The sequence below is a fragment of the Pseudomonas sp. R37(2017) genome, assembly GCF_002113375.1.
Classification (GTDB): domain Bacteria; phylum Pseudomonadota; class Gammaproteobacteria; order Pseudomonadales; family Pseudomonadaceae; genus Aquipseudomonas.
Genome location: NZ_NEHO01000014.1, coordinates 1 through 57671 on the forward strand (window position 1 = coordinate 1; position 57671 = coordinate 57671).

The following is a 57671-nucleotide window of genomic DNA, read 5'->3' on the forward strand; positions in this document are numbered from 1 at the left end:
CAGGCTCCACAGCTACAACAACTACCTGTCGCCAATAGCCATGGAGCAGCAGGCGGCTTGATCACCGTAATCGGTGTCCGGAAAAACTTGACCAGAACAGCTCGCGATGGCGGTGTGTCAGGCGACGTGGATGTTGGATGTGCCGGCCTGATCGCGAGCATGCTCGCTCCTACAGGTATATATGGCGTTCCCGGGATTTTTGCCTGGCCGTGATCTCCTGTAGGAGCGAGCAAGCTCGCGATGGCGGTGTGTCAGGCGACGTGGATGTTCGATGTACCGCCCTCATCGCGAGCGTGCTCGCTCCTACAGGTTTACTTGGCGTTCCCCCCTGCTCGCGATGGTCGTTAACGCGGCGCTGACGCACTGGCACAACCAAAACCCCAAGCGCAATGACACAAAAAATAAAATACGTGCCATTATGTGTGGCGCATAATTTTGTTTTTGTGCCATTAACCGTCACTGGCGTCACAGAACCCGCACCCGGGCTGAGTCTTGGTCAGTGGCCTTTACCCAATGACATCACTCCCAAGGAGGCGTCATGAGCAGTGCATTGCTTGGTCCGATCAGTCAGATCGGGTATCTGGTCGAGAGCCTGGAACAGAGCATGGAGCGCTGGCGACAGCATCTCGGTGTCGGGCCCTGGACGCTCTTTCGCAACGTCAGCCTCGAAGGCACGTATCGAGGTGAGCCGGTCAGGGTCGCGATCGATGTCGGGCTTGCCTACCAAGGGGATCTCCAGATCGAACTGATCCAGGTGACCAACGATGCCAAGTCGCCTTATCGAGATGTTCAAGGCCAGCCTATTCGCGGCATGCATCATGTGGCCTGGGTGGTCGATGACTTCGACCAGACGCTGGCGCACCTGACTGCGACCGGTTTGCAGACGGTTTTCGAAGCCAGCAACCCGACGACCCGCGTGGCCTATCTGGAAAACGCATCGGAGCCTGGCGTGCTTTACGAAATCATCCATGGGACCGGGATGCGCGAGTTGATCCAGCAGGGTATTGCGGCCGCCAGGCACTGGGATGGTTCGGATGCGGTGCACATTATCGACGTGGGGGCGTGAGGGGCAGCATGTCAAAACGACTTGAAGGTAAAGCGGCATTGGTGCTGGGCGTGGCACCCGGCAACATCGGCGAAGCCGTGGCCCGACGCTATGTCGAACAGGGCGCGCGGGTGCTGGTTGCAGGGCGTCGCGCCGATGCGGTGGCGGCGGTTGCGCATGCGCTCGGGGTGCCCTGGCTGGCGTGCGATATCACCTCGCAGGCCGAGGTCGAGGATCTGGTGGCGCAGAGCAGGCAGTGCCTTGACGGCCTCGACATCGGCGTCAATGCCACGGGCTGGGGGCTCTTGAAGCCGTTCCTTGAACACAGCCGCGAAGACCTGGAAAAAATGAACGCGGTGCAATTCACCGGCCCGTTCCAGTACTTTCAGGCGCTGTTGCGCCACATGCCGGCGGGGGGATCGATCATCCAGATTTCGTCGGTCACGGCCAGCATCATGTTCGACGATCACGCCGCGTACATGGGGACCAAGGCCGGTATCGACCACGTCATCCGCTGCATCGCCCACGAATTCGGTCATCAGGGTATCCGGGCCAACTCCATTGCCCCCGGTGGCGTTGCCGATGCGCCGATGTCGGGTGGCGGGCTGCTGCACCCGTCCATCGCTGCCCTTTATCACCGTGAAATCCCGCTGGGGCGCAGCGGCGTGTCCGCCGAAGTGGCCGATGCGGCGCTGTGGCTGGCCAGCGAAGAGTCCAGCTTCGTGACCGGTCAGGTCATTCATGTCAGCGGCGGCCAGACGCTGCGGCGCAACCCGTCCATTGGCGAGATCCATACGGCGGCAACGACGACCCCCGAACAACACCTCTGACAAGCCGGTGCCAAACCCGGGCACGGCCGGCGATACCGGCCGTGCGACGGTTCAGGGCTTGATGATGACTTTGGCCGACTGTTGTGGGTCGGCCGCCGTTTTGTAGGCCTGCGCGACGCTGTCGAGCGAGAAGCGGTGGCTGATCATCGATTGCGCATCGAATGCGCCGGATGCCAGCAACTCCAGTGCCTGGGCGAACTCCGTCGGATAACACAGGGTGCCGATCAGTTCGAGTTCCTTGACCTGCAGGATCGAGAAGTCGAAAGCCTGCGCTTGCTTGTAGACACTCGCCACCGTGATGCGGGCGGCATCGCGGGCCCTGGCGATGGCGTCGTGCAGCACGCTGCTCACCCCTGAACACTCAAAGATCACCTGGGTCGCGGGTGCTTGTGTCCCCAGGAAAGTCGGCACGCTGCCATGTGCACGGGCGAGTTCGCTCCACAGGTTGTCTCGCGTCGGGTCGAGCGTCAGGTTCGCCCCGAGACCGGCAGCGATCTCCAGGCGCCGACCGGACAGGTCAGCCACGGCAATCTGCCGGATGCCCCGGGCCTTCAGGCACGCGACGATGCCCAGGCCAATGGCCCCGGCGCCAAGGACCAGGACGGACTCGGCGGCCGTCACCCGTGAGCGATTGACCGCGTGCAAGGCCACTGCCAGCGGTTCGACGAGTGCGGCCACTTCCACGCAAAGGTTCGCCGGCAGTTCATGCAGGATCGGGTCGCTGTTGACATTGCGCACCCGGACCAGCTTCGCCAGTGCTCCCTCATCGCTGCCCACGCCGATCATCGCGCCGTTGGCCATGGGATTGACCACGACCCGCATGCCCGGTCGATAGTGAACGACCGCCGTGCCCACCTCGCGGATCACTCCGGAGAACTCATGCCCCAATGGCATCGGTGCGCCATCGCGGCGAATGCCCCCGCTCTCATAGAAGCCCAGGTCGCTCCCGCAAACACCGCACGCGGCAACTTCGACCAGCACATCCGTCTCATCCAGGGACGGCAAAGGGACTTCGTCCACCCGTAGGTCTCGAGGGCCGTGGAGTCGTACCTGTTTCATCACATGGGTCATTGGGCAGTCCTGTCGGTCGATGATGCCGATTGGGCGGCGATGTGATCGGCGGCGATGAAGGCGAAGGTCATCGCCGGGCCAATGGTCGAGCCGGGGCCGGGATAGGTCTTGCCCATCAGCGCCGCCGAGGTGTTGCCCACCGCATAGCAGCCGGCAATGGCCGAGCCGTCCGGGCGCAGTACGCGCGCGCAGGCGTCGGTGCGCAGCCCGCCCTTGGTGCCCAGTTCGCCCGGGTCGATGCGCAAGGCATAGAAGGGGGCGCGATCGATCGGGCCAAGGCAGGGGTTGGGTTTGCAGGTGGTATCGCCGTAGTAGCGGTCGAACAGGTTGCCGCCCTTGCCGAACTGCGGATCGACGCCAGCGGCGGCGTATTGGTTCATCTGCGCGAGGGTGGCTTCAAGCCCCGCTGCGTCGACGCCGATCTTCGTCGCCAGCTCGGCCGGTGTGCCGGCGCGGTAGATCACGTTGTCGAGCCAGCCGGCGGGGATCTTGCTGTCCGGCTGCACGCTGCCCGGCAGCAATACGCCACAGGGATAGCGCTTGCGGTATTCGGCATCGAATATCAGCCAGGCCGGTGCATTGGCCTGGGTGCGCTGATGGTCGGCATACATCGCATAGATGATGTCCGTGTAGGGCGCGGCTTCGTTGACGAAGCGTTGCCCCAGTCGATTGACCATCACGCAACGGGGCGCCGCGCGTTCGACGAACAGGGCGCGCTGGCTCGACTCGCCTGGCACTCGTACTGTCGGAGCGCCCCAGGTGTGTTCCATCAGCGCCACCGCACCGCCGGCCTCCAGCCCGGCGCGAATGCCGTCGCCATGGTTTATCGGCGGCGCCGCCGTCCATTGGGCCTGGGTGGGCTGGGGCAGATACAGTTCGCGCATCGCCTGGTTCGATTCGAAACCACCGCAGGCAAGCACCACGCCGTGCCGCGCCCGCAGGCGTTGAGTGCGCCCCTCGCGCAGCACTTCGAGGCCGACCACCCGGCCTTCATCCAGTTGCAATGACTGCATCGAGGTTTGCAGCCACAAGGGAATGCCACGCTCGGCCAATGCGGCGCGCAGACTGGCCACCAGGGCGTTGCCAAGCGTCAGGCGGCGATCTCGTCGGCTGCGGCGACGCCAGCGAAAATCACTCAGGTAACGCAACGCCAGCCCAGCGGTCAGCCGCAGCCAGCCGCGCTCCTTGGCAAGGATGGTGTGGGCCTCGACCTGGGTCATGGCGATACGTCCGCCAATCAGGGTCGCCGGCGAGGCCGGCCGCAACCGCTCGAAGTGTTCACCCAGGCGTGCCGCGTCGAACGGGGCCGGCTCCATGGTGCGGTAGCCGGGCTTGCCGCCCTTGCGGTCCGGGTAGTAGTCGGGGTAGCGCGGCACTGCGCGGAATTGTGTGCGCGCCTGGCGCGCCAGGTACTCGACCATTTTCGGGCCATTGTCGAGATAGGCGTCGATGCGCTGCTGATCGAAATCCTCGCCGACCACCTCGCGCAAATAGCTGATCGCTTCGTCGTATGAATCGCTGCCCCCCAGTGCGGCGATCTGGTCGTTGCAGGGAATCCAGATCCCGCCCCCGGATACCGCCGTGGTGCCGCCATAGACATCGCTCTTTTCAATCGCGAGCACCGACAAGCCGTTGTCGTGCGCTCGCAGCGCTGCGGTCAAGGCGCCGGCGCCCGAACCGACAATCACCACATCAAACTCATCGTCCCGGTTTGAGTCCTGCTGACTTCTGGTCATGGCTACGCTTCCCGTTAAATAGCTGGCTCTATGTCACATATTTGCATATGTGTGTCAGAGATTGGCACGAAATGGATTTTTGTGCCATGCCATGTGAAAATCGGGCGCGAATGCTTTTCCCAAGGGCCGGGCACGAATGCCCGCCCCCACGAGCGCGTGAAGGTGCAAATGAGTCGACAACTGCGCTGGGGTGATGCCAGCAGAATGGAAAACGCCAGCGATGGCCGCTCGCTGATCCTGCGCGCCGCCCTCGATGCGATGATCGCCGAGGGCGCCGAGGGTTTTTCGATCGATGACGTGGCCCGCGGTGCCAACATCTCGCGCCGCACCCTGTACCGGTATTACGGTTCCAAGAAGGAGCTGATTCAGGCTGTCGTCAATGCAGAGAACGCTGCCTTTTTCGAGGAAATGCAACGCTCCCTGAATGAGTTCGAGGATGACTTCGAGGCCTATCTCATAGAGTGCGTGTGTTTCTCCGTACGCTACCTGGACCGGCATAACGGCGGCTTCCACCATAGCTACCTGACGAAGAACTCAACCCTGGAAGTGTTCACCTACATCCTCGAAAACATCGCACCGATGTGGCGTGACGTGCTGGATGAACCCTATCGTCGCCATGTCGAGCGCCACAGCGGATCTGTCGCGCCGCTGGAGAACATCATTGCGTTGATCAGCCGGATCGGGCTTGCGTACTGCCTCGTGCCGGCTGACGATCAAGCGATTCGCCAGCAACTGGCGATTCTTCAGCCGACGCTTGTTGGCCGGGAAACGCTTGAGTAAAAGAGGCAGGGGGCGGGCCGGGGTGAGCCGGTGCGCTTTGAACCACGATGTGCCACTCGTTATCAGGATGAACAGGTTATGACCATGCAGGACGTTTCGCTTCAAGACATCGCCGCGCCTGAAGGCGTTTGTTATGGCTGCGGCAGCCAGAATCCCCACGGGCTGCACATCAAGAGCTTCTGGCATGACGACGGGGTGCATGTCATGGCCGAGCATATGCCGGATGACAAGTATTGCGGCTGGCCGGATCTGGTCTACGGCGGTTTGATCGCGATGCTGGTCGATTGCCACTCCAACTGGGCCGCGATGGCTTATCACTACCGGGCTGAACAGCGCGAAGCGGGCAGCTTGCCCCACATCACCTGCGTCACCGGTAACCTGGGCATCAAGTTCATCAAGCCTACCCCGATGGGGGTGCGCCTGACGTTGCGGGCAAAAGTCGAGGGCGAGGTCGGGCGCAAGAGTCGGGTCATCTGTGAGGTTTTCGCCGGGGATGTCCTGACCGCTGTCGGGGACTCCACGTTTGTCCGCGTCGATACCGAGCAGCTCAGGGCTGCCGCGCAAGCAGAAAGCAAAACCGTACCATTGTAACTGTAGGAGCGAGCATGCTCGCGATGAACGTTAACGATAACGCTGGAAGTCTGATACCCCGCGGCGTTATTGCGTCCATCGCGAGCATGCTCGCTCCTACAGGTGGCCCGGTTTTTTGCGGATGAAGCACTCGGCAATCAGTACTGCGCACGCAGGCTCAGGGTCACGGTGCGTGGGTCGCCGTAGAAGTTGGTGCCCCAGGCGGCATCGACGCGCTCGTAGTACTTGCGGTCGAACAGGTTGTTGGCGGTCAGGGTCGACGACAGGTGGTCGTTGAACTTGTAGCCGACCTGCGCCGTGGTGACGGCATAGCCGCCTTGTCGGAACTTCACGTCACGCTGGTAATAAGTTTCGCTGACCGCACGCACGCCGCCGGCGACGCTGAAGTCCTTGAGCGGACCGTCGGTGAATTCGTATTTGGTCCACAGGTTGTAGTTGTGCTTGGGCGTGATGGTGCTGAAGGTCTTGCCTTTGTTGGCTTCATCGCCGTCCAGGAACTTGGTGGAGGTGTAGGCGTAGCCGGTGACGATGCTCCAGTTGTCCGTCAGGTTTCCGCTCAACTCGGTTTCCCAACCCTCGCTGCGTGCCCGCCCTTCGGTCATGTAGGCGCCGGAGGTGTTGTCGTACTCGGCGCGGTTTTCGTCGTAGATACGGAAGGCGGCGATGCTGGCGTTCAGGCGGCCATCGTAGAATTCGCGCTTGAGACCGATTTCGTACTGTTTGCCTTTGCGCGGGCCGACCGGCTCGCCGTCCGTGCCGATTTCGCTCTGCGGCTTGAACACGCCGGTGTAGCTGAAGTAGGTCGACAGTTCCGGTGTGATCTTGCCGATGAGCGCGCCGTATGGCACGACCTTGTGGTTGATGCTGGTGTGGGCTTCGCCGAAGTTGTTGAAGAAGGCGTTGGCGTTCTTCGCGTCGCTTTCGTACCAGGTCACACGACTGCCGCCGAGGACGTCGAGCCAGTCGGTGACGTTGAGCTTGGCACGGCTGTAGATACCGTACTGGTCTGACTTGGACCAGTTGCCGTTGACGTGCGCATAGTCGTTGCGGGGAATGTTGTTGTCCGGATCAAACACGTTGATCGGAAAGTACTCGCCACCGCCATAGGTGAAGTCCTTGTCCAGGTGCTGGTACTCGGCACCCAGGGTGAACTCGTGGCGACGATCGGCGAACTCGAAAGGCGTGGTGACGAAGCTGTCGACACCCAGGGTCTTGATGTGGGTGTAGTAGTCGTACGCCACGGCCCAGCTGTCACCGGTGACCGGGTCGACAGCGCCGTCGGCCCAGGTGAAGTTGCGCTCCGGGGTTTCGGCGTCGCGGTAGGTCACGGTGGTCTTGAACTGACCGCCATTGTCCAGCGCGTGATCAACTTCGGCAAAGGACTCCCAGACTATTTCGTTCAGGGTGTTCCACTTGGCGTCGACGTTGGTCGAGCGCGGAACGTCCAGCAACGTGCCGTCGGCATAGGCCGGCAAGCCGAACGCCGGGGTGGAGTTGTTCTTCTGGTAGGCGCCGCCCACCGACAATGTGGTGGACGGGCCGAGGTCGAATTCCAGGCGACCGTAGATCATCGGGCGTTCGTTCTGCGCGTAGTCGACGAAGGACTTGTTGTTCTCGTAGGCCGTGATGAGGCGACCGCGCACGGTGCCCTGGTCGTTCAACGGGCCGGTCACGTCCACCGAGGAACGGTAGTGATCGTAGGAGCCTCCGGCCAGTTCACCGCCGAGGGCGAACTGGCCCAGGGCGCGCTTGCGTACCACGTTGATCGTACCGCCGGGTTCGCCAGCGCCCTGGTACAGGCCGGACGGGCCGCGCAGCACTTCGATGCGGTCGTACATCGCCAGGTCGAAACTGGTGGCCATGTCGCCCTGGCCGGTGGGTTGCGAAACGCCGTCGACCTGCACCTGGTCGACGAGGAAGCCGCGCATGTAGATGTCGTTGAGGCTGGAGCCGGTGTTGTAGCTCTTGATGGTCACGCCGGTGACCTGACGCATGGCGTCCTGCAGGCTGTTCAGGTTCTGGTCGTCCATGCGCTGGCGCGTGACGACGGACACCGACTGCGGGATGTCCTTGAGCTTGATGTTGCCTTTGCCGATGGTCACTTCATCGCTGGTGTAGGAGTGCGTACCTTCGGTGGTCGGTCCCAGCGCCACGCCGGTGATGGACGTCGCACCCAGCTGCAATGCACTGGAGTCACCGACCGCTGGCACCAGCGATACGGTGTTGCCATTCAACTGAAAATTGATGCCGCTCCCCAGCAGCAAGGTTTTCAGTGCCTGTTCCGGTTCCATGCTGCCGGACACCGCCGTGGACTTGATGCCGTTGACCATGTCCTGGCTATAGAGAATCTGCAGGTTGGTCTGCTGGCCCAGTTGGCGCAATGCACTGGCCAGCGATTGGGCCGGCACATCGACGCTCACCGGGGCTGCCTCGACCTGGGAGGTCCCCAGCAGCAACAGGGGCAGCAGCACACCCGGCACCATCGTACGGAATTTCTTTTGCCGTTCGATGGCCAATGCCAAAGGTGCGCGGGACAGAGTAAGGCTTTGCATTGCTCGAATCGCTCCAGAATGGTGTGTGCAGTTTTTTAGTTAATGATAATTATTATTAGACGTACCACTTTGGCTAAACCGGAAAACAAACTTCAAAAAACAACAACCTGCGCATAGCCAACGGCGTCAGGCGGTGGCGCGCTCGGTGACGACCCGACCCGATTCCAGGCGCACCAGTTGATCGGCCATGTCGAAATAGCGGTCGTCGTGGGAGATGACGATGATGGTTTTGCCCAGGCGCTTGAGGTCCGGCAGCAGCTCGGTATAGAAAATGCGGCGGAAGGTCGGGTCCTGGTCGGCGGCCCACTCGTCGAACACCAGCACCGGGCGCTCTTCCAGCCAGGCATTGACCAGCGCCAGGCGCTTGCGCTGGCCGGTGGACAGGTCGGTGGTGGTGAAGCTGCCGTCCCTGACGCTGACCTTGTGGGCAATTTCCAGGCGTTGCAGGTAGGCATTAGCGTCTTCGGGAATGTGCCGGTCGCCCTGCACCACGTCATCGAACAGGTAGTAGTCGGCAAAGATCGTGGTGAACAATTGGCGATAGTCATCGCGATTGTGTGCATCGATTTCCTGGTCGTTGAGCAGGATCGAACCCTGTTGCGGCGCGTAGAGGCCCAGCAGCAATTTGATCAGCGTGGTCTTGCCGCAGCCGTTTTCGCCGACGATGAAAATGATGTCGCCTGGCTCGATGGTCAGGTTCACCGGCCCCAGGCGAAACGCCTCGCTGCCCGGTGCGGCCGGGAAGGCGTAGCTGACGTTGTCCAGTTGCAGGCGGTTGATCTCGGTCGGCTGGGGGCCTTGGTCGTTGAGCAATAGATGCGGTTCTGGCGAGGAGAACTGGCTCGACAGCTCGGCGATGCGGCGAAAGGCAATGCGCGCGCGACTGACGATCGGCAAAGTGCCGACCAGATGCTCGATCGGGCCTTTCATGTACAGCAACACCAGCACGAAACCGCTCATCACCGCTTTGTCGGCGCTGGGCCAGAACGATTGCAGGGCCAGCGCCAGGCCAATGACCACGAAAAACAGCATCGAGCCCAGGGTCTTGGCGATCACGAAGGTGTTGATCGAGCGCACCTGGGTGTTACAGATGAAATCGGCGGTGCCCTGGATGCCCTTGACGAACATGCGCTGGCGGCGCGGGCGGTGGATACGCAGTTCCTTGGCGCCGCCGGCAATGGCGTTGTAGTGCTTTTGCAAATCATCTTCGGCGTCGCGGGCGGCCATGAAACCCTGGATGCCCTTGCCCTGCGCGTAGAACTGGATGCCGGTGCCGATGGCAATCGCCAGCACCATCATCAGGAACATCGGCCACGACAACATCGCCAGGTAACCCATGCAGCCGAGGGTCACGGTCAGGGAAATGGCCAGCGGCGCGAAGGCGAAGGCGAAGTCGCTGATAGTGTCGACGTCGTGGGTCAGCACCGGAATCAGGCGGTGGCTGCGGTAGCGCTCGATCTGCTCGATGGGCGCCGAGAGTACTTTTTCCCCAAGCGTTTTGCGCAGTTTGGCAATGATGTGCTGGCCGACGTAGTTGGTGCCGATGTCCGAGCAGATCGAACTGCCCAGCGCCAGCAGGCACAGGCCGCCGAACAGTGCGACCACGCCCTGGGTCAGGCCGTCCGGCGAATGCAGCGCGTTGTTGATGGTGGCCAGCAGCACCGTCACGCTGAGGCCGCCCACCATGCCCAGGAGAATCGACAGACTGACGACGAGCCGGAACGGTTTCAGGAGGCTGAACAATTCATGAATGGCGCCGCGCGTTGGCTGGGTCATGGGCGGAAGGTTCCTTGGGTCTCGAGGCAGATACCCAGTAGAACGTGTGGTGGAGGGCGTAATTTAAAAGGTGGGCGACACAGAACCTGTAGGAGCGAGCATGCTCGCGAAGGCGGACTATCAGTCGACATCTTCATCGGCTGATAGTCCGCCTTCGCGGGCAAGTCGGATCGCCGCACCGCCGCTCCCACAGGGGGAGGAGGGGTTAGAGGGTGCGCACGACACGGAACCCGATCCAGTCGCCACGGGTTTGCGGGTCGATGTCATTGCGGTTGCCCGAGCGGGAAAACACCGGTGCTTCGCCCCAGTCGTTGCCACGGATGCGCAAGGTGTCGCAATTGGGTTCGGTCCAGGCGCTTCCATCGCTGGGGGCGCCGGCATAGTCCGGGTGGTAGCAGTCGGCGATCCATTCGTAGACATTGCCATGCATGTCGTACATACCGAAGGCGTTGGGCGGGTAGCTGCCGACCGGCGAGCTGTAGCTGTAGCCATCGGTGGGGCCGTAGGTGTTGGCGTGGGTGGCGATGCTGTATTCGGTGCCGGGGTCGAACGGGAAGGGGAAGGGGCCCGTTGACCCGGCACGGGCGGCGTACTCGCGCTGGGCTTCGCTGACGATGTGGTAGTGCTGGCCGGTTTTCAGCGACAGCCAGGCGACGTAGGCGCTGACTTCGGCAAAGTTCATGCATACCGCCGGCTGACGCGGACCCTGGGGGTAACTCGGTTTGCCGTTGGTGCATGCCCGGCCGGGGCGGGTGTCGCCATCGGGCAGGGTGATCCCGGTTTCCTGCATGTATTGGTTCCATTCCCCGGCAGTGATCTGGTAACGGCTCATGGCGAACGGTTTGTCGAATGTCACCTCATGCATCGGGCCTTCATCGGGCTCGCGGCCGACTTCGTCTTGCGGGGTGCCCATGGTGAAGGTGCCGGCGGGCAGCACCACCATTTCCGGGCAATGGCGGCAATCCTTGAAGACCTTGCCGGGCAACGGTGCCGTGTTCGCCTGGGCGAGGCTCGGTACGATACTGCCCAGCAATGCCAGCAGCGTCACGGCGCCCCAACGCTTGAGGTGCTGCCTGTACAGGGTGCTTTTCATAAGGGTTCTCGCTAACGGGAATCGGCGGTTCAGAGTCTGCTGGCCATCAGTTCCATCAACTGGTCGATGTGCGCCCGGGTATTGAGCAGCCCCGGTGAAACACGAATGATCGGTCCGACATCACGGTCCACGGCATCGCACACCACGCGCCGGTCCATCAGGTAATTGGCAACCTCTTCGCAGTCCCGGTTCTTGATGCGGAAGAAGGTGAAGCCGGCGGAATGTTCCGGCGACAGCGGTGTGACCAGCTCCACCGACGGGTGCTCCTGCAAACGCTTCTTCAGGTAGCTGTTGATCTCGTGGATGCGCGCCGCGACCTCGGCCTTGCCCAGGTCCAGGTGCAATTTGAAGGCTTCGGTCAGCGCCCAGCGGTGCTCGAAGGAGTGGTAGCCGCCATAGGTCATCACAGTGGAAAACTGAGTCGCTTCGGAGAAGGTCGGGATGGTCGGGGTGACGTCCTTGAGTTCGTCGGAACGGGCGCAGATGATTCCGGTGCCCCGTGGGCCGAACATCCATTTGTGCGTGCCGGCAATGAAGAAGTCGCAGTGCATGTCCGGAAAATCGACGTTCTCCACACCAAAGCCGTGTACGCCATCGATCACGTAGAGGATGCGGTCCTTGTCGGCGCGACCACGGTTTTTCTCTTCCACCAGTTTGCCGATTTCACCGATGGGCAATTTCACGCCGCTGCCGGAATGCACCCAGGTCATGCCCAGTACGCGTGTTTCGGGGCGGATGTTGCGCTCGATCGAGGCCAGCACTTCGGCGGTCGATACCTTGTAGGGGTCTTCGAACAGTTTGATCTTGCGAACCCGGGTGCCGTCTTTCTGGGTGCGGTATTCGAACACGCTGTTGGCGGCGTAGTGCTCGTGTTCGCTGGTGAGGATTTCCTGGTCCGGGCGCACATGGATGCCGGCGTAGATCATCGCCAGCCCTTCAGTGGTGCTGCCGGTCAGGGCGATCTGCGACGGCTCGGCCTTCAGGTAATGGCCAGCCCACACGCGCACGTCTTCTTCGCGGCGTTCGGTTTCGCCGCGATGCCAGTCCATGGCCAGGCCGGGGTTGCGATCGAGGTTGGCGCGATGCATCTCGATGGCTTCACGCACCGGGCGCGGGTGCGAGGTCACGAGGAAGTTGGCGAAGTGCAGGTAGTTCGGGTCCTGGGTGAACAGTTGGCGCAGTCGGTCCCATTTGTCCCCGGGCAACGGGCTTGCGGCCTGTGCGGGCAGGTCGACGGCCGAGGCCAGGGGAATGCCGGCCGCCAGAATGCCGGCCTGCTTGAGGAATGAACGACGGTTGGTCATGGTTCGGTTCGCTTTGGCAGAAGGAAAAAATCAGTTGTGCACCACAGGCCGGGAAGACTTCTGCACCTGGTCCCAGACCCGCAGGAAGTTGCCGCCCCAGAGCTTGGCGATGTCGGCCTCGCTGTAGCCACGGCTGATCAGTTCGGCGGTCACATTGCGGGTCTCGCTGACGTCTTTCCAGCCGTCGAGGCCGCCACCGTCGTTGAAGTCGGAACTGATGCCGACATGGTCGATGCCGATTTTCTTCACGGCGTAATCGATCGCATCGCCGTAATCCTTGAGGCTGGCCTTGGGTTCTTCGTCGAGGATCGAGTAGAGCTGGCTGGCGTACTCGCCGAAACGCTGCTCGGGCCAGACGGTGATCACCGGGTCGCCGGGCATCAGGGCCATCTCCAGGCCTTGCAGCGGTTGCAGGTCGAAGCGCGCGCGCAGGGCGTTGAGCTTGTCCAGGGTGGCCTGGCTCAGCGGGCGGATGTAGGTCGGGAAGCCGACGATCTGTACCACGCCGCCGCTGTTCTTGATCAGTTGCATTTCCGCATCGCTGAGGTTGCGCGGGATGTCCACCAGGGCTCGCGGTGCCGAGTGTGAGGCGACCATCGGCGTGCGGCTCAGTTGCGCGACTTGTTCCAGGGCCCTGGTCGACATCTGCGACACATCGATGATCACGCCCAGGTCGTTGAGGCGATGCACCGCCTGCTTGCCAATGTCCGACAGCCCGCCGAGGGCATCGCGCGAGTCGTTGAAAAATGGCAGGGGTCGCGACGAATCGGCCCAGGCGTTGTTGCCCACGTAGCTGAAGCCGAACATGCGCATGCCGCGCGCGGCCCACTTGTCCAGGGCGTTGAGGTCATTGCCCAGCGGGTAGGCGTTGAGCATGCTGATGAACACCGCGAACTTGCCTTCGCCGTGCAGGCGACGGAAGTCGTCGGCGCTGTAGGCGATGGCCACCTGGTTGGGGAAGTCGCGGACCATCGCGCTGATGATCTTGTAGCGGGTTTCCTGCTCAAGGCGGGCCTCGTCGATGAACCCATCGGTAGGGCGATGGGGCGCGTTGGCGCCGTTCCATATTTCCGGCCAGCCAAAGATCGTCAGCGCCGCTCCGGACAGGCGCCCGCGCCCGCTCTTGACCAGGTCGAACTGGCCGTCGCCGTCCTTGTCGACTTCGTTGCCGGCGGTGCCGAAGTCCATCGGCACGGTGATGTGGCTGTCGAACGAGAGGATGCGCTCGTGCAGTTGATCGGCCTGTTTCATCACCTTGACCGGGTAACCGGGATTGTCCCTGAACCCGTGGTCCCAGGCGGCGAAGCCTGCGCCAGCGCTGATTGCCAGGGCCAGCGGCAGGCCGATGAAAAGAGCCTTTTTCGAACGTGGTTTTGTCATTGCCGTCTCAGTCAGGTTCGCCGTCGAGGGTCAGGCGCGGGGGCTTTGCTATCTGGGGGGGAACGAGTGGCTGATCCAATAATTTAGGTGTTTGTGCCGGCCTCTTCGCGAGCAGGCTCGCTCCCACAGAGATTGTGTGAACACAGAAGATCCACTGTGGGAGCGAGCCTGCTCGCGAAGCTTTTAAATTTATGTGGGCAACAAACGTTCCAGCTTGGATAAAGCCTGCTCCATGGCTGACACAGGTAGGGCAATGACGATTTCTCGACGATGGTTCCTCGCGGGCCTGGCGCTGACCGGCGCCGCCGTACCAGCGGTGTATTACGGGCATCGCGAACTGACCAAAGCGGACCCGACGATCACCCCCGGCGAAGCTTCGTTCGACGTGGCCGATGTTGCCGGTCAGCGCTTGGGCGATACCTTGCGCGGGGTCTGGCGGATTCGTTTCGAAGGTCGTGACGCCGGTATCGAAGGCTTGCCGCGAGAAGGCCTGGAATTGTTTCTCGACATCGGCCACAAAGGCCGCGGTATCGTCGGTTTCCTCGACACCGCCGAGCGTTTGCGCTCCACCGAAGAGCCCCGTTACCGGGTGCTCGGCGATCTGTCCGGGGGTAATCCGAAACAGCTGAGTTGGCGCTTGCTGGGCGCCAGCGGTTGTTGCGATTACGAATTCGACATGACCCTGGATGAGGTCTGGGCCGGTTTTGGCAACGCCGGCAGCGGCAGTCTCAGTGGGCGCGTGCTGGACCTGAATCGCCCGCTGATGCTGACGGCCCAGGACAATCGTTTCATCGCCGTCAAACGGGTGTTCCCGGAAGCGCGTGAACGTGTCGGTCTGAATCCGATCCTGCTGGCCTGGCTGGTTTCGCCCCGGCACCGATTGTTTCACCAGCTCTGGCACGCCACCCGGGACAAATGGCACAGGCTGTCCGACGATCAGCGCGACGCCTTGCGCGGTATCGGCTGGCAGCCCGGTCCACGGGACCGGGAGCGCGACGCCCGGGGAGCACGCAAGGATCGCAACGGTTCGGGCGTGGATTTTTTCTTCATGCACCGGCACATGCTCGCTACGGCGCGGTCGATGCAGGATTTGCCGTCCTGGACGCACTTCCCGTTGCCGCAGCCGGAACTGGCGCGGGACCGGCCCGGTTTTGCGCGTTACTTCGACAACCACGACGGCACGGCGCTGCCACCGACCTGGCTGGCCGAGGACGATGACGAGTACTCGCAATGGGTCAGCGACATCAAGACCCGCGAGACGTATCACAGTAATTTCCAGGTCTGGGAATCGCAGTATCGCGACCCGCGCTACCTGTCGAAGCTGACCCTCGGCCAGTTCGGTTCGGAAATCGAGCTGGGCTTGCACGACTGGCTGCACATGCGCTGGGCTTCGGTGCCGCGCGATCCGTCCAACGGTCAGCCGGTGCCGTTCGCCCGCGATCCTTCCGATTTTTCCGCCCGCTGGTTCGCCGCGGAAAACGACTTCCTCGGCGACCCGTTTTCCTCCCATGTGAACCCGATGTTCTGGCATTTCCATGGCTGGATCGATGATCGCCTGGAGGACTGGTTCCGCGCCCACGAGCGCTTCCATCCGGGGCAGGTCAGTCGGCTTGAGGTCAACGGCGTGCAATGGTTTGCGCCGGGGCGCTGGGTGGAGATCGATGACCCCTGGCTCGGCCCGATCACCCACGGTTGCAGCACCACGCCGGGGTTGCAGGCGGGTCAGTCAGTGGAAATGGACCCGGAAACCATGAAGCTGGCGCTGCGCATTACCTTTGGCGAGGACGAGAAGATGTTGAAGGATTTGTTCCGCAGGGTACCTCGGCGGCCTTGGTATGCGCGGCATTTGAAGGCTAAACAGAGCCAGGCTTGATACCGCGTTATCGTTCAATCGCGAGCAGGCTCGCTCCCACAGTTGATCCGGGTCGCTGAAGATCCTCTGTGGGAGCGAGCCTGCTCGCGAAGGCGTACTCAGTGGCGACAAAGATTACAAAACCTGCCACCCACCCCCAAGCGCTTTGTACAGGGCAATACTCGCCTGCATCCGCGATAACCTCAGCTGCACATTCAGATCCTGCGCCGCATACAACGTGCGTTGCGTCTCCAGCACGGTCAGCAAGTCCTCGGCCCCAGCCTGATAACGGCTTTGCGCGATGTTGAAGGCCGTCTGCGCCTGGCTAAGCTCTTCACTCTGCCACCGGCGCTGTTGATCCAGCCCGCGAATGCTGTTGAGGGCTTTTTCGACGTCGGCGAAGCCGTTGACGATCGCGCCGCGATAGGTCTGCAGCAGTTCTTCCTGGCGCGCCGTGGCCTTGTCGCGCTGGGCGGCGAGGCGGCCGTTGTTGAACACCGGCGCGAGCAGTCCGGCGGTGAGGTTGTAGAAGGGGCTGCGCAGGATGTCGTCGGCCCGGTCGGCACCGGAGCCGATTTCGGCGGTGAGCGTCACGGTCGGCAACATCGCGACACGGGCGACGGTGACGTCGGCCTGGGCGGCGGCCAGTTGCGCCTCGGCCCGGGCAATGTCCGGACGGCGGCTGAGCAATTGGCTGGGCACCCCGGCGTCGATGGCGGGCCAGGTCAACTGATCGAAGCGTTCCTGGCCCAGCGACAGCGCCTGAACCGGCCGGCCGAGCAGGGCGGCGAGGCTGATTCGCGCGTCCTCGGCCTGTTGCTGCACCAGCGGTAACTGGCGTTGCTGCGCGGCCACCAGGCTTTTTTGCTGCGCCAGTTCAAGGGCCGTGGCCGAGCCCGAATCGAAACGGGTCTGCACCAGTTGCAACACGCTTTGGGCATTGGCCAGGTTCAACTCGGCGATGCGGCTCTGCTCTTGCAGCGACAAGGCTTGCGCGTAGCCGTTGGCCACGCCGCTGAGCAACGTCAGTTCGACGGTGGCCTGATCGAACTCACTGGCTTCGAGGTTGAATTGCGCGCTGTCTCGAGTGGCGCGTTGGCCACCCCAGAAGTCGATTTCGTAGCTGGCGGTAAGGTTCGCGTTGAAGTAGTCGACGGCGTTGTTATCGCTGTCGGCGTCGAGCTGACTGTAGCCATTGCCCCGCAGCAGCTTCTGGCGATTGGCGTTGGCCGCTGCCTTGACCTCCGGCAGTTGCGAGCCGCCGGCAATCACCGTATCGGCCTGGGCCTGGCGCACCCTCGCGATGGCTGCGGCCAGATCGTAACTGCCAAGCCGCGCCTGTTCGATCAGGCGACCCAGTTGCGGGCTGCCGAACCGATTCCACCACTGCCGGTTGTCATGGGTGGCGCCGACGGTGTGTGGCGATTGCCAGGTGGCCGGTGGCGCCATGCCGCTGTCGGGGCGCTGGGCCGGGCTGCCGCAGGCGCCGAGCAGCAGGCACAGGGTTAACACACTGAGTGTCGGCTTCATGGCGAGATCATTCACTGGTAAGGGCCGTGACCGGGTCGAGTCGGGCAGCTTTGCGGGCCGGCATGTAGCCGAAAACGACACCGGTGACCAGGGCGCAGCCGAAGGCGCCGAGCACCGCTATCAGGGAGAAGGCGACGGCGACTTCGCTGAACACCAGCACGCCCCCGACGATCAACGCCAGGGCGATCCCGGTGAGGCCGCCCACCACCGACAGCATCACCGCTTCGGTGAGGAACTGGCGCAGGATGTCGCGCTGGCGGGCGCCGGTGGCCATGCGGATACCGATCTCGCGGGTACGTTCGCGCACGGTCATGAGCATGATGTTCATCACCCCGATCCCGCCCACCAGCAGCGAAATCGCGGCAATCGAGCCGAGCATCAGCGACAGGGTGTTTTGCGTGCGTGCCTCGGCCTGGATCATCGCCGCGTTGTTGGTCAGTTCGAAATCGTGCTTGCCGTCGTGCAGGCGCAGCATCAGTTGCTCGATGGCTTTTTCGGTTTCCTTGACCTTGCGCGCGTCCGCGGCGGCGATGGCGATGTATTCCGGGTTGTGGGTGCCGAACAGGCGCACGCTCGCGGCGGAGTAGGGGATGGCGATGCGGTCGTCGCTGTCGGAGTCGCCGGAGCTGGCGCCTTTTTCCGCGAGCACGCCGACCACCTGGAAGGGTACGTTTTCGATCAGGATGTACTGGCCGATCGGGTTGGCCACGTCCTTGAGCAGCCTGGTCCGCACCTTGTGCCCGATCACCGCGACCGCCGCGGCGTTTTGTTCGTCGGCGTGGGTGAAGTAGCTGCCTTCGACCACCGGCCAGTTGAAAATGGCCGGGAAGTTGGTGTCGTTGCCACCGACGTAGCTCATGTGATCGAGGTTGCCGAAACGCACCCCGGCCTCCTGGCCGTTGACCGGCATGATCCGCATCACCTGGGGCAGACTGGCAATCGCCGCGACTTCATCGAGGGTGACGATGCCCATCGGCGTGCGCGGGTTGGGTGCCGAGCCGCTGAGGTAAATGATGTTGGAACCGAACGCCCCCATCTGCGCCATCACCTGGCGCTTGCTGCCTTCGCCCACGGCCAGCATCACCACCACCGAGGCCACGCCTATGATGATCCCGAGCAGGGTCAGCGCGGTACGGAACTTGTTGATCCACATCACCCGCCAGGCCGCGTGCACGGCATCGACCAGTTCACCTTTCCAGGCACCGCTGGCTTCTGCCCCTTCGCTCAAGCGCTTGCGCAGGTCGACGGCCTGTAGCGCACCCGGGTTGGCCGAGTGTTGCGCGGCGGGGTTGTCCCGGGCGCTGTCGCTGATGATCAGGCCGTCGCGGATCTCGATGATGCGTTTGGCCCGGGCCGCCACTTCGCGGTCGTGGGTGATGAGGATCACCACGTGGCCCTGGCTCGCCAGTTCGTCGAGCAAGGCCATGACCTCGGCGCCACTGTGGCTGTCGAGGGCGCCGGTGGGTTCGTCGGCCAGAATGATGTGGCCGCCATTCATCAGCGCGCGGGCAATCGACACCCGCTGCTGTTGCCCGCCGGAGAGCTGATGCGGGCGGTTGCCGGTGCGCGAAGCCAGGCCCAGGCGGTCGAGCAGGGCGGCGGCGCGGGCGTGGCGTTCGGCGGCCGGGGTGCCGGCATAGATGGCCGGCATCTCGACGTTTTCCTGGGCCGAGCCGGAGGGAATCAGGTGATAGCCCTGGAACACGAACCCGAAGGCTTCGCGACGCAGCCAGGCCAGCTCGTCACTGTCCAGGGCGGCGACATTTTCCCCGGCGAAGCGGTACTCGCCCGAGGTCGGTCGGTCGAGGCAGCCGAGGATGTTCATCAGCGTCGATTTGCCGGAGCCGGAAGCGCCGACAATCGCCACGAACTCACCGGCATGGATCGACAGGTCGATGCCGCGCAACACGTGAACTTCAGGCGCGTCGCCACCGCCGTAGGCTTTGCGGATGTCCGCCAGGTCGATCAGGGGTGTCTGCATTCAGCCGCCACTCCCGTCGACCGGGCCGATCAACAGGTGATCGCCTTCTTGCAGGCCATCGAGGATCTGCACCCGCAGGCGATCACTGATGCCGGTGCGCACGTTGCGCTGTTCGATGCGGCCATTGCCGGCGACCACTTGCGCGGTCTGCAGGTCTGGCTGCGCACCGGCCTGCAGGGCGGCGAGCGGCGCGGTGAGCACGTTCTGCACCTGGTCGGCGACGAAAAACACCTGGGTGGTCATTTCCGCCATCAGCGCGTTGTCGGCGTTATCGACGTCCAGCAACACGGTGTACAGCACTACGCGGGCACTCCCGCTCTTGCTGGTGCTGGCGGGGCTGCCGCCGCCCTGGCTGGTCTGGTCCAGCGGCTTGGGCGGGACGGGGAGGATTTGCCGCACGGTGCTGGTCCAGCGTCGGGTGCCGCCGCTCAGGGTGGTGAACCAGGCGTGCATGCCGGGTTTGACATGGCCGATGTCGGCTTCCGAGACCTCGGCCCACACGGTCATGGGCGACAGCTTGGCGATGCGCAGGATCAGCGGCGTTTGCTGCTGGGCGTTGAGGGTCTGGCCGACCCGGGCATCCAGCGCGACCACGGTGCCGGCCATGGGGGCATAGATCCGTGTGTAGCCGAGCTCCGCCTGATCGCTGCGCAGACTGGCTTCGGCCTGGCGGATCTGAGCCTGGAACATGTCGATGCGCGCCTGGGTCGCGCGCCATTCGGCGTGGGCGGTCTGCACGTCTTCTTCGCGGGTGGCACCGCCGGCGGCGAGGTTCTGTTGGCGCTGGTATTTCTGCCGGGCCAGTTCGTACTGCGCCCGTTGTTCCTGCAGCTGCGCCTTGAGGTTTTCGATGGAGAACCGCCCGGCATCGAGTTTGGCCTGTTGCGTGGACGGGTCGATCTCCACCAGCAACTGGCCCTCCTTGACCACGTCACCGACTTCCACATGGATCTTGTGGATCTGCCCGGAGGCCTGGGCGCCGACGTCGACATAGCGCCGCGGTTGCAGGGTGCCCAATGCCGTGACGCTGCTTTCGATGTCGGCGCGACTGACCTGGACGGTGGTGAACCGGTCGCGTCCCGGCGGGATGAACTGCCAGGCGGCGACGGCAACCACGGGGATCAGACAAAGTACTGCGAACAGGGCGCGTCGGGTCTGTCGGGGACGTTTCATGCAGGGTTCCGGCCAAGGGAAATCGGCCCGTCGTTCAGCGGCGGGCGGGGAGCTGTCCTGTAAACGATGGGCCGGGCACAGAATTTAGGCGACGACACAATCAAACGGTGGGAGCGAGCCTGCTCGCGAACGCGATCTGACATTCAACATTGATGTCGACTGCAATTCCGCTTTCGCGAGCAGGCTCGCTCCCACATGAATCAGAGCAAATTATCAGGCAAGTTGAAGCAGCACTTTAAATCTATATGAGAATTACTATAAATTACGCCTCTCAAATTGCCACTATCGTGCCACTGCGTGATTCAGCGGTCACGCAAGCGGCTCAAGGACAGAAACCGCACCCCCGTGCGGACGGGAGTCATGTTGGAAAACTACTATCGCGAGCTGGTGTGTTTCCTGAACGCCAGGCTGGGCAACCGCCAGGTGGCCGAAGATGTGGTACATGACGCTTATCTGCGTGTGCTGGAACGCACCAGCGATGCGCCGATCGAGCAGCCCCGTGCTTTCCTTTATCGCATTGCCTTGAATCTGGTCATCGATGACCACCGACGCAGTGCCTTGCGGCGCGTCGAGCCGCTGGACGTACTCGACAGCGAAGAAAGTAGCTTCACGCCTTCGCCGCACAAGGTCCTCGATCACGGCCAGCGCCTGGACATGCTCCAGCGTGCCTTGGCGGAACTGCCTCGGCTGTGCCGCGAGAGCTTTCTGCTGCGCAAGATCGAGGGCCTTTCCCATTCGGAAATCGCCGGGCAACTGGGTATTTCCAAAGCCCTGGTCGAAAAGCACATTGTCAACGCCATGAAGCATTGCCGTAAACGAATGCGACAGTGGGATGCCCACTGAGCCCGTACGGCTAAATTTTTTTTCATTGTCCTCGTTCCTACTCAACAGACGACCTGTTGCGCGGCCCCTGGTCGCTCAGGTCACTTAGGTTCAATGCCCCGCTTTCGAGGGGAACATCCAGAGGACACTGGAAATGACACAGGCAATTGCATCGCCCCTCGTTCACGACCTGATCGGCGTCGGTTTCGGCCCCTCGAACCTGGCGCTGGCCATCGCGCTGCAAGAGCGTGGGGCGAGTCAGGGCAACCTGGATGTGCTGTTTCTCGACAAGCAGGCCGATTACCGCTGGCACGGCAACACCCTGGTAACCCAGAGCGAACTGCAGATTTCCTTCCTCAAGGATCTGGTGACCCTGCGCAACCCGACCAGCCCTTATTCGTTCGTCAATTACCTCAAGGCCCACGGGCGCCTGGTGGACTTCATCAACCTGGGCACCTTCTATCCGTGCCGCATGGAGTACAACGACTACCTGCGCTGGGTCGCCGGGCAGTTCACCGCGCAAAGCCGTTACGGCGAGGAAGTACTGACCATCGAGCCAGTGCTGCACAACCATCAGGTCGAGGCGCTGCGGGTGATTTCCCGCGATACGTGTGGGCACCAGCATGTGCGCACCACCCGTTCGGTGGTGGTCAGCGCCGGTGGCACGCCTCGTATTCCCGAGGTGTTCAAGGCGCTCAAGGATGACGACCGGGTGTTCCACCATTCCCGGTACCTGGCGCAGATGGCCAAACAGCCATGCGTGGACAACCAGCCGATGAGCATTGCGATCATCGGTGGCGGGCAGAGCGCGGCGGAAGCCTTCATCGATTTGAACGACAGCTTCCCGTCGGTGCAGGTGGACATGATCCTGCGCGGCTCGGCACTCAAGCCGGCCGACGACAGCCCCTTCGTCAATGAAGTGTTCTCGCCGGAGTTCACCGACCTGGTGTTCCAGCAGCCCGACAGCGAGCGCGAGCGACTGGTGAACGAGTACCACAACACCAACTATTCGGTGGTGGACATCGATCTGATCGAGCGCATCTACGGCATCTTCTATCGGCAGAAAGTCTCGGGCATCGCCCGTCATGCGTACCACACCCTGACCACCGTCGAAAAAGCCACGGCCAGCGAGCGCAGCGAGCGCGGCATCGAACTGGTGTTGCGCAACAATGCCACGGGTGAAGTCTCGGTACGTCACTACGACGCCGTTGTCCTGGCCACCGGCTACGAGCGGCAGATGCACCGCAAGCTGCTGGCGCCTCTGGAGGAGTACCTGGGGGATTTCGAGGTCGATCGCAATTACAAACTGATCACCGACGAGCGCTGCAAGGCCGGCCTTTATATGCAGGGCTTCTGCCAGGCCAGCCATGGTCTGAGCGATACCCTGCTGTCGATCCTGCCGATCCGTGCCGATGAGATTGCCGCTTCACTGTATGAGCATGGCAAGCATCGCGGGCATGGGCGGTCGGTGGTGGATCTGTTGTTGGCCACGGCCAGTTGAGTCAGTAAAGCCGCCTTCGTCGGATCGCCGCCCGGAGCAAGCTCGCTCACAATGGACCTGTGTTCACAGGACTACTGTGGGAGCGAGCCTGCTCGCGAAGGGGTCAGAAAAAGCATCGCAATTATTGAATCCTGAACCCTTCCTGAAGAACCCCGCATTTCCCCTGGCAACCTTTTGGAACGGGTTTACTCTCCAAAAACCGGGGCGTAAGCTTCGCGCGTTTTCATCCATTACGGAGACCCACAGTGGGTACTTGTTCGAGTGACAGTTGTCGGCCGGTCTCGGTAACCGGCATTTTCTCGGCAAGATAACGCGCAGTCTCCTGTGCCGTTGTCTCGCCGAAAAGCGAGCAGCGGCATCCCGATCATGGCCAGTCCCGGCTGTGTCCCGACGTCTCTCTCATCGACGCTGAACAGTGCGTGGTTTCGACTTTTTGTCGTGGCCGCCGCGCTATCGACACGCCTGTCATTCGTGACCGGCGCGCCAGGCCTTGCGTTGCCGGTTGTTCCGGCAGCAGCGGCGTGGACTTGCCTGCTCGACGGTTTCCCGGCTGACCAAAGGGGCACCAGCCATGAAACTTACCCTCAAGGAACTCTTCGCAGGTTTCCTGCGTAACCGCCACATCGCCCGGCACTTCCGTCGTCTGGCGTTGCTGGAAACCTTCACCGACACCACGGTCAGCCGTGAAGTCCCGCCCACCCTGGCGCAAACCCTGGTGGCTGCCGCCGGCAGCGACACGGGGCAATTGCTCAACGCCCTGGGCAGTCACACCGACGGTCTTAGCGAGTTCGAAGCCGATGCCTTGCGCGAGCAATTCGGTCTCAATGAAGTAGAGCACGAACAACCGCTGCCCTGGTGGGTGCACCTGTGGCACTGCTACAGGAATCCGTTCAACCTGCTGCTGACGCTGCTGGCGGTCATCTCCTGGCTGACCGAAGACATGCAAGCCGCCATCGTGATTTTCTCCATGGTGGTGCTTTCGACCTTGCTGCGTTTCTGGCAGGAAACCAAATCCAACCAGGCCGCCGATGCCCTCAAGGCCATGGTCAGCAACACCGCCACGGTGATGCGCCGGAACCCGCAGGACCATAGCGCGCAGCGGATCGAATCGCCGATCGGGCAACTGGTGCCGGGCGACCTGATCGTGCTTTCAGCCGGGGACATGATTCCCGCCGATTGCCGGGTGCTCAGCGCCAAGGACCTGTTCGTCAGCCAGGCGGCGATGACCGGTGAATCGATGCCGGTGGAAAAATTCCCTCGCCAGCAGGACCGCGACACGCTCAATCCGCTCGACCTGGACAACATTCTGTTCATGGGCACCAACGTGGTGTCCGGCACGGCCATGGCGGTGATCCTCGCCACTGGCAACAGCACCTATTTCGGTGCCCTGGCCCAGCGGGTCGGCGCCACTGACCGGGCACCGACTTCATTCCAGACCGGGGTCAACAAAGTCAGCTGGCTGTTGATCCGCTTCATGTTCGTGATGGCGCCGCTGGTGCTGTTCATCAACGGGTTCACCAAGGGTGACTGGACCGAAGCGCTGCTGTTCGCCTTGTCGATCGCCGTGGGCCTGACCCCGGAAATGCTGCCGATGATCGTCACCTCGACCCTGGCCAAGGGCGCGGTGTTCCTGTCGCGCAAAAAAGTCATCGTCAAGCGCCTCGACGCCATCCAGAACTTCGGCGCCATGGATGTGTTGTGCACCGACAAGACCGGCACCCTGACCCAGGACAGGATTTTCCTGGCGCGCAACGTCGATGTCTGGGGCAAGGATTCCGACGACGTACTGGAAATGGCCTACCTCAACAGTTACTACCAGACCGGACTGAAAAACCTGCTGGATGTGGCTGTGCTCGAACACGTCGAGATCCATCGTGAATTGAAAGTCGGCACGGCTTTTCGCAAGGTCGACGAGATCCCGTTCGATTTCACTCGCCGGCGCATGTCGGTGGTGGTCGCCGAGCGCGATCAACCGCACTTGCTGATCTGCAAGGGCGCAGTGGAAGAGGTGCTGGCGGTCTGCACGCGGGTGCGTCACGGCGAAGTCGATGAAGCCTTGACTGAAGATTTGCTGGCGCGCATCCGTCAGGTCACGGCCGCGTTCAACGCCGAAGGCTTACGAGTGGTTGCCGTAGCGGCACGGCCGATGAGCGAAGGACGCGACACCTACAGCCTGGCCGATGAGCAGGCACTGACGCTGATCGGCTACGTAGCGTTTTTCGATCCGCCGAAGGAAAGCACCGCTCCGGCCCTCAAGGCATTGGCGGCCCACGGTGTGGCGGTGAAGGTGTTGACCGGTGACAACGAACTGGTAACAACGAAAATCTGCCGCGAAGTCGGCCTGGAGCAGCAAGGCCTGCTGATGGGCAACGACATCGAGCGCATGACGGATGCCGAACTGGCGAAAGCCGTGGAGACCACCAACGTCTTCGCCAAACTGACCCCGTCGCACAAGGAGCGCATCGTCCGTCTGCTCAAGGGCAACGGTCATGTGGTCGGTTTCATGGGCGACGGCATCAACGACGCCCCGGCGCTGCGCACCGCCGACATCGGTATTTCGGTGGACAGCGCGGTGGACATCGCCAAGGAAGCGGCCGACATCATCCTGCTGGAAAAGAGCCTGATGGTGCTGGAAGAGGGCGTGCTGGAAGGTCGCCGGACCTTCGCCAACATGCTCAAGTACATCAAGATGACCGCCAGTTCGAACTTCGGCAATGTGTTCTCGGTGCTGGTGGCCAGTGCCTTCATTCCGTTCTTGCCGATGCTGCCGATGCACTTGCTGGTGCAGAACCTGCTCTATGACATTTCGCAGATCGCCATTCCGTTCGATAACGTCGATGACGAAATGCTCAAGCAACCGCAGCGCTGGCAACCGGCGGATGTCGGGCGTTTCATGCTGTTTTTCGGACCGATCAGTTCGATCTTCGATATCGGCACGTTCGCCTTGATGTGGTACGTCTTCGACGCCAATACCCCGGATCACCAGACCCTGTTCCAGTCCGGCTGGTTCGTGGTCGGGCTGCTGACCCAGACACTGATCGTGCACATGATCCGCACGCCGAAGATTCCATTCCTGCAAAGCCGCGCGGCCATGCCATTGCTGGTGATGACGGGGCTGATCATGTCCGTGGGGATATTCCTGCCGATGGGACCGCTGGCGCATCACTTCAAATTGCAGGCGTTGCCGTCGCTGTACTTCGTGTTCCTGCCGGTGATCCTGCTGGCGTACATGGCGCTGACCCAGGCGGTGAAGGGGTTCTACATTCGCCGGTTTGGCTGGCAATAAGCATTCGGACAACACCGTCACGGTAGGAGCGAACCTGTTCGCGATGGCTGAGTGTCAGTCGATATCCAGGTCAACTGATACACCGCGATCGCGAGCAGGCCGCAAGCGGGCACCCGCTCCTACAGGGATTGCGTATTTTTCAAGGAATTCATCATGCAAGCCATCAACCCTGGCGACCACCTCGGTCGATGGTGATGAACTGGATGCGCTGGTGGCACGGATTTCGACGTCGACCCTGGTGGTGCAGGCGTTCTGGAGTCCGAGTACCACGGAGTAAAGGCCAGGGTTTTCCGGGCAAAAGTCAGACTAAACGGCATCTATTTAGGAATATTCCTACATAAACCCATGAGGGTGTTCCGTAGGCTTTGCGACCTCTTGAAACCGCCATCCGTCTGGAGGTCACCTTGCCGAACAAATCCTTGCGCATCCTGATCGCCGATGCAGAGCACTTCAACCGCCTGCGGATCGAGCGGCTGTTCAATCAGCTCGGCTATTTCCGGGTGGCGCCGGTGCAGAGCCTCGACGAGCTCCTTCCTCTGGTGGAGTACGGTTGCGAGCCTCTGGATCTGGTGCTCGTCAATGAGACGATGGCCCGCGGTGCGCTGGACCTGTTCAATTACTTTGCCAATAACCCGCAGGTCCATCACGCGTTTATCTTCAATGAACAGCAGGCGCCGTTGCAGCCTGTGGTGGGCAAAGTCCAGCTCAGCCAGGCCGCTCTGCCTGACCTTGCGTCAATCACGCAGTTGATGAGCGTCGTGGATCGTCGGTTGCCGTTCGTCGGAACTGTCATTTCTGTCAGGTAGTTCTTTGCGGCCCTTCATGCAAACGTATAGGCGCAGCGTTGTGCCCAACTGCTATGGTACCTGGAAGGCATTTTTTGCCCGATCGTGTTGTTTTGCACGGGAGTAGTCATGAAGTCAGCACTGATTGTGGAAGATCATCCGGTGGTTCGCTCCATGATCAAACTCGTACTCAAGGGCGAAGGGTTCACGCAGATTTACGAGGCCGCCCGTGGTGATGAGGTCTTGTCGTTGGTCCGGCAGCATAAACCGGATGTTCTGCTGCTTGATCTGGGCCTTCCGGGGGTGGCGGGACTGGACGTGATGGAGCGCATCAAGGCCGAAAACACGCCCTGTCGCGTGGTGGTGTTCACTTCGCTGGAGGCCCAGTTTTATCAGGACCGCTGCATGCGGGCCGGGGCTGTCGCCTATGTTTCCAAGAGCAAGGACCTGGATGACTTGAAGGCGGCAGTGAATTCAGTGATGGCCGGCTACACTTACTTCGCCCAGATCCCCTCGAGTACCGTGGCGATAGGGGATTTGCAGCGCAGTGAAAAGCAGTTGATCGACAAACTCTCCAATCGTGAGCTGACCATTTTGCAATACCTGGCCCGGGGTTCGAAAAACCTGGAAATCGCCGAGATCATGCACCTGAGCTACAAGACCGTCAGTACCTACAAGACCCGGCTCATCCTCAAGCTCAACGTGAGTTCGTCGGTGCACTTGAGGGATTTCGCCCTGCGCAACCATCTGATCTGAATGAACGCTCTGCGACGATTGTCGGGTTGGGTGCTGACGGGCCTGTTGTTATGGGCATCACCGGTCTGCGCGCAACAGTCGTTGACCCTGTTGGGGCGCTCGACTGCCGAGGGTATGAGCGTCAGGTTGTCCGATACCGAGTCGCGCTGGTTGCGGCAAAAGGGTCGATTGGTGCTGGCGGTCTCGGCGCCGGACTATCCTCCTTTCGAGTTCAACACGGCGGGCAAGGTGTTCGAAGGCCTGACAGCCGATTACGCCGGGTTGCTCGAGCAATTGTTGAACGTCGTCATCGAGGTTCACTGTTATCCGTCGCGGGCCGATGCGGTGCAGGCCATCAAGGAAGGGCGGGCAGACCTGCTGGGAACGGCCAATCGATTCGAAGCCGAAGATCCACAATTGCAATTGTCCAACGCGTATGCGGTCGATCAACCGGTACTGGTCACGCGTACCGATGTCCCTCAGGTGCTCGACCCGACACTGACCGGCCAGCGGCTGGCGATGCTGTATCACTACTTGCCCGAAGACAGCGTGCAACAGTTCTATTCCAGGGCGCAGGTCCAGCTGTTTCCCTCGACACTGGCGGCGATGGGCGCCGTGGCTTTCGGCCAGGCCGATGTCTATCTGGGTGATGCGATCAACGCTCACTATCTGATCAGCAAGAACTATTTGAACAACGTGCAACTGACGGACTTCTCGCCCATGGAGTCCGGGCGTTTTGCCTTTGGGCTGACCCGCGACAACGATGTGCTGTTGCGCGTTGTCAACAAGGCGCTGGCAGCCATCTCCACCAATAAACAAATGAACATCCTGCGTCGCTGGGGGGCCAATGGGGCGTCTATCCCGGGCACTCAGTCATTGCAGTTCAGTGTGGCCGAACAAAACTGGCTCGAACGCCACCCGCGGGTGAGCGTCGCGATCAACGAAAATATCCCACCGATTTCATTTATCGACAGCGAAGGTCAGTTTCGCGGAATCAGCGTCGATGTGCTGGCGAAAATCAGTTTGCGCACCGGGCTGCAGTTCGACATCCAGGGCATGAAATCGGTGTCCGATATGATGACGGGTATCAGGAGCGGGCAGGTCGATATGCTGGCCGGTATCGGCCTCAGTTCCCGGCGTGAAGATGAATTGCTGTTCACCCGCGCGTTTCTGAGCAGTCCTTCGGTGCTGGTGACCCGTGTGGGTACGGACAGCCCAAGGTCGCTGGATGACATGGCGGGAAAAACCCTGGCGGTGACCCAGGGCAACATTGCCGGCGAGTACATTCGCCAGCACTATCCGCTGATCCAGTCGATGGATGCGCCACTGTCGACGGACGCCATGGAAATGGTCGCCCAGGGCAAGGCCCATGGCGGCATCAACTCGTTGATCAGCGCCCGTTACCTGATATCCCGGCAGTATCGCGATCGCTTGCAAGTGACCAGTACGGTGGGTACCAATCCCGCCCGCAGCACCCTGGCAACCAGTCCGGATGCCACCGAACTGCATTCGATTCTGGACAAGGCGCTGCTGAGCATCCCGCCCGAGGAAATTGACGAGCTGACCCAACCCTGGCGCTATGACTCAATGGTCGAGCAGAGTTACTGGCTGCGCCACCGACAGGCGATCGTGCAGGCGTTTGCGGTGGCGGGTGTCTTGCTGTTGCTCGCGTTGGCCGGGATCGTCTGGCAGCGCCGTCAGATTCGCCAGCGTCAGCAATTGCTCGGGCAATTGCAGGAAGCCAAGGACGCGGCGGACGACGCCAACCGGGCCAAGACGACGTTCCTGGCCACCATGAGCCATGAAATCCGCACGCCGATGAACGCATTGATCGGCATGCTCGAACTGGCGCTGAAGCGGGCCGACGAGGGGGAGACCGACCGTGCCGCCATCGAGGTGGCATCCAATGCCGGGCAGCAACTGCTCGATTTGATCGGCGACATTCTGGACGTCGCGCGGATCGAATCCGGGCATTTGTCGCTGACGCCGGAACGGGTCAATCTGCACGCGCTGGTGACGTCGGTCTGCCGGGTTTTCGAAGGGCTGGCGACGCAGAAGAATCTGCAATGGCGGGTCGAACTGGACGAGCACAGTGACTGCGACGTGATGCTCGATCCCACGCGTTTCAAACAGGTGCTGTCCAATCTGCTGAGCAATGCGATCAAGTTCACCCGTGCAGGCCAGGTGAGCCTGACCCTGCGGACACGGCCTCAAGCCCCGGCGCATCTGGCCGTCAGCGTACAGATTGCAGACAGCGGCATCGGCATCAGTGCGTTCGACCAGCAACGCCTGTTCAGCCCGTTCGTGCAGGCGGGTAACAGTCAGCAGACCGCCCGGCAAGGTTCCGGACTGGGCCTGGTGATCAGTCGGACCCTGTGCGAAACGATGGGCGGCCAGTTACAGCTCGACAGTGAGCTGGGGCGCGGGACACGAGTGGATATCAGCCTGGTGCTGCCCGCCCTGCAAGCGTTGCCCGTGCAAGGGATGCCTCAGGACTCGGCGCAGCTCACGACCCGGGCGTTGTCGATATTGGTGGTCGACGATTATCCGGCCAATCGCCTGTTGCTCTCACGGCAACTGAGTTACCTGGGACATCGTGTGGTGCTGGCTGAAGATGGCGCGCAGGGGTTGGAACAGTGGCGCGGGGTCGATCTGGTCATTACCGACTGCAACATGCCAGTGCTCAGTGGTTACGAACTGGCGGGTGCGATACGTGAGCAAGAGCGGGTGCAGGGGCTGGCACCGACGCCGATCCTGGGCTTTACCGCCAACGCGCAGGCCGAGGAGAAAGCCCGCTGTCGGGCGGCTGGCATGGACGATTGCCTGTTCAAGCCGATTCGCCTGGTGGATTTGCAGGCATGGCTGGCCCAGTGGTTCCCCAGCGCTCCCCCGGCGGCAATCGATGCCCCTGGCTTCGCCGAGTTCGATTTGAGCGAGCTGGAACGCTATGCGGATTCGGACCCTGAGCTGATCGATCAACTGATGCTCGATCTGGCGCAGACCAACCGCGAGGACCGTGTGCATTTGCTGGCGTTGCACGCCGGCGGTAATCACCCGGAGTTGCAGGTGCTGGCACACCGGATCAAGGGTGGGGCGCTGATGGTGCGAGCGCTTGGCTTGGTCGAGTGTTGCGAACGACTGGAGCGCGCCTGCAATGAAGGCCGCGCTGCACTGATCGACGACGCCGTCGACCAGTTGCAGCAAGCCATGGCCCGCCTGGGCCAACGTCTGGAGCAGGGTTGAGGTTCAATCCCAGTTCGGCGCGATGCCTTTTGGGCTGGTCAAACGGTGGCCGCGATCCAGCGTTGCAATCAAGGCCATGTCGTTGTCGCTCAAGTTCAGCTCGTGAGCCTTCAGGTTGCTCTCAAGGTTGGCCCGACGAGTGGACGACGGGATCACCGCGTAACCCGATTGCATGGCCCACGCCAGGGTGACCTGGGCCGGTGTCGCTTGCAGGCGCTCGGCGATCTGCTGGATGAGCGGGTCCTTGAGGACTTCACCATAAGCCAGCGTCATGTACGACGTGATGTCGATGCCCTGGCTGCGTGCCAAGGCGGCGACCTCGCGGTTTTGCAGGTACGGGTGCAGTTCGATCTGGTTCGTGGCGATGTGCTCGGCACCGATGGCTGCAATCGCTTGCTTCATCAGGTCGATGGTGAAGTTGGACACGCCGATCTGCCGGGTCAGGCCCAGGCGTTTGGCTTCGAGCAGGGCGCCCATGAATTCTGCGACGGGCACTTGATCGTCCGGCGAAGGCCAGTGGATCAGGGTCAGGTCCAGGTAATCGGTTTGCAGTTTGCGCAGGCTTTCCTTCAGGCTCTCGATCAGACGATCTCCCGCCAGGTTGGCGACCCAGATCTTGCTCGTGATGAACAGTTCGTCACGGGCGATGCCGCTGGCCGCGATGGCTTCGCCGACTTCGGCTTCGTTCTCGTAGATTTGCGCGGTATCGATCACCCGGTAGCCGAGCGCCAGGGCGGTGCTCACCGAATCGATGACCACCTGGCCTTGCAGGCGAAACGTACCCAGACCGAAGGCGGGAATAGACATTGATGACTCCAGGGGTTGCAGTGGGAATGGGCGGCAGTATCCGCGCCTGTATCCGTGAGAAAAACCGCTGGAGCGGCAAAGCAATGTTTACCGAAAATCAAGAATCGGGACAGGAACACAGGTTGATGGTGTCTGCTCGCGAAGGTGGCAACTCGGTCCAAAGCCTTGTCCCATTCGACTTGCCGCTTGCCGCTTGCCGCTTGCCGCTTGCCGCTGAAAGCTTGCAGCTGCTCTCAAGCAATATCACTGCGACTGAATTCCTCCCCGAGAAAATCGATCAACGTGCGCACCGATGGCAGCAAGCCTCGGCGCGAGGGAAAGATCGCATGGATGATACCGCTCTTCGGTGTCCAGCCCGGCACCAGTTCCACCAGTTGCCCGGCAGCGATTTCATCGCGCACCACGACACTGGGCAGGTGCACGATGCCGATCCCGGCGACCGCCGCATGGCGCAGGGCCAACAGGTCATCGGTGACCATGCGCGGGGCATGCCGGATCATTGCCGTGCTGCCATCGGCACCGAACAGTTCCCACTGATAATCGCGCTGCGCCGCGCCCCAGTGCAGGCTCGGCAAGCCGCTGAGGTCGGCCGGGGAGGCCGGTGTCGACAGACGCGATAAAAATGCCGGGCTACCCACCACGCTCTGGGTACTGTTGCCCAGTACCTTCATTACCATGTCGGTGTTTTCCAGCGGTGGAAAGCGTACCCGCAGGGCAATGTCGAAGCCTTCGTGAATCAGGTCGACCCGGCGATTGGTGCTCTCGATGAACAATTCCACCAGCGGGTACTTGAGCATGTAGCGGGTCAGCATCGGCCCGACCCAGGAATTGAGCAGCGCCGTCGGGCAACTGACACGCACCAGGCCCTGGGGCTCGGAGCGGTTGCGCTCGATCAGTTCGGCGGCGCTTTCCGCCTCCACCCGCATGGCCAGGCAGCGCTGGTAGTAGGCCTGGCCGATTTCCGTCAATGAGCAATGCCGGCTGGTGCGGTGCAGCAGGCGCACGCCGAGGCGTTCTTCAAGCTCGGCAATGCGTCGGCTGAGCTTGGACTTGGGCATGTCCAGTGCCCGGCCGGCCGCCGCGAAACCGTGGTGTTCCACCACCTGGGTGAAGTAGTAGAGGGTATTGAGGTCTTCCACCATCGTTCTCCAGATAGAACGCTAAGGCTGATTTTTGCAGTCTAGCGCAGCAAAGGTCACGGTTTTAACCTTTGTCCATGGCTTCACTCACCTCATCAGGAGACACCATGAAAAACATCATCGGTATCTACACCAGTCCACGGACCCATTGGGTTGGCGACGGCTTTCCGGTTCGCACGCTGTTTTCCTACGACAACCTGGGCAAACACATCAGTCCGTTCCTGCTGCTCGATCACGCCGGTCCCGCCGAATTCACCCCGACCACTGAACGACGTGGCGTTGGTCAGCATCCGCATCGTGGCTTCGAAACCGTGACTATCGTTTACAAGGGCGAACTGGAGCACCGGGACTCCACCGGCAGTGGCGGCAAGATCGGCCCGGGCGATGTGCAATGGATGACCGCTGCCTCGGGGATCCTGCATGAAGAGTTTCACTCCGAAGGATTCGCCAAAAGCGGTGGCACCCTGGAGATGGTGCAACTGTGGGTCAACCTGCCGGCCAGGGACAAAATGGTCGACCCTGGCTACCAGACGATCCTCGATCGCGACATCCCGAGCATCGCCTTGAAAGACAACGCCGGCAGTCTGCGCCTGATCGCCGGTGAGTTCGACGGTCGCAAGGGCCCGGCGCGCACCTTCACACCGGTCGACGTGTGGGACATTCGCTTGAATGCCGGCAAGTTGCTCACGCTGGATCTGCACGAAGGACGCAACACCGCGCTGGTGGTCTTGCGCGGCGCGGTTCAGGTCAACGGCCTGGAATCGGTGCGCCAGGGACAACTGGCCCTGTTCGATCGCAAGGGTGACCGGATGACCCTCGAAGCCAGCGAAGACGCAGTGGTGCTGTTGCTCAGCGGCGAGCCGATCGACGAGCCGATCGTCGGTCACGGGCCGTTCGTGATGAACACCGAACAGGAAATCCACCAGGCCTTCGCCGACTTCCAGTCCGGGCGCTTCGGCCGGATGCACGCTTAACCTTTTCGTTTCACCAACCCGCTCTACACAGGATGCGTAGGCCGGTCCGAGGCCAGGGATGGCTGTTGCCTGCAAAAAGAGAAAGAGGAGACGCACATGAGTACCGTCAACGCGGCCAACTTCAACGGCCAGAAACCCACCATCGACCCCAACGACAGCGCGATGCTGCTGATCGATCACCAGAGCGGACTGTTCCAGATCGTCAAGGACATGGACGTGCCCCAACTGCGCGCCAACGCCATTGCCCTGGCCAAGGCCGCCACCTTGCTGAAAATGCCGGTGATTACCACGGCCTCGGTGCCGCAAGGACCGAACGGGCCCTTGATCCCGGAAATCCACCAGGCCGCACCCCATGCGCAATACGTGGCGCGCAAAGGTGAAATCAATGCCTGGGACAACCCGGAGTTTCACGCGGCGGTCAAAGCCACCGGCAAGAAGACCCTGGTGATCGCCGGCACCCTGACCAGTGTGTGCCTGGCGTTCCCGTCCATCGCCGCCGTGCATGAAGGCTACAAGGTGTTTGCGGTCGTCGACGCCTCCGGCAATCACTCGAAACTGGCCACTGATCTGACCGTTGCCCGTTTGTCCCAGGCCGGGGTGGTGCCGATCGACATCATGGCTACGCTATCCGAGCTGCAAGGCTCATGGAACCGCCCGGACGCCGAGCAGTGGGCCGCTGTCTACGCCCAGGCCATGCCGCATTATCAATTGCTGATCGAGAGCTACCTCAAGGCCCAGCAAGTGGCGAACGAACACGAGGCACTGGACTCCCAGCGCTAACCGTTTACCTCCACGCCGATATCCACTCGGCATCGATAACCTGCGAGGACTTCTGCAATGACTACTTCCTACAAGCGTCTGGACAAGAACAACGCCGCCGTTCTGTTGGTGGATCATCAGGCCGGCCTGCTGTCACTGGTACGCGACATCGATCCGGATCGATTCAAGAACAACGTACTGGCCCTGGCGGACCTGGCCAAGTACTTCAAGCTGCCGACCATCCTCACCACCAGTTTCGAGACCGGTCCCAACGGCCCGCTGGTGCCCGAGCTCAAGGCGCAGTTCCCGGACGCGCCGTACATCGCCCGCCCGGGCCAGATCAACGCCTGGGACAACGAAGATTTCGTCAAGGCGGTCAAGGCCACCGGCAAGAAACAACTGATCATCGCCGGTGTGGTGACAGAGGTATGCGTGGCGTTCCCGGCCCTCTCGGCACTGGCCGAAGGCTTCGACGTGTTCGTGGTCACCGACGCGTCCGGCACCTTCAACGAGCTGACCCGCGAATCGGCGTGGAGCCGCATGACCGCCCAGGGTGCGCAATTGATGACCTGGTTCGGTCTGGCCTGCGAGCTGCACCGCGACTGGCGTAACGATATCGAAGGGTTGGCCACGCTGTTCTCCAACCATATTCCGGATTACCGCAACCTGATGACCAGCTACAGCACGCTGACCAACAGCAAGTAATCCAGCCAACACGCGTTCCCCCGTGTGGGAGCGAGCCTGCTCGCGAAGACGGTAGAACAGACACCGTTACAGTGACTGTCAGTCCGCCTTCGTCGGATCGCCGCCCGGAGCAAGCCCGCTCCCACCTTTGTTTTTGTGGTGGTTGCACAATCCCGCCAAATCAATTGCTCCTACACTATGGCCAATCCATGCGATCTTCGCGTTCTTGGCCCTGGCTGGAGTTGCTTGATGTTGTCTTTGCTCACCGAACACCCGCTGATCTGCGCGATGGCGCTGATCCTGATCGATCTTGGGTTGTGGTACTTGCTCAGCGCCGTTGGCAGTGCCTGGCGGCTGCTGGTGCGGGTGGTGATTTTTTCGTTGTTCAGCCTCCTGCTGTTCAACGAAGGCCTGAACCCGATGGAGCCGCCGCCCTGGGCCGACAACGTACCCTTGCATCTGGCCGCCACCGGCTTGCAGATCGGCTGGTGGTTGTTCGGCGCGCGGACCCTGACCGTGCTGATCGGTGCGGTGATGATGCAGCGGGTCGGGCATACCGGACGCTTGCTCCAGGATCTGCTCGGTGCGGTGATTTTCCTGATCGCGGTGATTGCCGCCCTGGCCTATGTACTCGACCTGCCGGTCAAGGGCGTACTGGCGACGTCCGGTGCGTTGGCGATCATTGTCGGTCTGGCCTTGCAAAGTACCCTCAGTGACGTGTTCTCCGGGATCGTGTTGAACACCACCAAACCCTATCAACTGGATGACTACATCTCCATCGACGGCATGGAGGGCAAGGTGATCGACATCGACTGGCGCGCCACGCGCCTGCAAACCTCCCAGGGCTGCATGGCGGTGATCCCCAACTCCCTGGCCGCCAAGGCCAAGATCATCAATTTCAGCCGGCCGAACGACATGTTCGGCATATCCGTATCCCTGGAAGTGAGCCCCCACGCGAGGCCGAACACGGTAATCGACGCGTTGGAGCGGGCCATGCAAGGTTGCCGGGAGTTGCTGGATACACCGTCGCCAAGCGTCGGCCTGAAAACCGCCAGCAACACGGGAGCGGTCTACGAAATCAGCGGTTTTGTCGCCTCGATGGACGAGAAACGCTCGGTGCGCAATCATCTATACGACCTGGCTTACCGGCACTTGCAGGCATCCGGGGTCAATTTGTTGTCGAGCGTGGAGCCCAGTCCGCCGATCAATTCGACACGCAAACGAGCGTTGCTGGACAGCTCGCCGCTTTTCTCCACTTTGCGTCAGGAAGAGAAAGACACGTTCAGCCAGAACATGACCCTGCAAACCTTCCGCACCGGGGAGGTGATCCTGGAAGCGGGGGAGGTCAGCGATCACTTGTTCATTATCGAGTCCGGCGTGATCTCGGTGACCTTGATGCGCCACGGAGCGCCCTACGAATCCGGGCGCATGGGGCCGGGTGAGGTGATCGGCGAGGCGGGTATCCTCACCGACAGTGCGCTGCCTGCGCAGTTTACCGCCAAGACCTCCTGCGGCCTGTACCGCATAGAAAAGTCATACCTCAAGCCGTGCCTGGATGCCCGCCACGACATCAACGATGCGATGAAGGCCTTGCTCGAATACCGCCTGCAAAAAGCGAAAATCCTGACGGCGGACCTGCCGGTGGCGGCGGCGAAAAAGGGCTTTTTGCAGTGGTTGCGCAATCGGGTGTGAATGACTGCTTTTCCTGTAGGAGCGGGTGCCCGCTTGCGGCATGCTCGCGAAGAAGCCGGCACGTTCAAGATCAATGTCGCCTGACACGCCGCCATCGCGAGCTTGCTCGCTCCTACAGGTTGAGTGGTTGTACGCAACATCTGCGAACTGCTCGGATCACTGTAGGAGCGAGCAAGCTCGCGATGACGGCAGTGAACTCACCCAAAGCGTAGCGTGAAACCACCGAAAACCAGGAAGGCCGCGCCAGTGGCCTCCTCGACTTCTGCAAGATTGGCTATTTGTGCAGGCCGGTCGTGGGACTAACGTAGTGGCACACCCACTTGCCCTGGAGCATGCCATGAAACCCCGTATCGATTTCTACACCGCATCCCCTGACGCCCTCAAGGCGATGATCGCTTTGGAAACCGCCGTTTCGAAACTGCCATTGGAAAAAAGCCTGATCGAACTGGTCAAGCTGCGTACCTCGCAAATCAACGGCTGCGCCTTCTGCCTGGACATGCACAGCGCCGATGCACGCAAGGACGGCGAGTCCGAGCGTCGTCTGGCGACGTTGTCGGCCTGGCGTGAAACGCCGTTCTTCACCGAGCGTGAACGTGCCGCACTGGCCTGGACCGAATCCCTGACCCTGATCAGCCAGACCCACGCCCCGGATGAAGACTACGAATTGGCTACCGCCCAGTTCGATGCCAGGGAAATGGTCGACCTGACCGTCGCTATCACTACCATCAACGCCTGGAATCGCCTGGCCATCGGCTTTCGCAAAATGCCTCAGGCCTGATCCGCCCACGCCTCAATGCGCATCGGCACTCGGCGCAGCCGGTGGTTGCACCTTGCGCATCAGGGGCACCATCGCCGTGGCGATGACGAAGCACACCCCGATCATCAAGAACGCGTCGCCATAGGTTTGCGTCTGGGCTTCGCGGTAGGTCAGCGACCAAAGTTGATGCAGGCTGGCGGTGACCCCGGCGTCACCGCTCTGGCCGAGGGCGGCGAAGTTGGTGCCGACCTGCGACAGCCATTGGTTGAGCGCCTCGTTGGTGCTGTTGAGGTTCTCCGCCAACCGAGTGAAATGCAGGTTGGTGCGGTCGTTGAGAATGGTCGCGCACGCGGCGATGCCGATGGCTCCGCCGAGGTTGCGCATCAGATTGAACAACCCTGACGCATGTTTGAGCCGCGCCGGAGCCAGACCGCCGAGGGTCAGTGTCACCGCTGGCGGTACTGCCAACTGCTGGGCAATCCCGCGCAAGGCTTGTGGCAGCATCAATTCCCTGGCCCCCCAGTCATGGGTGATCGGGCTGAAATCCCACATCGACAAAGCGAACAGCCCAAGGCCGGTCATCATGATCCAGCGCAGATCGACGCGGTTGGCCAGAAAGGCATACAGCGGAATCGCCATGATCTGGAACACCCCGGTGGAGAAAACCGCCAGACCAATGTCCAGCGCACCGTAGCCACGCACCCGACCGAGAAACAGCGGCGTCAGGTAAATGGTGGCGAACAGGCCGATCCCGGTGACGAACGAGAAAAAACAACCGAGGGCGAAGTTGCGATCCTTCAAGGCGCGCAAATCGACAATCGGATTGGCCACATGCAGGGTCCGGCCGATGAACGCCAGCCCGGCCAGGGCGCTGATCCACGCGGTGGTCAGGATGGTGCGGTCGCTGAACCAGTTCCAGCGCGGGCCTTCCTCCAGGGTGTACTCCAGGCAGCCGAGGAACAGCGCGAGAAACACCATGCTCAAATAATCCGCGCCTTTGAGCAGCGACAGTTCCGGTTGGTCGATTTTCACCAGCATCGGTACGGCCACGGCGACAAAGATGCCGGGGACCAGGTTGATGTAGAACAGCCAGTGCCAGGACGAAACGTCGGTGATCCAGCCACCGATCACCGGCCCCAGGGTCGGTGCCAATGAGGCCACGGCACCGATGGTCGCGGCGGCGATCACCCGTTGCTTGCCGGTGAAGAACACGAACGCGGTGGTGAACACCATCGGGATCATCGAGCCGCCCAGAAAGCCTTGCAGGGCGCGGAAGGCAATCATGCTCTGGATGTTCCAGGCCACACCACACAGCAGGCTGGCCAGGGTGAAACCCACCGCCGATGCGCAAAACAGCCAACGCGTGGAGAACACCCGCGACAGCCAGCCCGACAGCGGGATCACGATGATTTCGGCGATCAGGTAACTGGTTTGCACCCACGCGGTTTCGTCGGTGCCGGCGGAGAGTCCGCCGCCGATGTCGCGCAACGAAGCCGAGACGATCTGGATATCCAGCAGCGCAATGAACATGCCGATGCACATGCTGGCAAAGGCGAAGACCTTGGTCGTCGTCGCCATGTTCGCGGCATTGAACGGCTGCACCGGGGCGGCGAGGGCGCGGCTCATGGCGCGCTGGCCACGACTGGCGCTGCAGGCTCCTTGCGCGTGTCCACTTCAGCGGTCACCGACAACCCCGGACGCAGGTGGCCCAGCACACTGTCGGCCGGGTCGAGGTGAATCCGCACCGGCACCCGCTGCACGATCTTGGTGAAGTTGCCGGTGGCGTTTTCCGGTGGCAATACGCTGAATTGCGAGCCGCTGGCGGGGGCGAGGCTGTCCAGGTGACCGTGGAATTCCTGCCCCGACAGCACGTCGGCACGGATCACCACCCGTTGCCCCGGCACCATGTGCGCCAACTGGTCTTCCTTGAAGTTGGCATCGACCCACAATCCGCTGGCCGGCACCACCGAGAGCAATTGCGACCCGGCCTGGGCATAGGCGCCGACCCGGGCGCGGCGATTGCCGATCACCCCGTCAACCGGAGCCTTCAGTTCGGTGTAGCCGACATTCAATTGCGCCAGATCGCGCTCGGCCCTGGCCTGGATCAAGGCGGCCCGGGCCTGTTGTTTCTGGGTGTCGATCACATTCAATTGGCGTTGCGCGGCCAGCAGTTCAGCCTGGGCGCGGTTGCTCTGGGCCTGGGCGGTCTTGAACGTGGCATTGGCCCGCTGGGCGCTTTCCACCGAGACGGCGCTGGTGGTCACCAGTTTCCTGTAGCGGGCATCGTCATCCCGAGAACGGGCGGCTTCGGCACCGGCGGCATCGATGCCGGCGCGAGCCTGGCCGATCACGGCCTGTTGCAGTTGTTCGGTGGCATCAAGGTTGGCCAGCAAGGCTTCCTGGGCGGCCACCGCGCCTTCGGCCTTGGCCAGGTTGGCCCGGTAATCGCGCGAATCGAGACGGATCAGCACGTCGCCGGCCTTGACCTTCTGGTTGTCGGTCACCAGCACTTCGTCGATATAGCCCGCCACTTTCGGTCCGATCACCGTTACATCGCCGCCGATGTAGGCGTCGTCGGTTTCTTCGATGAAACGCCCCGCGCTCCACCAATGCGCGCCGTACACACCGGCCAGCACCAGCGCCGCGATGCCCATGGTTGGCAGGAGCAGGCGTTTGAGCAGGGGGCGTTTTGCCGGTTGCACCGGGGCGTCCAGGTCGGGTTCTACGGTGGACATGCTGGTCATGGCGGGATACCTGCGGGGCGGCGGTTGATTATGATGATCATAATATGACGCATGTAATATTTTGTGGCAAATGGTTTTTGCTGCCGGTCGTCAGGTGGTTTGGTCCGAGGGAATGGGCTAGAAAATCACTGTAGGAGCGAGCATGCTCGCGATTGCGACCGTCCAGTCAACAATGATGGCGCCTGACACACCGCCATCGCGAGCATGCTCGCTCCTACAGGGCATTTTGTCGTCTGTTATTGACTCGCCAACCCTGTACTGACCATCGCCAGTCCATCCTGGCCATCGCGGCCGCTGACACCGGCCAGCCAGGCCTCGAGCACTTGTGGATTGGCCTTCAACCAGGCCTTGGCCGCCGCTCGCGGTTTCAGGTTCTGGTTGAGTACCGCGTCCATCAACTGGTTTTCCATGGTCAGGCTGAACTCCATGTTTTGCAGGAGTTTGCCGACGTTGCTGCATTCGGAGAGGTAACCCTTGCGCACATTGGTGTAGACCGTGGCCTGGCCGTAGTTGGGGCCGAAGTAGTCGTCGCCGCCGCTGAGGTACTTCATCCTGTTGCGGGTGTTCATCGGGTGCGGTTCCCAGCCCAGGAACACCATCCATTCGTTCTTGCGTGTGGCGCGCTTGAGTTGCGAGAGCATCGCCGCTTCGCTGGATTCGACGATCTTGAAGTCCTTCAGGCCGAAGGCATTCTTGTCGATCATGGACTGGATCAGTCGGTTGCCGTCGTTGCCCGGCTCGATGCCGTAGAGCTGGCCATTGAGCTTGTCCTTGAATCTGGCGATATCGGCGAAGTCGTGCAGGCCGGCGTCGTACACATACTCGGGCACTGCCAGGGTGTATTTGGCGCCATGCAGATTGGCGCGTACGGTTTCCACGGTGCCAGCGTCGCGGTAGGGCCTGATATCGTTTTCGGTGGTGGGCATCCAGTTGCCGAGGAACACGTCCAGCTCCTTGCCGGATGCCAGGGAGCGGTAGGTCACCGGGATCGACAGCAGGGTGGTCCTGGTCTTGTAGCCCAGCGATTCCAGCACTTCGCTGACGACGGCGGTGGTCACGCTGATGTCGGTCCAGCCGACGTCGGAGAAGCGCACCGTGGCGCAGGATTGCGGTTCCGCGGCCTGGGCGAGCAAGGGCAGGCTGAAGGAGGCGAGCAAGAGCAAGGCTTTCATGGGGCAATTCCTCGAAGGTCAAGGTCGGCAGCGGTTTGGGGTGTTCGCTTTTCTGGTTGTTTTGAAATCAGTGAACCTCACCACGGTTTGGTGCTTTCAACCCGGCTGCTCGACACCAAACCAGTTCTGCGCCGCCGGTTCGGTGTTGAGGTAGATGTGCTTGAGTTCGGTGAACTCATCCAGCCCGGCCCGGGACAGTTCGCGGCCGATGCCGCTGGACTTGTAGCCGCCCCATGGCGCCTGGGGAAAGGCGGCGTTGTAGTCGTTGATCCACAGAGTGCCGACTCGAAGGCGCCTGGCCATGCGATGCGCCTTGCCGATGTCGCGGGTCCACACCCCGGCCGCGAGGCCGTAAGGCGTGTCATTGGCCAGTCGCAGGGCCTGGGCTTCGTCGCTGAAGCGCTCGACGGTGATCACCGGGCCGAAGATTTCTTCCCTGGCGATGCGCATGTCGGCGGTGACGTTGCCGAGCAGGGTGGGCGACAACCAGAAGCCGCGTTCGAACTGTGCAGGGACAGTCCCTCCCGCCAGCAGGCTCGCGCCCTGTTCGATGGCCCCGGCGATCATCGTCAGGATCTGGTCGCGATGACCGGCGGAAATCACCGGCCCCATCTGCGTCGACTGATCCAGCCCATTACCCAGGCGAATCTTCAGGACCCGCTGCTGCAAGGCCTCGACAAAGCGTTCATGGATGCTGTCTTCGACCAGCAATCGCGAACCGGCCGAGCAGATTTGCCCTGCATTGAAAAACACCGCGTTCAGCGCCTGATCCAGCGCTACCTCGAAATCGGCGTCGGCGAACACAATGTTCGGATTCTTGCCGCCCAGTTCCAGGGCCACGCGCTTGAAGTTGCCGCTGGCGGCGCGCATCACTTTGCCGCCGGCAACGGCGCCGCCGGTCAGCGACACCAGATCCACCTCATGACTTGCAGCGAGCGCTTCGCCGACATCCCCTTCGCCGCACAATAGATTGAACACACCGTCGGGCAATCCGGCTTGTACCAGCAGGGTGGTCAGGCGATGGGCCGTCATCGGCGTCAGGCTGCTGGGCTTGAACACCACGGTATTGCCGGCGGCCAGGGCCGGGGCGATTTTCCATGCCGCTTGCAGTAGCGGGTAATTCCACGGCGCGATCAAGGCGCACACGCCCACCGGTTCGCGCTGGTTGAAGCTGATCACATGGGCCGGGGCGTGGCTGTTGACGCTGGCGCTTTCGCTTTCCAGCAAGGCGGCGTAGTAGCGGAAAGTCGCCACCACATTGTCGATATCCCCCAGGCTTTCGCCCAGGGTTTTGCCGGCATTGAGGGTTTCCAGGCGGGCCAGGTGTTCGGCGTCCTGTTCGATCAGCCCGGCGATTTTCTGCAGCAGTCGCGCGCGCTCGGTCACCGCCATCGTTGGCCAGGGCCCCTCATCGAATGCCCGGCGCGCAGCGTCGATCGCCTGTTGCGCGTCTACGGCATCGGCGACGGCCACCTCTGCCAGCACTTCTTCGGTGGCGGGGTTGATCACATCGCGATACTGCTGTGCCTGTGGTGCGTGCCAATTTCCGGCAATGAATAAACGAATCTGCAGCATGGGCGTCTCCCGCCAAGTGGGTCGTGGCCGTCACTATGGCGGTGTGGGCAGGGCTGCTCTTGATTAAACGCGGCATAAGCGCGCCGTTTTTTCACGCTCAAAGCGCTGCGCGATAACGGCAGCCCATGCCGTTTCCCGTCAAGTGCGCGCACAGCATCTCTCTACACTGCCAGGCAATCGATCAACTGCCCTGGAGCACCCGAATGAGTCAATCTGTGGAGCAACTGAGAGTCCGCCTGGCCTGCGCGTTTCGCTGGGCTGCGCGGTTGAACCTGCACGAGTCCATAGCCAATCACTTCAGCGTGGCGGTGTCGGGGGATGGCCGGGAGTTTCTGATCAACCCCTATGGCAAGCACTTCTCGCGGATCAGATCCAGCGACCTGTTGCTGGTCAACGCCGACGACCCCACCAGCCTCGACCGCCCGGACGCCCCGGACATCACCGCCTGGGCCTTGCACAGCGCCTTGCACCGCAATCAACCCCATGCCCGTTGCATCCTGCACACCCATTCGAAATATGCGACGGCTTTGGCGTGTCTCGCGGATTCGCGCCTGCCGCCGATCGAGCAGAACTGCATGCGTTTTTTCGAGCGGGTGGTGATCGATGAAGGCTTCGACGGCATGGGCCTGGGGGACGAGGCCGAACGGGTCAGCCGTCTGCTGGGGGACAAGCCGATCCTGCTGATGGGCAATCACGGCGTGCTGGTGGCGGCACCGAGTATCGCTCAGGCGTTCGATGATCTGTATTACTTCGAACGCGCGTGCGAGACCTACATCACCGTACTTTCAACCGGCCGCGAGTTACGCATCGCCAGCGACGCCATCGCCCGCAAGACCTGCCGGCAATGGCTCGACTATCCGGGCTTTGCCGACAAGCATTTCAATGCGCTGCTGGGGATTCTCGACGAAGAGGAGCCCGAATATCGCGATTGAGGATTACTCCGCTCCGGCCGGCCGTTGCTCCTTGCGCAACGGCTGGCGCATCACCGGGGCGGTCCAGACCTGGCTGCGGTCTTCGCTGGGTGGGCAGCCAAAGCGGGCTCGGTAGGTGCGGGAGAAGTGCTCCAGTGAGCCGAAGCCTGAACAGGCCGCGACCTGGGCCACGCTCAGGCGAGTCTGTTGCAGCAGGCTGTGGGCCCGGGCCAGGCGCAGGGTGAGGTAATACTTGAGCGGCGACAGGCCGGTCTGATGCTTGAACTGGCGCTCCAACTGGCGCCGCGACAGCCCGACCTGCCCGGCAATCGCCTCGCAATCGAGCGGTTCTTCCAGCGCCTGTTCCATCAACTGCACCGCTCGGCGAATCTTGTTGCCGTACAGCCCGGTGTTGGTCAGGCCGCCGTCGAGCTGGTTGTCCGCCGGCGCCCGAACCTGGCCCATCAACATATGCATGCCGATCTCCCGGGCCAGCTCGTTGTCGATGCTCTGGCCGATCCAGCCCAGCAGCATGTCCAGGGTGGTGGTCGCGCCAGCGCAGGTCAGGCGCTGGCGTTCCAGGGTGTAGAGCTGCGGCTTGGCGTTGACCCGCGGATAACTTTCCTGGAAACCCTGCAGATTGTCCCAGTGCACGGCGGCTTCGTAGCCATCGAGCACACCGGCGGCGGCCAGCAACTCTGTGCCGGTTTCCACGCCCATCAACACCGCGCCGAACAGCGCCTGCTTGCGCAGCCAGCTCTTGAGCGCCAGGTTGCGGCTGTGTTTGTGCACATCGAAACTGGCGATCACCAGGCACGCATCGAACCCCTGATCGGCCTTCAAACCGTCATTGGCGACGGTGGTCAGGCCGTTGCTGGCCTGCACCGGTTCGCCGTCCAGCGACAGCAGCGACCACTGGAACAGCTGGCGCTGGGTCAACCAGTTGGCGATGGCCAGCGGCTCCAGCACCGCGGCCAGGCCGAAGTTGGAAAACGACGGCAACAGCAACACCGCCACGCGCAACGGCGCGACATCGTCGCGCCGCCAGGTGAATCGGCTTTCCGTATTACTGCACGACTGATTGCTCATGACTGATCTCTATCGTTGCCGTGTCCGCCATTGCGGGTGAGTCCAGACCGCTGCCTTGCTGCCCGGCAGCGGTGGTCTGCCACGAATCATATCGCTGGCCTTTTCCGCAATCATCACCGTTGGCGCATTGGTGTTGCCGCTGACAATCACCGGCATGATCGAGGCGTCCACCACCCGCAGGCCGTCCAGGCCATGCACGCGCAATTGCGCATCGACCACCGCTTCGGCATCGTCCGCCGGGCCCATCTTGCAGGTGCCGCTGGCATGGTAGCCGGTTTCCGTCACTTGCCTGGCCCAGGCATCCAGCGCTTCGTCACTTTGCGCCTGGGCACCGGGCACCAGTTCTTCGCCGCGGAATGCGGCCATGGCCGGTTGCCCGATGATCTCGCGTACCAGCCGGGCACCGGCGCGCATGTCGGCTCGATCCTGCTCGGTTTTCAGGTAATTGAACAGGATGCGCGGCGGTTGCCTCGGGTCGGCACTGCTCAAGGTGACGCTGCCCAGGCTGGTGGGGCGCATCAGGTCGATGTGGACCTGGAACGCATGGCCTGGCACCAGATCGACACTGCCGGGTTTTACCGCCAGCGGCATGAAGGTCAGTTGCAGGTCAGGGTGCTCGACCCCGGCCCGGGAACGGATGAACGCGCCCGCTTCGAAATGGTTGCTCGCCGCCAACCCGTCGTGGCTGGCGAACCAGCGTGCACCGATCCACCATTTGCCTGGCGCGGTGGTCCAGGGATACAGCGACACCGGCTTTTTGCACAGGTACTGCACCACGGTGTCGGGGTGGTCATTGAGGCGCCGGCCGACGCCGGGCAGGTCCCGTTTGACCGAGATGCCCAGGTCGCGCAGTTCCGCCGCAGGACCCACGCCCGAGAGCAACAGCAGTTGCGGCGAGTTGATCGCCCCGGCGGTCAGCAGCACCTCGCGCCGGGCAAAGGCCTGATGGATTACCCCGTTTTGTTCGTACTCGATGCCGATGGCGCGCGGGCCGTCGAACAGGATGCGCAGTGCCAAAGCGTCGGTGCTGACCTGCACGTTGCCGCGGCCCAGCGCTTCGCTCAGATAACCCCGTGACGTGCTCCAGCGCCGACCGTTGCGGGTGGTGCGATCGACCGGGCCGAAGGCCTCCTGGCGATAGCCGTTGAGGTCGTCGCTCAGGCCATAGCCGGCCTCGGCGCCGGCCTTGAGGAAAGCCGCGCACAAGGGCGTTTGCACATCGCCGGGGGTAACGTGCAGATGCCCGGCCGCGCCACGGTAGTCATCTTCGCCGTCGGCGTGGGTCTGCGCCCGTTTGAAGTATGGCAGTACGTCCTGATAACCCCAGCCCGTGCAGCCCTGTTCGGCCCAGGCGTCGTAGTCCCGGGCGTGACCACGGATGTAGACCATGCCGTTGATCGACGATGAACCGCCCAGTGTCCGGCCGCGCGGCGTGCCGATGCGCCGGCCGTCCAGATACGGTTCCGGTTGTGAGCTGTAGCTCCAGTTGTAACGCGTACCGCCGACCACCAGACCGACCGCCGACGGCATGTCGATGGTCCAGCTCTTGTCCGCAGGCCCGGCTTCGAGCACCAGTATCTTTACCGCCGGGTCCTCACCCAGACGGTTGGCCAGCACACAGCCCGCGGACCCTGCGCCCACGATCAGGTAATCAAACTCATGGTTGGCCATGGTTTGGGGTACTCCCTCAAATTGATGGTCACTACACCGAACCCTGTGGGAGCGGGCTTGCCCGCGATGAGGGTGTGTCAGTCAACGTTGATGGTGGCTGACCGAATGCCATCGCGGGCAAGCCCGCTCCCACAGGAACCGCGGGTGGCTTAAATCTCGCTAGCCCCATGAATCCCGTTGAACACCAACCGATGAAAGTGATGCACCAGATGCTCGCTTTCATTGCTGCGCTGGGCATCGATCATGTACCGCCCCTGGTCATACCCCAGCGACCGCAAGCCTTTTTGCACCGAGATATTCAGGGCGATGTCTTCCGGGCCCAGGTCCTCGTTCATCCACTTCATGCATTGTTCGCTGACCTTGGCGGTCTCTGCGTTGCTGGAGTAGTAACCGAAGCGCAGCAGCGAGCGTTCGGCATCCAGCGGGATCATGATGAACGAGCCCAGGAACTCCGAGAACGGGAAGGTGTAGAAGGTGTTGTTCGGCCACATGCCGATGTTGAAGAAGCATTCGTCCGGGTTGAGGTCCTTGCGCAGCGGCACGCCGTAGGCTTCGGTCACCGACAGATTGGCCGGGGCGATGTAGGTCCACCAATTGTCGCGCTTGGTCAACTGGTAGCCCTTGAAGTCGATCAGCTTCGCCAGGTCGATATGGCAGGGGCCGGACAGCTTGAAGTGATAGCCCTCGATGGAGTTGTCCATGATCACTTTCCAGTTGGCGGGCACGATCACGTCCTGTTCTTCGATCAGGCGCATGTTGGCCAGGTCTGGAAACACCCGGCGCATCTCTTCGTCGGCACCGGGGAACAAGTCCCGCAGCGATGGCGCGTTCGGGTCGAGGTTGAAATAGATGAAACCGCCCAATTCCTCGGTGCGGATCCTGGGAATGTTGAACTGCTGCAGTTCGAAGTTCTTCATCTTCTCGCAGCGCGGCGCGCTGCGCAGGCTGCCGTCCATTTCGTAGCACCACGAGTGATAGGCGCAGCGCACCACGCCGCCGGTATTGCCGCGTCGATCTTCGAGCAGGCGATTGCCGCGGTGCTGGCAGACGTTATGGAAAGCATGAATCTGCCCCTGACGATTTTTGGCCACCACCACACTCTGATCGAACAGATCCGTCACCACATACTGCCCAGGCTCGGCGAACTCACTGACGTGCCCGGCCACATGCCAGGCATGCATGAAAATGTTGTCGCGCTCGGCCTTGAACAAGGTCTCGTCGTAGAAGTAGCGCGAGGGCAGGGTGAAGGCTTCTTCCGGGTCCTGATGGTCCCAGCCGTCGATCGAACTGTGTGATTTGAGAGTCTGGACAGTGTGCATTGGACGATCTCCTCGGTGACGGGCGCCGCAGGGTGCGGCGGGTCTTGTGGGACCTAATCTAGGGGGCGAGGAGGAGGGCGGATTGATCAAAAGCGACCAGTTGCGAGGTGAAAAGATCAAGGGGAAGTGTTGGGTGGGGGGAAAAGGTCGGCATTTTTGGCAACCGAGGGCGATGTCGCTGATCTGTTGGATGTCGCCGGACGACGATTGCGTGGCAGGTCTGGGCATAAAAAAGGGCGCCTTTCGGCGCCCTCGTTACAACCAGCGGGGTTTCAGCAGCTATTGCGGATCGGCAACCTCTCAAGCCCGCTCGAAAATCGCCGCAATCCCCTGCCCACCACCGATGCACATGGTCACCAGCGCATAACGGCCGCCGGTGCGGTGCAATTCGTGGATGGCCTTGGTGGCGATGATGGCGCCGGTGGCGCCCACCGGGTGACCCAGGGCGATGCCCGAACCGTTCGGGTTGACCTTGGCTGGATCGAGGCCCAGCTCCTGGCTGACGGCACAGGCCTGGGCGGCGAAGGCGATGTTGGCTTCGATCACGTCCAGGTCGGCGATGGTCAGGCCGGCGCGCTTGAGTGCCAGGCGGGTGGCCGGAACCGGTCCCAGGCCCATCAGTTGCGGTTCGAGACCGGCGTGGGCGTAGCTGACCAGACGCGCCAGTGGGCGCAGGTTGTTGGCCTGGACGGCGTTACCGGTGGCCATGACCAGCGCAGCGGCGCCGTCGTTCAGGCCCGAGGCGTTGCCGGCGGTGACGGTGCCGTCCTTCTTGAACGCCGGCTTCATCGCCGCCAGTTGTTCCAGGGATGTGGCGCGTGGGTGTTCGTCGACGTTGAACAGCTTGGTGCCCTTGCGATCCTGGATTTCCACCGTGGCGATCTGTTCGCTGAAGTAGCCGCTGGCAATCGCATGGGCAGCGCGCTTCTGGTCTTCCAGGGCCAGGGCGTCCTGCATTTCGCGGGTGATGCCACTGTGTTCGGCGACGTTTTCCGCAGTGATGCCCATGTGGATGGCATGGAACGGGTCATGCAGGATGCCCAGCATGTAGTCGATGGCCTGGACGTTGCCCATGCGCGCGCCCCAACGGGCGGAAGGCATCAGGTATGGGCCGCGGCTCATGGATTCGGCGCCGGCGCCGACGGCGATTTCGGCATCGCCCAGTTGCAGCGTCTGCGCCGCGCTGATGATCGCTTGCAGACCGGAGCCGCACAGGCGGTTGACGTTGTAGGCCGGGGTTTCTTTCGGAATGCCGGCGTTGACCGCGGCAACGCGGGAGATGTAGGCGTCACGGGTTTCAGTCGGGATCACGTGACCCATGACCAGATGGCCGACCAGCGCCGGGTCCACGGCGGCCCGCTCCAGGGCGGCCTTGACGACGGTGGTTGCCAGGTCAACCGGTGGCACGTCCTTGAGTGAACCGCCAAAGGTGCCGATGGCGGTACGGGCGGCGCTGACGACGTAGATTTCTGGAGTGTTCATGACGGGTTTCCTTTCGGTGGAGTCTTATCTGTACTGCGATTGAGCAGGGCGTTCAAGGCGGTTTTCGCCTCGTCGGTGTTCAGGCGCTGAATGAACAGCGTGTTTTCTTCGCGCAGGGTGGCTTCCAGTTCGGCCAGGCAAGCCTGTTTCATCAGCTGTCGGGACTGGCGCAAGGCTTGCCGGGGCATGGCCAGAAAGCGCTGGGCGATCTTGCCGGCCGCAGCCAGGCATTCCTCGCCATCGTCGAACGCTTCGTTGGCAATGCCCCAATTGACCGCTTCGCTGCCGTCCAGGCCTTCACCCAGCAACAGCAGGCGCGCGGCACGGGCATGACCGAGGCGGCGTGGCAGCAACAGGCTGGCGCCGAATTCGGGACACAGGCCGATATTGACGAACGGCATGCGCAACTTGGCGTTGCGGGTGACCAGTACCTGATCGCAATGCAGCAGCAAGGTGGTACCGATGCCGATGGCGGCCCCGCAGACTGCCGCGATCAGCGGTTTTTGCAGGCGCGTGACGACCTTCATCAGGTGGAACGCGGGGGCGTCCAGATGAGTCGGCGGATGCTGGAGGAAGTCCACCAGATCATTACCGCTGGTGAAGCAGGTCGGGCCGCCGGTGATGATGATCACACCGGTCTGCTCGTCCTCGTCGGCGGCCTGCAGCAGGTCGGCCAGGCGTGTGTACATGGCGTTGTTCAGCGCATTGAGCTTGTCCAGGCGGTCGATGGTCAGCGTCAGCACACCGTCGCGTTGCTCATGTTTGATCAGGTCGGTCATCGCAAACCCAGGGTCGTTCGGATCAGGTGGCCACTTTAAGCGCCGGACAAACCCCGGATCTATGGCAAAACGGGTCAACTGCGCTGCCGCTTTTTGCCATGCCGGTGTGCCAAAAACGACACACACCCATTCGGGGTATGGCTGCGCCTGGCGAATCGACCAATAGTGGAGGCATCCGCTCATCCAGAGCCGAACTCGCTATAAGGTGCATTTGCTATGGGCAAGACGCTGCTTAAGGTGATTTCCAGTCTGTTTGTTGTACCGCTTTCATTGAATGCCCATGCTGCTCAAGTGGACGACAGCAATACGCTGCGGCTCTATAACTGGGCGGATTACATCGGTGAAAAAACCGTGGCCGACTTCGAAAAGGCCACCGGCATCAAAGTCATCTATGACACCTTCGATGCCTACGAAACCGTGCAGGCCAAACTGCTCACCGGCCACTCCGGTTACGACCTTATCGTGTTGAATGCCTCCCTCGCGCCGCCGCTGATCAAGGCCAGGGTGTTCCAGCCGCTGGACAAAAAACAGCTGCCGGGCTGGACCAACCTAGACCCGAAAATCCTCGAGGACCTGCAAGGTTATGACCCCGGCACCCAGTACTCGGCGCCGTACACCTGGGGCAGCAACGGCGTCACCTACAACGTCGACAAGATCAAGGAGCGCATGCCGGACGCGCCGATCGGCTCGCTGGCGATGATCTTCGACCCGAAGATCGTCTCGCGCTTCGCCGACTGTGGCGTGACCCTGCTCGATGCGCCGACCGAAGTCATTCCCATGGCCTTGACCTACCTGGGACGTGACCCGAGAAGCGCAGCGCCGGCGGACCTGAAGGCCGCCCAGGAATTGCTGCTGTCGGTGCGGCCGTACATCCGCAAGTTCGACTCGGTGAATTACCTGACCAGCCTGCCCAATGGCGACGTGTGCATGTCCATGACCTGGTCCGGCGACTACGCCACGGCCATGGCCCGTGCCGCGGAAGCCAAGAAGCAGATCAACCTGGCGTACTTCATTCCCAGGGAAGGCTCGCTGATCTGGTTCGACAACATGTACATCCCGGCCGACGCGCCCCACGTCGCCAACGCCCACAAGTTTCTCGAGTACCTGATGCAGCCGCAGGTGATGGCCGATGTGAGTGATTTCATCAATTACGCCAACAGTAACGCGGCGGCCACGCCGTTGTTGAACGCCGATGTGCGCGACAACCCGGCCATCTACCCCGATGCCCAGACCCGCGAGCGCCTGTTCCCGCAGAAAACCCAGGATGCCAAGGACATGCGGGCGATTACCCGGGTCTGGAGCACCGTGAAAAGCGGCATCTGATTTGTTCGATCGTTAGTCAATTCGGTTAGAGGTTTACTTATGGCGACTCCAACACGCACCGTACTTTCGCCGGCGGATGAGTCCAGACTGGTCAAGGCCGACAAGGCCCATCACATGCACGGCTACCACATGTTCGACGAGCACGCCGAGCAGGGCTCGCTGAACATCGTCGCTGGCGATGGCGCCTACATCTACGACACCCAGGGCAACCGTTTTCTCGATGCGGTGGGCGGCATGTGGTGCACCAACATCGGCCTGGGCCGCGAGGAAATGGCCGAAGCCATCGCCGACCAGGTGCGCCAGCTGGCCTATTCGAACCCGTTTTCCGACATGTCGAACAACATCGCCATCCAGTTGTGCGAAAAACTCGCCAGCCTGGCCCCTGGCGACCTCGACCATGTGTTCCTCACCACCGGCGGCTCCACCGCCGTGGACACCGCGTACCGGCTGATCCAGTACTACCAGAACTGCCGTGGCAAACCCGAGAAGAAGCACATCATCGCGCGCTTCAACGCCTATCACGGCTCCACCACCCTGACCATGTCGATCGGCAACAAGGCCGCCGACCGGGTGCCGGAGTTCGATTACGCCAACCCGCTGATCCACCACGTGTCCAACCCGAACCCGTACCGGGCGCCGGAAGGCATGGACGAAGCGCAGTTCCTCGAGTTTCTGGTCAAGGAGTTCGAAGACAAGATCCTCTCGATTGGCGCGGACAAGGTCGCCGGGTTTTTCGCCGAGCCGATCATGGGCTCGGGCGGGGTGATCATTGCGCCCCAGGGTTACCTCAAGCGCATGTGGGATGTGTGCCAGCGCTACGACATTCTGTTCGTCGCCGACGAAGTGGTGACTTCCTTCGGGCGTTTGGGCAAGTTCTTTGCTTCCTATGATGTATTCGATGTGCAGCCGGACATCATCACCACCGCCAAGGGCCTGACCTCGGCCTACCTGCCGCTGGGCGCGTGCATCTTTTCCGACCGCATCTGGAAGGTCATCGCCGAGCCGGGCAAGGGGCGCTGCTTTACCCACGGGTTCACCTATAGCGGGCATCCGGTGTGCTGCACGGCGGCGCTGAAGAACATCGAAATCATCGAGCGGGAAAACCTGCTGGCCCATGTCGACACTGTGGGCGCCTATCTGGAGGAGCGCCTGGCCACCCTGCGGGATTTGCCGCTGGTGGGGGATGTGCGCTGCCAGAAACTCATGGCCTGCGTGGAATTCGTCGCCGATAAACGCACCAAGGCGTTGTTTCCCGACGAGATCAACATCGGCGAGAAAATTCACGTGCTGGCCCAGGCCCGGGGGTTGCTGGTGCGGCCGATCATGCACCTGAACGTGATGTCGCCACCGCTGATCCTGACGTTTGCCCAGGTCGATGAAATCGTCGAGACCCTGCGCGAGTGCATTGTCGAAGTGGCAGCGGAGCTTCAGGCCAGCGGTCAGTATGGCGGCCAATGAATTCGCCACACCGGCTGTTACCAAGGGGCTGCACTCCCGCTAGACTGCGGGGCATGAGCACACCAAACGACGATACGCTGATCGCGATGCCCTTCGGGGCATTGCACAAATGGCATGGGGGGATGCGCGAGGCATTCGCCCATATCGATGAGCCTGACGCCCTGCAATACCTGGCGTCAGCGCTGGCGCAGCTGGTATCCGTCGAGTCGATGATGATCAGCCTGGAGCGCAAGGATCGCGCGCCACAGTTGCTGCATCAGCGCGGGATTGCCCAGGAGTATCAGGTCTCGATTCTCGAACGCTATTTTTCCGGGGGCTATCTGCTCGATCCGTTCTGCCTGGCGGTGGAACAAGGGTTGGCCCAAGGCTTCTATCACCTGGAGGAAATTGCCCCGGACAATTTCTTCGACAGTGACTACTACAAATCCTATTACCTGAAGGCGGGCTGTTCGGAAGACAGCTACTACATCGTCGACACCGGTAATGACACGAAGATTTCCGTCAGCCTCTATCAAGGTTTCGGCGGCGAATGTCTCAGCGTCGAACAATTGAACCTGTTGCGCGCCGTCGAACCGCTGGTGCGCGAATTCATCAGCGAATTCAGCCAGCGCGGACTGCTGCGCAGTACCGGGATCGAGCGCGATAACGAGCAGGGCCTGCGCGATGATCTCAAGCATCGCGTGCAGGCGGCGTTCGAGAACTTCGGGTGTGAGTTGCTGACCGAGCGCGAGCGGGAAGTGGCGCACATGGTCCTGCGCGGGCATTCGGTGAAATCCACGGCCAGCCAGATGAACATCTCACCGGAAACCGTGCGCATGCACCGCAAGAACCTGTACCTGAAGCTGGAGGTGGGTTCCCAGTCGGAACTGTTTGCGCTGTTTATCGAATGGTTGCGCCGGCACTGATTTTTCAGGGTTACCCATAACCTGTAGGAGCGAGCACGCTCGCGATTGCGGTCTGTCAGGCCCCATGATGCTGGCTGACACTCCGCCATCGCGAGCGTGCTCGCTCCTACAGGTGTTGCGTCAGTCCTCGCGTTTTACGACCAGGGTCAGAATGTCGTAGCTCGCCACCAGTTCACCCAGTTGGTTGGTCACTTCCACATCCCACGCCACCACCCCTTGCGGGATGCCCTGCGGGCTCTTCTTGCCCTGGTCGATCTTGCGTTTGCAGGTCAGGCGCGCCTGGATGGTGTCGCCGATGCCCACCGGGTTGATGAAGCGCAAGGTGTCCAGGCCATAGTTGGCCAGGACCGGGCCCGGCGCAGGCGAGACGAACAGGCCGGCCGCGGCCGACAGCACGAAGTAGCCGTGGGCGATGCGCTTGCCGAACTGCGACTCCTTGGCCGCGATCTCGTCGAAGTGCATGTAGAAGTGGTCGCCCGACAGGCAGCCGAAGTTCACCAGGTCCGCTTCGGTGACGGTGCGACGGTGGGTCAGCAGCGACTCGCCGATCTGCAGGTCCTGGAAGTAGCGGCGGAACGGATGCACTTCGGTTTCGATGACCTTGGCGCCACGCACGTATTCGCCGGTGACCGCCGCCAGCATGGTTGGCGAACCCTGTACCGCGGCGCGTTGCAGGTAGTGTTTCACCGCACGCAGGCCGCCCAGTTCCTCACCGCCGCCGGCACGACCCGGACCGCCGTGCTTGAGTTGTGGCAGCGGCGAACCGTGGCCAGTGGATTCGCCTGCGCAGTTGCGGTCCAGTACCAGCAAGCGACCGTGCAACGCAGCCGCAACCGGAACGGCTTTGGCGGCAACGTGTGGATCCTTGGTCACCAGGCTGGCCACCAGGCTGCCTTTGCCGCGCGCGGCCAGGGCCAGCGCTTCGTCGAGATCGTCGTAGGCCATCAGGGTGCTGACCGGACCGAACGCTTCGATGTCGTGTGCGCCGCCTTCGGCGTGCGGGTCGCGGGCCTGCAACAGGGTCGGGGCGAAGAACGCACCCTTGTCGACATTTTCACCACGGGGTTCGAAACCGTCACGGCCGCCGAACAGCATGTCGCTGCTCTGCAACAGGGCTTCCAGGCGCTCGGCCACGTCTTTCTGCTGGTCGTGGGACGCCAGCGCGCCCATGCGCACACCTTCCACCGACGGGTCGCCGACCACCACTTTGGCCAGGCGATCGCGCAGGCGGGTAGCCACTGCATCGATGTGTCTGGCCGGGACGATGGCGCGGCGGATGGCGGTGCATTTCTGCCCGGCCTTGGTGGTCATCTCCCGGGCGACTTCCTTGATGAACAGCTCGAACTCTTCGTCGTCCGGGGTCACGTCAGGGGCGAGAATCGCGCAGTTCAGCGAATCGGCCTCGGCGGTGAACGGCACCGAGTTGCGAATCAGGTTCGGGTTGACCCGCAGCTTGGCCGCAGTGTCGGCGGAACCGGTGAAGGTCACCACATCCTGGCCCTGCAGACGGTCGAGCAGGTCGCCGGTGCTACCGATGATCAGTTGCAGGCTGCCCGCTGGCAACAGGCCGGATTCGTCCATCAGGCGCACCACGGCTTCGGTCAGGTAGCTGGTGGCGCTGGCGGGTTTGACGATGCACGGCATGCCGGCGAGGAAGCTCGGGGCGAATTTTTCCAGCATGCCCCAGATCGGGAAGTTGAAGGCGTTGATGTGCACCGCCACGCCACCGCGCGGCACCAGGATATGGGTGCCGGCGAAGGTGCCCATTTTGCTCAGTTGCAGTGCCGGGCCTTCATGGACCACGTTGCCCGACGGCAGCTCGCGGGAGCCGAGGCTGGCGTAGGTGAACAGCGTGCTGTTGCCGCCTTCGATGTCGATCCAGCTGTCGGCACGGGTGGCGCCGCTGTGGTGGGAGATCGCGTAGAGCTGTTCCTTGCGCTCGCTCAGGTACAGGGCGAGGGCCTTGAGGCGCTGGGCGCGCTGCTGGAAGTCCAGCGCCATCAGGCCGCTGACGCCCTGACGACGGCCGTGCTCGATGGCTTCGGCGAAGTCTGGACGCTCTTCGTGGGTGCGGGCGATTTCATGGCCGTCGATGGCGCTGCGCAGGATTTGCGCGCCTTGTTGGCCGATCCAGCGGCCGGCGATGAAACTTTGCAGGGTAGGGGCGTGGGACATGGTATTGACTCTCAAAAAATTTAAAGGCACCGCCGGATCTCTGTAGGAGCGAGCATGCTCGCGATGGAGGACCGAACACCGCGGGGTGTCAGGCAGCCAGCGTTATCGTTGACGACCCTCGCGAGGGAGGACCGAACACCGCGGGGTGTCAGGCTGCCAGCGTTATCGTTGACAACCATCGCGAGCTTGCTCGCTCCTACAGGTACGGCGTGGATCTCTGTAGGAGCGAGCATGCTCGCGATGGAGGGCAGGACACCGCGGGGTATCAGATTGCCAGCGTTATCGTTGACGACCATCGCGAGCGTGCTCGCTCCTACAGGGGGGTGAGTCAGAGCTGATCGAAATCCAGCACGACCTTGTCGCTGATCGGGAAGGCCTGGCACGACAGCACATAGCCGGCGGCCACTTCGTAGTCTTCCAGGGCGTGGTTGCTGTCCATTTCCACTTCGCCTTCGATGACCTTGCACTTGCAGGTCGAGCACACGCCGGCCTTGCACGAGTAAGGCAGCTCGGCGCCCTGGGCGTTGCCCGCGTCGAGGATGCTCTGGCTGTTGCGCGGCAGGTCGAAGGCCAGGGCGCGGCCGTCGCTGATGACGGTGATCTGGCTGACCGCCGAGTCCACCAGGCGGGCCGCTTCGCGAGCTTCGCGTTTTTGCTGGCTGCCGGCGGCGGCGAACAGTTCGAAGTGAATCCGCTCCGGTTGCATGCCCTTGGCCTTGAGGCTGTCGCGCACGGTCTCGGTCATTTCCTGCGGGCCGCAAATGAAGGCGGCGTCGAGGGCCTTGACGTCGAGCCAGCGGGAGAACAGTTGCTCGCACTTCTCGGCGTTGATCCGGCCGTTGTACAGGTCGACGTCCTGCTGCTCGCGGCTGAACACGAAGATCAGGTTCAGGCGTTGCAGGTAGCGATTCTTCAAATCTTCCAGCTGTTCGCGAAACAGCGCGCCGGAGCTGGAGCGGTTGCCGTACAGCAGGGTCACGCGGCTGTGGGGCTCGGTTTCCAGGGTGGTCTTGATGATCGACAGGATCGGCGTGATGCCGCTGCCGGCCGCGACGGCCAGGTAGTTGCCGTGGCGCGCCGGGTCGAGCTCGACGCTGAAATGCCCGGCTGGCGGCATCACTTCCAGGGTGTGGCCGGCTTTCAGGTGTTCGTTGGCATAGGCAGAAAAACGCCCGCCGGCCACACGCTTG

At 62.1% G+C, this 57671-nt stretch carries 43 protein-coding genes and 2 pseudogenes (1 of these 45 running past the window's edge); 22 read left to right on the forward strand and 23 right to left on the reverse strand.

The window, feature by feature from the left end:
- The 3 genes and pseudogenes from CAG47_RS28835 to CAG47_RS20445 all read left to right on the forward strand — a co-directional run.
- Positions 1-213: pseudogene (locus CAG47_RS28835) on the forward strand (hypothetical protein); the annotation flags it as partial.
- Positions 214-538: 325 nt separating this feature from the next.
- Positions 539-1066, forward strand: a complete 528-nt coding sequence (locus tag CAG47_RS20440; protein ID WP_085726744.1) for a VOC family protein — start codon at positions 539-541, stop codon at positions 1064-1066.
- 8 nt (positions 1067-1074) lie between these two features.
- A complete protein-coding gene (locus tag CAG47_RS20445) occupies positions 1075-1875 on the forward strand; it encodes an SDR family oxidoreductase (RefSeq protein ID WP_177409046.1) in 801 nt (266 codons plus the stop codon).
- 51 nt (positions 1876-1926) lie between these two features.
- On the opposite strand, the gene CAG47_RS20450 is transcribed toward CAG47_RS20445, so the two are convergent.
- Positions 1927-2895, reverse strand: a complete 969-nt coding sequence (locus CAG47_RS20450) for a zinc-binding dehydrogenase (RefSeq protein ID WP_158091327.1) — start codon at positions 2893-2895, stop codon at positions 1927-1929.
- Positions 2896-2942: 47 nt separating this feature from the next.
- Positions 2943-4682 carry an FAD-dependent oxidoreductase gene (locus tag CAG47_RS20455; RefSeq protein WP_085726749.1) on the reverse strand — a complete coding sequence of 580 codons (1740 nt, stop codon included), beginning with the start codon at positions 4680-4682 and terminating at the stop codon, positions 2943-2945.
- Positions 4683-4850: 168 nt separating this feature from the next.
- On the opposite strand from CAG47_RS20455, the gene CAG47_RS20460 reads away from it, so the two are divergent.
- Positions 4851-5462, forward strand: a complete 612-nt coding sequence (locus tag CAG47_RS20460; protein WP_158091328.1) for a TetR/AcrR family transcriptional regulator — start codon at positions 4851-4853, stop codon at positions 5460-5462.
- Between the two features lie 78 nt (positions 5463-5540).
- Entirely contained in the window at positions 5541-6053 is a 513-nt protein-coding gene (locus CAG47_RS20465; protein ID WP_085726753.1) for a PaaI family thioesterase, read from the forward strand.
- A 137-nt stretch (positions 6054-6190) separates the two neighbouring features.
- On the opposite strand, the gene CAG47_RS20470 is transcribed toward CAG47_RS20465, so the two are convergent.
- The 5 genes from CAG47_RS20470 to pvdM all read right to left on the reverse strand — a co-directional run bounded on the left by CAG47_RS20470 (position 6191) and on the right by pvdM (position 14158).
- Positions 6191-8605, reverse strand: a complete 2415-nt coding sequence (locus CAG47_RS20470; RefSeq protein WP_085726755.1) for a TonB-dependent siderophore receptor — start codon at positions 8603-8605, stop codon at positions 6191-6193.
- A gap of 126 nt (positions 8606-8731) precedes the next feature.
- On the reverse strand, positions 8732-10381 hold the full coding sequence (locus CAG47_RS20475; RefSeq protein ID WP_085726757.1) for a cyclic peptide export ABC transporter: 1650 nt from the start codon (positions 10379-10381) through the stop codon (positions 8732-8734).
- A 205-nt stretch (positions 10382-10586) separates the two neighbouring features.
- Positions 10587-11474 carry a formylglycine-generating enzyme family protein gene (locus tag CAG47_RS20480; protein WP_085726760.1) on the reverse strand — a complete coding sequence of 296 codons (888 nt, stop codon included), beginning with the start codon at positions 11472-11474 and terminating at the stop codon, positions 10587-10589.
- Positions 11475-11503: 29 nt separating this feature from the next.
- Positions 11504-12778 (reverse strand): aminotransferase class V-fold PLP-dependent enzyme, encoded by a 1275-nt coding sequence (locus tag CAG47_RS20485; RefSeq protein WP_085726762.1) that lies wholly within the window; start codon positions 12776-12778, stop codon positions 11504-11506.
- A 30-nt stretch (positions 12779-12808) separates the two neighbouring features.
- Entirely contained in the window at positions 12809-14158 is a 1350-nt protein-coding gene (gene pvdM / locus CAG47_RS20490; protein WP_085726764.1) for a pyoverdine-tailoring dipeptidase-like protein PvdM, read from the reverse strand.
- 253 nt (positions 14159-14411) lie between these two features.
- Here pvdM and CAG47_RS20495 point away from each other — a divergent pair, with 253 nt between their 5' ends.
- The gene (locus tag CAG47_RS20495) at positions 14412-16031 is read left to right on the forward strand and encodes a PvdJ/PvdD/PvdP-like protein (RefSeq protein WP_085726766.1); all 1620 of its coding nucleotides are present in this window, start codon (positions 14412-14414) and stop codon (positions 16029-16031) included.
- 114 nt (positions 16032-16145) lie between these two features.
- Here CAG47_RS20495 and CAG47_RS20500 read toward each other — a convergent pair whose 3' ends face one another.
- Genes CAG47_RS20500 through CAG47_RS20510 form a run of 3 tightly spaced genes read right to left on the reverse strand, consistent with a single transcriptional unit; the run spans position 16146 to position 20694 of the window.
- Complete coding sequence (locus tag CAG47_RS20500; RefSeq protein WP_085726768.1) at positions 16146-17540, reverse strand: efflux transporter outer membrane subunit; 1395 nt, start codon at positions 17538-17540, stop codon at positions 16146-16148.
- Positions 17541-17547: 7 nt separating this feature from the next.
- Complete coding sequence (locus tag CAG47_RS20505) at positions 17548-19521, reverse strand: MacB family efflux pump subunit (RefSeq protein WP_085726770.1); 1974 nt, start codon at positions 19519-19521, stop codon at positions 17548-17550.
- Positions 19522-20694 carry an efflux RND transporter periplasmic adaptor subunit gene (locus tag CAG47_RS20510; RefSeq protein WP_085726772.1) on the reverse strand — a complete coding sequence of 391 codons (1173 nt, stop codon included), beginning with the start codon at positions 20692-20694 and terminating at the stop codon, positions 19522-19524. It lies immediately after the preceding gene.
- A gap of 360 nt (positions 20695-21054) precedes the next feature.
- Between CAG47_RS20510 and CAG47_RS20515 the strand changes: the two genes are divergently transcribed.
- The 7 genes and pseudogenes from CAG47_RS20515 to CAG47_RS20545 all read left to right on the forward strand — a co-directional run bounded on the left by CAG47_RS20515 (position 21055) and on the right by CAG47_RS20545 (position 31066).
- Entirely contained in the window at positions 21055-21537 is a 483-nt protein-coding gene (locus CAG47_RS20515) for a sigma-70 family RNA polymerase sigma factor (RefSeq protein WP_085726774.1), read from the forward strand.
- 133 nt (positions 21538-21670) lie between these two features.
- Positions 21671-23017, forward strand: coding sequence for a lysine N(6)-hydroxylase/L-ornithine N(5)-oxygenase family protein (locus CAG47_RS20520; RefSeq protein WP_085726776.1), 1347 nt, complete (start codon positions 21671-21673; stop codon positions 23015-23017).
- 571 nt (positions 23018-23588) lie between these two features.
- Complete coding sequence (mgtA, locus tag CAG47_RS20525; RefSeq protein ID WP_085726778.1) at positions 23589-26303, forward strand: magnesium-translocating P-type ATPase; 2715 nt, start codon at positions 23589-23591, stop codon at positions 26301-26303.
- Between the two features lie 163 nt (positions 26304-26466).
- Positions 26467-26580 (forward strand): annotated as a pseudogene (locus CAG47_RS20530) (MgtC/SapB family protein); the annotation flags it as partial.
- 127 nt (positions 26581-26707) lie between these two features.
- Entirely contained in the window at positions 26708-27109 is a 402-nt protein-coding gene (locus tag CAG47_RS20535; protein ID WP_085726780.1) for a chemotaxis protein CheY, read from the forward strand.
- 108 nt (positions 27110-27217) lie between these two features.
- Positions 27218-27844 carry a response regulator transcription factor gene (locus CAG47_RS20540; RefSeq protein WP_085726782.1) on the forward strand — a complete coding sequence of 209 codons (627 nt, stop codon included), beginning with the start codon at positions 27218-27220 and terminating at the stop codon, positions 27842-27844.
- On the forward strand, positions 27845-31066 hold the full coding sequence (locus tag CAG47_RS20545) for a transporter substrate-binding domain-containing protein (RefSeq protein ID WP_085726784.1): 3222 nt from the start codon (positions 27845-27847) through the stop codon (positions 31064-31066).
- 3 nt (positions 31067-31069) lie between these two features.
- Here CAG47_RS20545 and dkgB read toward each other — a convergent pair whose 3' ends face one another.
- Positions 31070-31873, reverse strand: a complete 804-nt coding sequence (dkgB, locus tag CAG47_RS20550) for a 2,5-didehydrogluconate reductase DkgB (RefSeq protein WP_085726788.1) — start codon at positions 31871-31873, stop codon at positions 31070-31072.
- A 233-nt stretch (positions 31874-32106) separates the two neighbouring features.
- Positions 32107-33015, reverse strand: coding sequence for a LysR family transcriptional regulator (locus CAG47_RS20555; protein ID WP_085726790.1), 909 nt, complete (start codon positions 33013-33015; stop codon positions 32107-32109).
- A 104-nt stretch (positions 33016-33119) separates the two neighbouring features.
- On the opposite strand from CAG47_RS20555, the gene CAG47_RS20560 reads away from it, so the two are divergent.
- The 5 genes from CAG47_RS20560 (at position 33120) to CAG47_RS20580 (ending at position 37899) form a co-directional block, all read left to right on the forward strand.
- Positions 33120-33986, forward strand: coding sequence for a pirin family protein (locus CAG47_RS20560; RefSeq protein ID WP_085726792.1), 867 nt, complete (start codon positions 33120-33122; stop codon positions 33984-33986).
- 96 nt (positions 33987-34082) lie between these two features.
- Positions 34083-34766: an isochorismatase family protein gene (locus CAG47_RS20565; protein WP_085726794.1), complete on the forward strand. Its 684-nt coding sequence runs from the start codon at positions 34083-34085 to the stop codon at positions 34764-34766.
- A 57-nt stretch (positions 34767-34823) separates the two neighbouring features.
- Entirely contained in the window at positions 34824-35450 is a 627-nt protein-coding gene (ycaC, locus tag CAG47_RS20570) for an isochorismate family cysteine hydrolase YcaC (RefSeq protein ID WP_085726796.1), read from the forward strand.
- Positions 35451-35678: 228 nt separating this feature from the next.
- Positions 35679-37121 carry a mechanosensitive ion channel domain-containing protein gene (locus CAG47_RS20575; RefSeq protein ID WP_085726798.1) on the forward strand — a complete coding sequence of 481 codons (1443 nt, stop codon included), beginning with the start codon at positions 35679-35681 and terminating at the stop codon, positions 37119-37121.
- 337 nt (positions 37122-37458) lie between these two features.
- Complete coding sequence (locus CAG47_RS20580; protein ID WP_085726801.1) at positions 37459-37899, forward strand: carboxymuconolactone decarboxylase family protein; 441 nt, start codon at positions 37459-37461, stop codon at positions 37897-37899.
- 12 nt (positions 37900-37911) lie between these two features.
- Here the strand turns inward: CAG47_RS20580 and CAG47_RS20585 are convergent, their stop codons facing one another.
- From CAG47_RS20585 to CAG47_RS20600, 4 genes are all read right to left on the reverse strand, one after another.
- Positions 37912-39504 carry a DHA2 family efflux MFS transporter permease subunit gene (locus tag CAG47_RS20585; RefSeq protein ID WP_085726803.1) on the reverse strand — a complete coding sequence of 531 codons (1593 nt, stop codon included), beginning with the start codon at positions 39502-39504 and terminating at the stop codon, positions 37912-37914.
- Positions 39501-40622, reverse strand: a complete 1122-nt coding sequence (locus CAG47_RS20590; RefSeq protein WP_085726805.1) for an HlyD family secretion protein — start codon at positions 40620-40622, stop codon at positions 39501-39503. Before CAG47_RS20590 ends, CAG47_RS20585 begins: the two co-directional genes overlap by 4 nt.
- A 236-nt stretch (positions 40623-40858) precedes the next feature.
- Positions 40859-41794 carry a choline ABC transporter substrate-binding protein gene (locus CAG47_RS20595; protein ID WP_085726807.1) on the reverse strand — a complete coding sequence of 312 codons (936 nt, stop codon included), beginning with the start codon at positions 41792-41794 and terminating at the stop codon, positions 40859-40861.
- Between the two features lie 96 nt (positions 41795-41890).
- Positions 41891-43369 (reverse strand): aldehyde dehydrogenase family protein, encoded by a 1479-nt coding sequence (locus CAG47_RS20600; protein WP_085726810.1) that lies wholly within the window; start codon positions 43367-43369, stop codon positions 41891-41893.
- A gap of 203 nt (positions 43370-43572) precedes the next feature.
- Here CAG47_RS20600 and CAG47_RS20605 point away from each other — a divergent pair, with 203 nt between their 5' ends.
- The gene (locus CAG47_RS20605) at positions 43573-44301 is read left to right on the forward strand and encodes a class II aldolase and adducin N-terminal domain-containing protein (protein ID WP_085726812.1); all 729 of its coding nucleotides are present in this window, start codon (positions 43573-43575) and stop codon (positions 44299-44301) included.
- A 3-nt stretch (positions 44302-44304) separates the two neighbouring features.
- Here the strand turns inward: CAG47_RS20605 and CAG47_RS20610 are convergent, their stop codons facing one another.
- The 5 genes from CAG47_RS20610 to CAG47_RS20630 form a co-directional block, all read right to left on the reverse strand.
- Positions 44305-45369 carry a GlxA family transcriptional regulator gene (locus tag CAG47_RS20610; RefSeq protein WP_085726814.1) on the reverse strand — a complete coding sequence of 355 codons (1065 nt, stop codon included), beginning with the start codon at positions 45367-45369 and terminating at the stop codon, positions 44305-44307.
- 9 nt (positions 45370-45378) lie between these two features.
- Positions 45379-47040 carry a choline dehydrogenase gene (locus CAG47_RS20615; protein ID WP_085726816.1) on the reverse strand — a complete coding sequence of 554 codons (1662 nt, stop codon included), beginning with the start codon at positions 47038-47040 and terminating at the stop codon, positions 45379-45381.
- A gap of 149 nt (positions 47041-47189) precedes the next feature.
- Complete coding sequence (locus CAG47_RS20620) at positions 47190-48359, reverse strand: aromatic ring-hydroxylating dioxygenase subunit alpha (RefSeq protein ID WP_085726818.1); 1170 nt, start codon at positions 48357-48359, stop codon at positions 47190-47192.
- A 300-nt stretch (positions 48360-48659) separates the two neighbouring features.
- Positions 48660-49841 (reverse strand): acetyl-CoA C-acyltransferase family protein, encoded by a 1182-nt coding sequence (locus CAG47_RS20625; protein WP_085726820.1) that lies wholly within the window; start codon positions 49839-49841, stop codon positions 48660-48662.
- Positions 49838-50620 carry an enoyl-CoA hydratase-related protein gene (locus tag CAG47_RS20630; protein ID WP_085726822.1) on the reverse strand — a complete coding sequence of 261 codons (783 nt, stop codon included), beginning with the start codon at positions 50618-50620 and terminating at the stop codon, positions 49838-49840. The genes CAG47_RS20625 and CAG47_RS20630 overlap by 4 nt, the downstream gene beginning before the upstream one ends.
- Positions 50621-50836: 216 nt before the next feature.
- Between CAG47_RS20630 and CAG47_RS20635 the strand changes: the two genes are divergently transcribed.
- Genes CAG47_RS20635 through CAG47_RS20645 form a run of 3 tightly spaced genes read left to right on the forward strand, consistent with a single transcriptional unit; the run spans position 50837 to position 54306 of the window.
- Positions 50837-51943: a polyamine ABC transporter substrate-binding protein gene (locus CAG47_RS20635; RefSeq protein WP_085726824.1), complete on the forward strand. Its 1107-nt coding sequence runs from the start codon at positions 50837-50839 to the stop codon at positions 51941-51943.
- A gap of 39 nt (positions 51944-51982) precedes the next feature.
- Positions 51983-53401, forward strand: coding sequence for an aminotransferase (locus tag CAG47_RS20640; RefSeq protein ID WP_085726826.1), 1419 nt, complete (start codon positions 51983-51985; stop codon positions 53399-53401).
- A complete protein-coding gene (locus tag CAG47_RS20645) occupies positions 53398-54306 on the forward strand; it encodes a helix-turn-helix transcriptional regulator (RefSeq protein WP_085726829.1) in 909 nt (302 codons plus the stop codon). The genes CAG47_RS20640 and CAG47_RS20645 overlap by 4 nt, the downstream gene beginning before the upstream one ends.
- A gap of 120 nt (positions 54307-54426) precedes the next feature.
- Here CAG47_RS20645 and paaZ read toward each other — a convergent pair whose 3' ends face one another.
- Positions 54427-56481, reverse strand: a complete 2055-nt coding sequence (paaZ, locus tag CAG47_RS20650; protein ID WP_085726831.1) for a phenylacetic acid degradation bifunctional protein PaaZ — start codon at positions 56479-56481, stop codon at positions 54427-54429.
- 328 nt (positions 56482-56809) lie between these two features.
- On the reverse strand, positions 56810-57671 hold the 3' portion of the coding sequence (gene paaE, locus CAG47_RS20660) for a 1,2-phenylacetyl-CoA epoxidase subunit PaaE (RefSeq protein WP_085726835.1). The gene runs 215 nt beyond the window's last position; only the last 862 of its 1077 coding nucleotides appear in the window; the start codon falls outside the window, past its right edge — the gene reads right to left on this strand; its stop codon occupies positions 56810-56812.

Bases quoted from the DNA above. Each gene is read 5' to 3' on its own strand.
- CAG47_RS20440 (WP_085726744.1), top strand. From the start codon at position 539: ATGAGCAGTGCATTGCTTGGTCCGATCAGTCAGATCGGGTATCTGGTC.
- CAG47_RS20445 (WP_177409046.1), top strand. From the start codon at position 1,075: ATGTCAAAACGACTTGAAGGTAAAGCGGCATTGGTGCTGGGCGTGGCA.
- CAG47_RS20455 (WP_085726749.1), bottom strand. From the start codon at position 4,682: ATGACCAGAAGTCAGCAGGACTCAAACCGGGACGATGAGTTTGATGTG.
- CAG47_RS20460 (WP_158091328.1), top strand. From the start codon at position 4,851: ATGAGTCGACAACTGCGCTGGGGTGATGCCAGCAGAATGGAAAACGCC.
- CAG47_RS20465 (WP_085726753.1), top strand. From the start codon at position 5,541: ATGACCATGCAGGACGTTTCGCTTCAAGACATCGCCGCGCCTGAAGGC.
- CAG47_RS20470 (WP_085726755.1), bottom strand. From the start codon at position 8,605: ATGCAAAGCCTTACTCTGTCCCGCGCACCTTTGGCATTGGCCATCGAA.
- CAG47_RS20475 (WP_085726757.1), bottom strand. From the start codon at position 10,381: ATGACCCAGCCAACGCGCGGCGCCATTCATGAATTGTTCAGCCTCCTG.
- CAG47_RS20480 (WP_085726760.1), bottom strand. From the start codon at position 11,474: ATGAAAAGCACCCTGTACAGGCAGCACCTCAAGCGTTGGGGCGCCGTG.
- CAG47_RS20485 (WP_085726762.1), bottom strand. From the start codon at position 12,778: ATGACCAACCGTCGTTCATTCCTCAAGCAGGCCGGCATTCTGGCGGCC.
- pvdM (WP_085726764.1), bottom strand. From the start codon at position 14,158: ATGACAAAACCACGTTCGAAAAAGGCTCTTTTCATCGGCCTGCCGCTG.
- CAG47_RS20495 (WP_085726766.1), top strand. From the start codon at position 14,412: ATGACGATTTCTCGACGATGGTTCCTCGCGGGCCTGGCGCTGACCGGC.
- CAG47_RS20500 (WP_085726768.1), bottom strand. From the start codon at position 17,540: ATGAAGCCGACACTCAGTGTGTTAACCCTGTGCCTGCTGCTCGGCGCC.
- CAG47_RS20505 (WP_085726770.1), bottom strand. From the start codon at position 19,521: ATGCAGACACCCCTGATCGACCTGGCGGACATCCGCAAAGCCTACGGC.
- CAG47_RS20510 (WP_085726772.1), bottom strand. From the start codon at position 20,694: ATGAAACGTCCCCGACAGACCCGACGCGCCCTGTTCGCAGTACTTTGT.
- CAG47_RS20515 (WP_085726774.1), top strand. From the start codon at position 21,055: ATGTTGGAAAACTACTATCGCGAGCTGGTGTGTTTCCTGAACGCCAGG.
- CAG47_RS20520 (WP_085726776.1), top strand. From the start codon at position 21,671: ATGACACAGGCAATTGCATCGCCCCTCGTTCACGACCTGATCGGCGTC.
- mgtA (WP_085726778.1), top strand. From the start codon at position 23,589: ATGAAACTTACCCTCAAGGAACTCTTCGCAGGTTTCCTGCGTAACCGC.
- CAG47_RS20540 (WP_085726782.1), top strand. From the start codon at position 27,218: ATGAAGTCAGCACTGATTGTGGAAGATCATCCGGTGGTTCGCTCCATG.
- CAG47_RS20545 (WP_085726784.1), top strand. From the start codon at position 27,845: ATGAACGCTCTGCGACGATTGTCGGGTTGGGTGCTGACGGGCCTGTTG.
- dkgB (WP_085726788.1), bottom strand. From the start codon at position 31,873: ATGTCTATTCCCGCCTTCGGTCTGGGTACGTTTCGCCTGCAAGGCCAG.
- CAG47_RS20555 (WP_085726790.1), bottom strand. From the start codon at position 33,015: ATGGTGGAAGACCTCAATACCCTCTACTACTTCACCCAGGTGGTGGAA.
- CAG47_RS20560 (WP_085726792.1), top strand. From the start codon at position 33,120: ATGAAAAACATCATCGGTATCTACACCAGTCCACGGACCCATTGGGTT.
- CAG47_RS20565 (WP_085726794.1), top strand. From the start codon at position 34,083: ATGAGTACCGTCAACGCGGCCAACTTCAACGGCCAGAAACCCACCATC.
- ycaC (WP_085726796.1), top strand. From the start codon at position 34,824: ATGACTACTTCCTACAAGCGTCTGGACAAGAACAACGCCGCCGTTCTG.
- CAG47_RS20575 (WP_085726798.1), top strand. From the start codon at position 35,679: ATGTTGTCTTTGCTCACCGAACACCCGCTGATCTGCGCGATGGCGCTG.
- CAG47_RS20580 (WP_085726801.1), top strand. From the start codon at position 37,459: ATGAAACCCCGTATCGATTTCTACACCGCATCCCCTGACGCCCTCAAG.
- CAG47_RS20585 (WP_085726803.1), bottom strand. From the start codon at position 39,504: ATGAGCCGCGCCCTCGCCGCCCCGGTGCAGCCGTTCAATGCCGCGAAC.
- CAG47_RS20590 (WP_085726805.1), bottom strand. From the start codon at position 40,622: ATGACCAGCATGTCCACCGTAGAACCCGACCTGGACGCCCCGGTGCAA.
- CAG47_RS20595 (WP_085726807.1), bottom strand. From the start codon at position 41,794: ATGAAAGCCTTGCTCTTGCTCGCCTCCTTCAGCCTGCCCTTGCTCGCC.
- CAG47_RS20600 (WP_085726810.1), bottom strand. From the start codon at position 43,369: ATGCTGCAGATTCGTTTATTCATTGCCGGAAATTGGCACGCACCACAG.
- CAG47_RS20605 (WP_085726812.1), top strand. From the start codon at position 43,573: ATGAGTCAATCTGTGGAGCAACTGAGAGTCCGCCTGGCCTGCGCGTTT.
- CAG47_RS20610 (WP_085726814.1), bottom strand. From the start codon at position 45,369: ATGAGCAATCAGTCGTGCAGTAATACGGAAAGCCGATTCACCTGGCGG.
- CAG47_RS20615 (WP_085726816.1), bottom strand. From the start codon at position 47,040: ATGGCCAACCATGAGTTTGATTACCTGATCGTGGGCGCAGGGTCCGCG.
- CAG47_RS20620 (WP_085726818.1), bottom strand. From the start codon at position 48,359: ATGCACACTGTCCAGACTCTCAAATCACACAGTTCGATCGACGGCTGG.
- CAG47_RS20625 (WP_085726820.1), bottom strand. From the start codon at position 49,841: ATGAACACTCCAGAAATCTACGTCGTCAGCGCCGCCCGTACCGCCATC.
- CAG47_RS20630 (WP_085726822.1), bottom strand. From the start codon at position 50,620: ATGACCGACCTGATCAAACATGAGCAACGCGACGGTGTGCTGACGCTG.
- CAG47_RS20635 (WP_085726824.1), top strand. From the start codon at position 50,837: ATGGGCAAGACGCTGCTTAAGGTGATTTCCAGTCTGTTTGTTGTACCG.
- CAG47_RS20640 (WP_085726826.1), top strand. From the start codon at position 51,983: ATGGCGACTCCAACACGCACCGTACTTTCGCCGGCGGATGAGTCCAGA.
- CAG47_RS20645 (WP_085726829.1), top strand. From the start codon at position 53,398: ATGAATTCGCCACACCGGCTGTTACCAAGGGGCTGCACTCCCGCTAGA.
- paaZ (WP_085726831.1), bottom strand. From the start codon at position 56,481: ATGTCCCACGCCCCTACCCTGCAAAGTTTCATCGCCGGCCGCTGGATC.